The sequence below is a fragment of the Methylocapsa palsarum genome (assembly GCF_900114285.1).
In the GTDB taxonomy this organism is placed as follows: Bacteria; Pseudomonadota; Alphaproteobacteria; order Rhizobiales; family Beijerinckiaceae; genus Methylocapsa; species Methylocapsa palsarum.
The window spans coordinates 1-57,504 of the sequence record NZ_FOSN01000010.1 but is presented as its reverse complement, the minus strand read 5'-3'; the positions used below and the strand labels follow the sequence as shown (position 1 = coordinate 57,504).

Below are 57,504 nucleotides of genomic sequence, written 5' to 3'. Positions count from 1 at the left end.
GCTTCCGTTTCGCCGATCCCATTTTTAAGCTTCGATTGTATAGTCGCGCAGGAATGAAGTTTCCAGCTTTTGCTTGCTTTTGAAAGGCCGCGAGCGGTTGGTCGAGCATCGTGAGGATCCTCCAGCTCCAAAAGGGGTTCGGCCGCTCCGGCGCGGAACGGATCAGGCCGTGAAACTACGCCGCCCGTGGCTGCCCCGCCGCGTCTACGCCACGGCCCTCTCCGCATGCTATCTCGGCATCGGCCTGACCCTGTTCGCGCTGATCCTCGGCGGAATTTTCGCCGTGCGGCTCGCGCAGGGGCCAATCACGATGGACTGGCTCGTCCCGCAGATCGTCAAAGCTCTCGACGAACGTTTCGGCCACGGCCTCGAATTCTCGTTCGGCGGGGCTTCGATCGTTGGCCGCGATTTCGCCCCGGTCCTCAGCATAGACGGGCTTTCGCTGAAGGATCATACCGGGCGAACGGTCTTGAGCGCGCCGCGCGCCGAGGTGGCGGTTGATCTGTTGGCTCTGGCGCTGGGCGAAGTGACGCCGAAGCGGCTCGACGTCTTTGACGTCGCTCTCCATTTCACGCTTCGGCCGGACGGATCCCTCGCCTTGCCCGCCGCGGCGGACTCCGGCGAAGCCGTGCCCTTGACGCCGCCGCTGGCGGAATCTCTCGCGCGCGAGGCGATCCCGGATAAGTCGACGCCAGGCGCAGCGTTTCCCGAGAGCGCGCCCGCGCTTGCGGAAACAAAGCCGAGGGCTTTGCTGGTGAGGCAGATGTCCTCGGCGATCCGGCTGATCGTCGATTCGCTCACCAATCCGGAAAGTCCGATCGCCGCGATCGACCGCATCGGCATCGCTCGCGGGCGACTGGTCATCGACGACGAAACCACGAACCAGACGATCAAATTCGAGGGCGTCGACCTCGCCTTCGACAAATCAAGCGGCGGCACGACCTTCAACTTGTCCGTCGACGGCCCCAATGGTCGCTGGACGGTTCGCGGACTGGCGAGCGGCCTTCCGGGGTCGGAGCGCAAGCTCATGCTGAGCCTGAACAATCTTTCGCTCGACGAAATCCTGATCGCGACGGGTTCGCGCTCGGTCGGGGCCGATTTCGATATGCCGTTGTCAGCGAAATTCGATCTTGCCCTTCAGGCCGACGGCCGCCTGTCGGAGGCGATCGGCCGGTTCGAATTCGGCGCCGGGTATTTACGCTTCGACGATCCAAACGACGAGCCGATGCTGGTGAACAAGATCGACGGCGGCTTTCATTGGGACGGCCTGAAGCGCCGCATCGTCCTCGACCGGACGGAACTCACGGCAGAGGCGGCGCACGGCGCGATTTCGGGCTTTGTCGCGCTTCCCGATCGCGAGGGCGAAGCCTGGGTCGTCGACATCGTGAACGCGGGGCCGATCCTCCTCTCGCCCGAGCGGCCCGGACAGAAAACCGTCACGCTCGACAAGGCGTCGCTTGCGGCGCGGCTGTTCGTGACCGAAAAGAATCTGGTCATCGACCGGTTTGCGTTCGGCGGCCCCGAGGTCAACGTCTCGCTTTCCGGGATCGTTGACTGGATCAACGGCCCTCGCGTCAAGTTCGAGGCGTCGATGCCCCAGGCGCCGGCTGCGGCGGTCCTGCGCATATGGCCGTCTTTCATGGTGTCGCCGGTCAGGTCATGGCTGCTCGAACACGCCAGGGGCGGCGTCGTTCAAAACGCGAAGCTGCAGTTTGATTTCGACGCTCCGACCTTGAACGCCATGCGCTCAGAACACGCGCCTCCCGATGATTCGATCCTGTTCGACTTCACTCTCGTCAATGGCGCGGTCGAGTATCTTCCCGGCGTTCCGCCGCTGCGGGGAATCAGCGGCGCCGGCCATGTCACGGGTCGGACCTCGACGTTCACTTTGACGAGCGCGGGCGCTGTCGAGGCAGGCCCGGGACGCATGCTCAGCGTCGGCGAAGGAAGCTTTTGGCGCGTCGCCGATTCCGAACTGAAACCGACGCCCGCCGTGATCGTCGCCAAGGTGTCCGGCAGCGTCGAAGCGGTCGCCGACCTGCTAGCCTTTCCGGCCCTGAAGCCATACGCCAGCCTGCCGCTGGACAATGCTAATCTGCGCGGACAGATTGACGGCAAATTGCAGATCGACTTGCGGCTGTCCGCCGCCATGAAATCGTCGGATGTGACCCTCGGCGTCAACGCGACGGTGACGAATTTCACCGCCGACAATATCCTTGGCAAGGAAAAACTCGATGCGGCGACGCTGACGATCAACGTCGATCGCGAGGGGCTTCGCGCGAGCGGGCAGGGGCGGATGTTCGGGGCGCCCGCGTCGATCGACATCGTTCATCCCAACGGGAAAACGCCGGAGGCGTCGGTCCGGATGATTCTCGATGAAGCGGCGCGCGTGAAACAGGGCCTCGGCAATCTGCCGGGGCTCAGCGGACCGGTCGGGGCGCTCATTACGGCGCCGCTCGGCGGCGGAGAAAAGCAGCGAGCCGAGGTCGAACTCGATCTCACCCGCGCCGGGATCGACTTGCCCGGCGTCGTGAAGCCGCCCGGACGGCCGGGCAAGGCGAAATTCTCCCTCGCCGTCAACGACAACGGGACCATGCTCGATCCGTTCGTGCTGGAGGCCTTGCCGATCATGGCCCACGGCCAGGTCGAACTCGGCACGGACCAGGTCTTGCAGAGCGCGCATTTTCCCGTGGCGAAAATCTCGCCCGGCGACGATCTCAAGATCGACGCCTTGAGGGCGGGGGAAACGCTGAAAATCATCGTGCGCGCCTCGACCATCGACGCCGCGCCTTTTGTCAAATGGCTTACGGCGGCGTCCCCGGCCGCCGATGCGACCCCTGCGAACGCGCCGGGCGCGGGCGCGGGAGGTGGCGGCGGCGTCGGGGGCGGTTCAGGAGCCGGCGCGATCAAGGAACTCGACTTCGACGTCAAGTCGGCGCTGCTCAGCGGCTACAACAGGCAGGTGATCACCGGCGCCGAATTGCGGCTCCTGAAACGCGAGCAGCTCAAGCAGTTCTCGTTCTCCGGGCGGTTTGGCCACGATACGATTTCGGGAAATCTGACCGGCGCGCCCGCCGCGCCGCAGATCAACCTTTTTTCCGACGATGCGGGCGCGCTGTTGTCGTTTTTCGATTTCTACAAGCATATGGACCGCGGGCGGCTCGCGGTCAGCATGCGTCTCGCCCCGACGCTCAGCGGGACGCTCACGATCGACTCTTTCGTGTTGCGGGACGAACCGGCGCTCCGACGCCTTGTCGCCGAAAGCGCCCCCCCGCCCGACGCAAGCGGCAGGCGCCCGAAGATCGACGCGGGAGCGATGGCCTTCACGCGGCTGCAGTCCGGCTTCCAGCGCGTCGGGACGCGGATGCAGATCAACGACGGCACAATGTATGGCGACGCCATTGGCCTGACCGTTGACGGCTGGCTCGACTACGCGCGCGACAAGGTTGACGTTAAAGGAACGTTTGTGCCCGCCTACGCCGTCAACAACCTGTTTTCAAAAATTCCGGTGTTCGGCGCGATTCTCGGCGGGGGGACCAACGAAGGCCTGTTCGGCGTCAATTTCAGGATCGAAGGCTCGATTACCTCGCCGACGCTCAGCATCAATCCCCTGTCCGCTCTCGCGCCAGGAATCTTCCGGCAGATTTTCGGCGTCGGCGACCCGCTCGGCGCCGCGCGCGGGCTGAAGTGAGAGGTTCAGGTTTTTTACGCGGCGACTTTCATCGCGCCGGGCTGGTCCCCCCGCTCACACCGCCCGCAGCAACACATGCCGCTTCTTGCCCAGCGAGAGTTTGACCGACCCTTCGTTTAAGTCCCCCGCGCCGATCATGGCGCGCTCGTCCGTGAGCGTCTGATCATTGATCCTGAGGCCGCCGCCCTTGACCTGCCGCCGCGCCTCGCCGGTCGAGGCGACGAGACCGGCCCTGACGAAAGCGGCGAGCGCGCCGAGCCCGGCCTCGATGTCGCCGCGCGGAATCTCCACGAAAGGCAGATCCTCCGCCAGCGCGCCCTCCTCGAAGGTTTGCCGCGCCGCTTCGCTGGCCGAACTCGCCGCCGCGCGGCCATGCACCATCGCGGTCGCCTCGGTCGCGAGAACCTTCTTTGCTTCGTTGATCTCGGCGCCGCCCAGAGCCTCGAGCCGCGCGATGTCCTCGAGCGGCAGTTCGGTGAACAGTTTCAGAAACCGGCCGACGTCGCGGTCCTCGCAATTGCGCCAATATTGCCAATAATCGAAGACGGGCAGCATGCCGGCGTCGAGCCAGACCGCGCCCTGCGCCGTCTTGCCCATTTTCGCGCCGGACGCGGTCGTCAGCAGTGGCGAGGTCAGCGCGTAAAGCTGGCCGGTCCCAAGGCGCCGGCCAAGGTCGAGGCCAGTGATGATGTTTCCCCACTGGTCCGAGCCGCCCATCTGCAGGACGCAGCTCTGGCGCTTGTGAAGCTCCACGAAATCATAGGCCTGAAGGCACATGTAGTTGAACTCGAGGAACGACAGTTCCTGGTCGCGTTCGAGCCGCATCTTGACCGAATCCATCGCCAGCATGCGGTTGACCGAAAAATGCCGTCCGATCTCGCGCAGAAAGTCGATGTAGTTGAGCGCGCCGAGCCATTCGGAATTGTCCTGCATGATCGCGGCGCAGGCGCAGGATGACGGCGCGTCCTCCCCGAAATCGAGGAATTTCGAAAAAATGCGCTTGATGCCCTGCTTGTTGGCCTCGATCGTCTCCAGCGAGATCAGCTTGCGGCTCTCGTCCTTGCCGGAGGGATCGCCAACCCGCGTCGTGCCGCCGCCCATCAGCGCGATCGGCCTGCCGCCGGTCTTCTGGAGCCAGCGCAACAGCATGATCTGCACCAGCGAACCCACATGAAGCGAGGGCGCGGTGCAGTCGAATCCGATATAGGCGGTGAGGCCGCCCGCTTTCGCCAAAGCGTCGAGGCCAGCGAAGTCCGAGCATTGATGCACGAACCCGCGCTCGATCAGCACGCGCAGAAATTCGGATTGCGGTTGAAAATCGTCGGACACTGCGGTTCCCTCGCGCGGAGCCCGCGCCTTGATTGTTAAGGCGCGAGGTTTAGGGGTAAGTTTTCGCCAAGGCAACGCGGACGCGCCGAACCGGCCAAACCATCGTGAGTTCTCAGGAGACGGATATGGCGAACCTCACCCGCACCATCGGCCTGATGAGCGGCACATCGATGGATGGGGTCGATGTCGCACTGATCGAGACCGACGGGAAAGAAAAAATCGAGCTTGGTCCGTTCGGCTCGTTCGCCTATGGCGACGAGGATCGCGCGCTGTTGCGCGCGGCCCTCGTGGATGCGGCCCGGCTCGATGACCGGATTGCGCGCCCCGGAACGCTGGCGCAGGCGGAGGCCATGGTCACGCTCCGGCATGCAGAGGCGGTCGAGCGCTTCCTCGCGGAGCGCGCCATCGACCGGAAGTGCGTCGATGTCGTCGGCTTCCACGGCCAGACGGTGCTGCACCGGCCGGAGCAAGGGCTCACCGTCCAGATCGGCGACGGAGCGGCGCTGGCCGCGCGTCTTGGCGTGACCGTCGTGCATGATTTTCGCGCCGCCGACGTGGCCGCTGGCGGGCAGGGGGCGCCGCTCGTGCCGGCGTTTCACCGGGCGCTTGCGGCGAGGGCCGGATTTGCGGCGCCAGTGGTGGTGATCAATATCGGCGGCGTCGCCAATCTCACTTTTATCGCGCCGGGCGAGGAGCCGATCGCCTGCGACGCTGGTCCAGGCAACGCCCTGCTCGACGATCTGATGCTGGCGCGCACGGGAGAGCAGATGGATCGCGATGGCGCCGCCGCCGCCGCGGGACGCGTTGACCGAGCCGCGCTTGCGGCGCTTCTCGACAACGACTTTTTCGCAAAGGCGCCGCCGAAAGCGCTCGACCGCAATGCGTTTTCCCTTGCGCCGGTCGAACGGCTCGGCCTCGAAGACGCGGCGGCGACGCTGAGCGCCTTCACGGCGGCGGGAATTGAGAGCGTGATGGCGCATCTGCCCGCGTCGCCGACCCTCGCCATCGTCTGCGGCGGCGGCGCCTTCAACAAAACGCTGATGCGGGAACTGGCGGACCGCCTGCCGTGCCCGCTCGCGGACGCTAACTCACTCGGCTGGTCGGCGGAGGCGATGGAGGCCGAGGCCTTCGCATATCTTGCCGCGCGCGCCCTGAAAAACCTGCCGCTGACGTTTCCGGGGACGACGGGGGTGCGCGAGCCGACATACGGCGGAGTGATCGCGCGGCCTTGAATCGCCGCGCCCAGAGCATATTCCGATTGGAGTGAATCAATCCAATCGAGAAGAATATGCTCAAGCTTTTGACTCTGGAGCGATTTCTGATCGATCGTATGGCTTCATACGATCGGAAAGCGCTTTAGACGGTAATCTGCTCGCCAAGCTCTACGACGCGGTCGGACGGAATGGAGAAGTAATCGGTCGGATTGGCCGATTCGCGATAAAGGGCGATGAAAAGCTTGTCCTGCCAGAGCGGCATGCCCGAATTCTGCGCGGGCTTCACCTTGCGGCGGCCGACGAAAAACGAGGTCGTCATGATGTCGAACTTCAGACCTGATTTGCGCAGTCCGGCGAGCGCGGCGGGAATGCGGGGGCTCTCCATATAGCCGTAGTGCAGGATGATGCTGGTGAAATCATCCGAAAGCTTGGCGACTTCGAACCTTTTTCTGAGCGGGACGCGCGGCGTGTCCTCGGTGACGACCGCCATAAGCACGACCCGTTCGTGCATGACCTTGTTGTGCTTGAGGTTATGCATGAAGGCCGATGGCGCGACTTCGGGCGTGTTGGTCAGGAAAATCGCCGTTCCGGCGACGCGGATCGGCTTCGATTTCTCGAGCATGCGGATGAGATCCTGCATCAGAATCGAATCGCGCCGCGTCTTGCGGGCGAGGAGATCGGCTCCGCGAACCCAGGTCCACATCACCACCATCGCGAGCGCGCCGAACAAAAGGGGCACCCAGCCGCCGTCGACGATCTTCAAAAGGTTGGCGGCGAGGAACGCGAAGTCGATGACGAGGAATCCAGAAACGAACAAAGCCGCCAGCCAGACCGGCCAATGCCAGAGTTTCCAGACGACGACGAACGCGAGCATGGTCGTGACGACCATCGTGCCGGTCACCGCGATGCCGTAGGCCGAGGCCAGATTGCTCGAATTCTTGAACAGCAGCACAAGCAGCAGCACGCCGATCAGGAGCAGCCGGTTGACCTTCGGGATGTAGATCTGACCTTCCTGGGTTTCGGACGTGTGCAAAATCAGCATGCGTGGCAACAGGCCAAGCTGGATCGCCTGGCGGGCCAGGGAGAACGCGCCGGTGATGACCGCCTGGCTGGCGATCACCGTCGCGACGGTCGCCAGAATGACGAGCGGCATTAGCGCCCATTGCGGCGCGAGCAGAAAAAACGGGTTTTCCACAGCTTCCGGATGCGCCAGCACCAGCGCGCCCTGGCCGAGATAATTGAGGGTCAGCGCCGGCAGCACGAACACCATCCAGGCGGTCTGGATCGGCGCGCGGCCGAAATGCCCCATGTCGGCGTAGAGCGCCTCGGCCCCCGTCACAGCGAGAAACACCGAGCCCAGCACCACGAAGCCCAGAAGCCCGTTGCTGAACAGGAACGCGAGGCCGCGGATGGGATTGAAGGCCTGGATGATGCGCGGCGCATCGCCGATGTGACGGGCTCCGATCAAGGCGATGATCAGGAAGAACACCGCCATGATGGGGCCAAAGAAGCTCGCGACCCGGGCGGTTCCGTGGCTTTGCACCCAGAAGATCGAGATCAGGATCAGGATGGTCGTCGGCAGAATATAGGGCGTGAATACAGGGGTGACGAGTTCGAGCCCTTCGAGCGCCGACAGGACCGAGATCGCCGGGGTGATGACGGCGTCGCCCGAAAACAGCGCCGCGCCGGCGACGCCGAGAAAAAACACCGGCGCGACGCGCCGTCCCACGGCGGACTGGGCCAGGGCCATCAGGGACAGCGTGCCGCCCTCGCCCCTGTTGTCGGCGTGCATCAGGAACAGGACATATTTCGCGGTCACGGTGAAAAACAGCGCCCAGATCAGAAGGGACACTGTTCCGATCACGCCCGCGTCGGTCACGCCAGCGCTCTTCAGGTGGTGAAGTGATTCGCGCAGGGCGTAGAGCGGGCTCGTGCCGATGTCGCCGTAAACGACGCCGAGAGATCCCAGCGCCAGGGAGCCGAAAGCGCTCTTTTTCGGCAGCGGAGGATCGCCTGGCTGGTCCGAGGCCGAAAGGGAACCCGATTGCGCGATGTGATGCGCCATTTGAATGTCCTTCGAGGCCGAGCCCCTTGAGAGACCTTGCGAACCGGCGAGCCAGCGCGGCGATATAGCCTCTTCTCGCATCCGTGAGAAGAGGCCGTCCTTCTACGAAGCGGCGGGACCGCCGGTCGTCCCGGCGAAGGCTTTTTCTTCGAGACCCGCCAGTTTTTCCGAGGTCCGCCTGATTTTTCAAATTCGGCAGGACGCGATAGCGTCGCGGCGCAACGGCCCGACAAAGCGCCTGCGCCCGCCAGGTTCCGCTTTTCTCAAGTTCAAGTTTCCTAACCAAAGCAAAAAATTATGTCGCGTTTTGGTCCCGCGCTTCCCATTGACGCAGTCCTTAGCGAAATCGCCGGATCGCTGGCGCGCGGGTCGAGAGCGGTTCTGGTCGCCCCGCCTGGCGCCGGAAAAACGACGCGCGTTCCCCTTGCGCTTCTCGACGAGGATTGGGCGGCGGAACGCAAGATCATTCTGCTCGAACCCCGCCGGATCGCCGCGCGGGCCGCAGCCGAGCGGATGGCGGGCGCCCTCCATGAACGCGTTGGCGAGACCGTCGGGCTGCGAATGCGGGCGCAATCGCTGACCGGACCCAAAACGCGCCTGGAGGTCGTCACCGAAGGCGTCTTTGCACGGATGATCCTTGACGATCCCGCGCTTGAAGGCGTCGCGGCGGTCATTTTCGATGAATTTCACGAGCGTTCCCTCGACGCCGATCTCGGCCTCGCGCTGGCGCTCGATGCCGCCTCCGCGCTGCGCGAGGATCTGCGCGTTATGGTGATGTCCGCGACGCTCGACGGCGCGAGGGTCGCCGGGCTTCTCGGCGACGCTCCGGTCATCGTCAGCGAAGGGCGCGCATTTGCGGTGGAGACCAGATATCTCGGCCGCAATCCCGATGAACGGATCGAGGCCGCCGCCGTCGCCGCCGCCTTGCGCGCCGTACGGGAGGAGCACGGCTCCATTCTGGTGTTTCTCCCCGGCCAGGGTGAGATTAACAGGGCCGCGGTCCTCCTTGCCGAACGCCTGGACCCGGCCAGGATCGAGATCGCGCCGCTCTACTCGGCGATCGACCGCGCCGCGCAGGATCGCGCCATCGCGCCGGTCAAGGCGCCGATGCGCAAGATCGTGCTGGCGACCTCGATCGCGGAGACGTCGCTGACGATCGAGGGCGTCCGGATCGTCGTCGATTGCGGGCTCGCGCGGGCGCCCCGTTACGAACCCGATCGCGGCCTGACGAGACTGGAGACCGTCCGGGTGTCCCGCGCCGGAGCGGACCAGCGCCGGGGGCGCGCGGGGCGGACGGAGCCCGGCGTTTGCTATCGCCTGTGGGAGGAGGCGGCGAACGGCGCTCTTGACGCCTATTCCGTTCCCGAAATCATGGCGGCCGATCTCTCCGGCCTCGTCCTGGACCTCGCCTCCTGGGGGGTGCGGGACGCCTTGAGCCTGCAATGGCTCGACCCTCCGCCAACGCCCGCGTTGAAGGAGGCCCGGGCGCTGCTGCATGAGATCGGCGCGATCGACGCCGCGGGCGCCTTGACGCAGGAGGGGAAGGCCATCGCCGGTCTCGCCCTGCCTCCGCGACTCGGGCGGATGATCGTCGCCGCCGCGCGGGACGGCGAAGCCCATGCCGCCGCCGAGGTCGCGACGCTGCTCACCGAGCGAGGCCTTGGCGGCGATTCGCCCGACCTCGCGGCGCGCCTCGAGCGCTTTGCGCGCGACCGCTCTCCCCGCGCCGGGGACGCCCGCAAGCTGGCCCGCGCTTTCGCCAGAAGGGCGGGCGGCAAAGCGGACACGTCCGGGTCAGGGTCCGGCGCCGCTTGCGGGCGCTTTCTCGCCGCCGCCTTTCCCGATCGGATCGCCAGGGCGCGCGGTAAACCCGGCGAGTTTCTGATGGCGAACGGGCGCGCCGCTTCGCTCGAGCCGCACGAGGCGCTGGCCCGCGAGCCGTTTCTGGCGATCGGCGAAATCACGGGCAAGGCCGGGTCCGCCCGCATCATCGCCGCCGCCGCCCTGAGCGAGGCGGAGATCGAGGCGGTCGCGGGTGAAAGGATCATTGTCGAGGAGGAAGTGTCGTTCGCCCCGGAGCGCGCAATGCTCAAGGCGCGTCGCCGCCGCCGCCTTGGCGCTCTCAGCCTGAGCGAGCAGAACCTCCCGGTCGCCGCCTCCCCGGACGCCGCCGTGGCGCTCGCGGAAGGAATCGCGGCGCTGGGGATCGGCCGTCTGCCCTTTACAAAGGCGCTTTCCCAATGGCGCGACCGAGTCGCTTTTCTGAAGCGCTTCGAACCGGGCGACGGCTGGCCCGATCTGTCTGACGCCGCGCTGGAGCAAACCGCCGCCGACTGGCTGGCGCCGTTCATCGCCGGCCGGACGAGCCTCGCCTCGATCACTGCGGACGATGTCGGCAAGGCTCTGAGCAGCCTTCTGCCCTGGCCGATGCGCCAGCGACTTGACGCCGAGGCGCCGGAATATTTCACGACGCCCGCAGGCTCCCGGATCGCGCTCGATTATGGCGCGGAGGGGGGACCGGTGCTGTCGGTGCGGGCGCAGGAGCTCTACGGCCTGTCGGACCATCCCAAACTGGCGAAGGGCCGGGTTCCGCTGACCCTGGAGCTGCTGTCCCCGGCGTCCCGGCCGATCCAGATCACCCGCGATCTTCCCGGATTCTGGGCCGGGTCATGGGCTTCGGTCAAAGCCGAAATGAAAGGCCGCTATCCGCGCCACCTCTGGCCGGATGATCCGGCCAGCGCCGCGCCGACGGCGCGGGCGAAGCCGCGGGGGACGTGAAGAGGAGCTACCCCGCCAGCCCCTGATCGAGATCGGCGATGATGTCCCTTATATCCTCCAATCCGACCGAGAGGCGCACCACGTCGGGACCAGCGCCCGCCTTTGTCTTCTGCTCGTCGCTGAGTTGCCGGTGCGTCGTCGAGGCGGGATGGATGACGAGCGAGCGCGTATCGCCGACATTGGCGAGATGCGAGAATAGTTTCAGCCTGTCGACGAGGGCGACGCCCGCGTCAAAACCGCCCTTGAGCCCGAAGGTGAACACCGCGCCGGCGCCGAGCGGGCAGTATTTTTTCGCAAGGTCATGATAGCGGTCGCCCTTGAGCGCCGGATAGCTCACCCATTTCACCGCCGGATGCCCCGACAGATGCGCGGCCACGGCCCCGGCGTTCTCGCAATGGCGCTGCATGCGCAGGCTAAGAGTCTCGATCCCGGTCAGGATCAGGAAGGCGTTCAAAGGAGCGAGCGCCGGGCCGAGATCGCGCAGGCCGAGAACGCGGCAGGCGATGGCGAAGCTGAAATTGCCGAAGGTCTCCGCGAGGATTATCCCGCCATATTCGGGCCTCGGCGCCGAGAGCATCGGATAGCGCGCGTCGCCGGTCCATTCGAAGGTTCCGCCGTCGACGATCAATCCGCCCATGGAATTGCCGTGGCCGCCAAGAAATTTCGTCGCCGAATGGACGACGATATCGGCGCCATGCTCGAAGGGGCGGATCAGATAGGGCGTCGCCAGCGTATTGTCGACAATGAGCGGAATTTTCGCCGCCCTGGCGACTTTGGCGATGGCTTCGAGATCAAGGACGACCGCGCCGGGATTGGCGATTGATTCAACGAAGATCGCCCTGGTCCTTGCGTCGATCGCCGCGGCGAAACTCGAAGGATCGTCCGCCGACGCCCATTTGACCCCCCAGCCGAAGTTCCTGAACGCGTGATTGAACTGGTTGATGGAGCCGCCATAGAGTTTGTCGGCGGCGACGATATTATCGCCCGGCGTCATGAGGCTGTGGAAGACGAGCAGTTGCGCCGCGTGGCCCGACGCCGTGGCGACGGCCGCCGGACCGCCTTCGAGCGCCGCGATTCTCTCCTCCAGCACCGCGACGGTCGGATTGGTGATGCGGGTATAGATGTTGCCGAATTTCTGCAGGCCGAACAGGGCGGCGGCGTGATCGGCGTCCTCGAAGACGAAAGAGGTCGTCTGATAAATCGGCGTGATGCGGGCGCCCGTCGCCGGGTCCGGCTGCGCGCCGGCGTGAATCGACATCGTGGCGAAGCCTGGAGCTGCGCTGTTCGTCATCTTTCTGATCCTTTTGAAGCGTGGCAGGCAGGTTGATCGGCGTTGGGACCCCGAGGTTTTCGGAGCAGGTTAGGCTGCGGGCTTTTTTATGGAAAGGCGCCGGAATTCAATTTTCATGCAGCGGTTCATGACGACCCTGACGCCAAGCGCGCGTGCGCGCAGCGCCGCCTCGTCGTCGCGCACGCCAAGCTGCATCCAGATCGCCCGTGGGCGCGGGCGCAGCGCCAGAGCCTCGTCGACCACGCCGCCGGCGGCGTCAGAATTTCTGAAAATATCGATGACGTCGACAGGTTCCTGCAGATCGGCGAGGCTTCCGATGACCGGCGTGCCGTGGATGGTCGTCCCCGCCAGGCCAGGGTTGACGCCGATGACGCGATAGCCCTGCGCCAGCAGAAAGCCGAAGACTTCGAAACTCGGCCGGTCCGGCTTGTTCGAGGCGCCGACGAGGGCGATCGTTCGCGCGAAGGTCAGGAGATCGCGCAGATCTGCGTGGGAACAGTCTGGTTCGCGGATATTGTCTGCGCTGTTCATGCTTTACGTCCTCGCATCACGACCTCGCATCACGACCTCGCATCGGCGCCGTCGCGATCGCCGCGCCATTTCGAAACAACGGTACTATAATACCGTTCAATCTAACTTATTGTTCTACATCGTTTCTGATCGATGAGATCGACTTGACTGACATGTGGAAGGCCCCTAGAAGGAACGCAACTGGACATGATCGGCTTTTCGAAGTGTCGCGCCGTCGCGCGGCGGGGGTCTTTTGTGTCGCCTGACTGGAGCCGATTGAATGTACGGCAAGACTTACTCCGCCAAAGCGGCGGATGTTGAAAAGAAATGGGTGTTGATCGACGCCAGCGGCCTGGTCGTCGGCCGGCTCGCCTCGATCATCGCGCTGCGGCTTCGCGGCAAGCACAAGCCGACCTTCACCCCTCACCTCGACGACGGCGACAATATCATCGTCATCAACGCCGAAAAGGTGGTTCTGACCGGGCGCAAGCGCGACCAGAAGGTCTATTACCGCCATACCGGCTATCCGGGCGGCATCAAGGAACAGACGGCCAAGTTCATTCTCGACGGCCGCTTTCCCGAGCGCGTCGTTGAAAAGGCGGTCGAGCGCATGCTTCCGCGCGGTCCCCTCGGACGCGTCCAGCTTGGCAACCTTCGTGTGTACAAGGGCGCCGAACATCCGCACGCCGCACAGCAGCCGGTGACGCTCGAGATCGCCAGTCTCAACCCCAAGAATTCGAGGCTCGCATGACCGAGACCCTATCTTCGCTCCAGGATCTTCAGAGCGCCGGCGCGCCGCCGGAAGCCGCAGCGCCGCGCTACGTCCAGAAGCTCGACGCCCAGGGACGCGCTTACGCCACGGGCAAGCGCAAGGATGCGGTCGCCCGCGTCTGGGTCAAGCCAGGCTCCGGCAAGGTCTCCATCAATGGCCGAGATCTTGAGGTCTATTTCGCGCGCCCCGTGCTGCGCATGATCCTGCAACAGCCGCTCGGCGTCGCGAAGCGGGTCGGCCAATATGACCTGACCGTCACCGTCGCGGGCGGCGGACTGTCCGGGCAGGCGGGTGCCGTGCGTCATGGCCTCGCCAAGGCGCTGGTCAATTTTGAACCGGAGCTGCGCAGCCCGTTCAAGAAGGAAGGCTTTCTCACCCGCGATTCGCGCGTCGTCGAGCGCAAGAAATACGGCAAGAAGAAAGCCCGCCGCAGCTTCCAGTTCTCGAAGCGCTGAGTTTCGAGAGTCCGGCGAAGTCGAGGCGGCCATTGGCCGCCTTTTCTTTGTCCTGTATTCGCAGACCGCTGGTTCCTCTATTCGCAAACCGCTCTTGCAACCCTGATCCCGAAGGCGACGCGCATGAATGCACGAATCTTCATCGACGGCGAGGCGGGAACGACAGGGCTTGGCATCGCCGCCCGGCTCGCGGATCATCCCGGCGTCGAGCGCGTCAGTCTTCCGCCCGACGAGCGCAAGGATCCGGCCGCGAAAAAAGCCCTTCTGGCGTCGGTCGACATCATGATTCTTTGTCTGCCCGACGATGCGGCGCGCGAGAGCGTCGCGATGGCCGCCGCCCTCGGCGACAAGGGGCCGCGCATTCTCGACGCCTCGACCGCGCACCGCGTCGCCCCCGGCTGGACCTACGGCTTTCCCGAACTAGCAAAAGACCAGCCCGAGGCGATCAGAACCGCTAGGCTCGTCTCCAACCCCGGCTGCTACGCCACCGGCGCGATCGCGCTTCTGCGCCCCCTCGTCGACGCCGGTCTGGCGCGCCCCGATCATCCGTTCGCGATCAACGCGGTGTCGGGCTATTCCGGCGGCGGCAAGCAGATGATCGCCGATTACGAGGGGGGAGGCGGGCCGGCCTTCGAGATCTACGGGCTCGGCCTCGAGCACAAGCATGTCGCCGAGATCCAGCGCTACGGTCGGCTTGAGCGGCGCCCGATCTTTGTTCCTTCCGTCGGCGATTTCGCGCGGGGGATGCTGGTCTGCGCGCCGCTGTTCCTCGACGACCTGCCGGGCAAGCCGAAGGGCGCCGATCTCGACGCCGCGCTTGCCGCGCATTACGCGGGGAGCAAATTCGTCAAGATGGCGCCAGCGGAGGCCGCCGGAAAAATCGAGCCGCAATCGCTCAATGGGAGCAATGTCCTCGAATTGCGGGTGTTCGCCAACGAGGCGCGTCGCCATGCGATTCTTGTCGCGAAGCTCGACAATCTCGGAAAGGGGGCGTCCGGCGCGGCGCTTCAAAATCTCGAGCTGATGCTGGGGAGATAGACCGATCCCGCGAACATGCGGCAGGTTGACACTAGCAGGTTGACTTTACTAGACGACCGGTCGTATTCTGCAGGCGATGACGAGAGACCAGACCGAAATCAACAAAAGCCTCATCTTGGATCACGGCGTGAGCTTGTTCATGCGGAAGGGCTACCACGGGACGGGGCTCAGCGAAGTGCTGGCCGCCGCAAGGGTGCCAAAAGGCTCGTTCTATTATTACTTCGCAAGCAAGGAAGAGTTCGGCGTTGAAGTTGTGCGGCATTATATCCAGCCGTTCATCGACGAACTGACCCGCTACCTCGGCCAGGATGGAATCGGCGCCATGGAGGCCCTGGAGGATTATTTTCGCGGTTTGGCGCTGGATCTGGACTCCAAGGGATTCGAAGGCGGATGTCTGCTTGGCAACCTGATGGGCGAAATTGGCGACACCAGCGATATGGCCCGCGCCGCGCTCAGATCCGCCGTCGACCGCTATCGCGACCTGCTTGAAACCGCCCTGCTCCGCGCCCAGAGAGAAGGTTCGGCGCGTAAGGACAAAAGCGCCCGGGCGATGGCGGATCTCTTGATCGACGCCTGGCAGGGCGCGCTGCTGCGGATGAAACTGGAGCGGTCCGGGGGGCCGCTTAAGGCGTTCCTGGAGGAGGTTCTCCTGGGATATTGCAAGGCCTGATTTTTTTTGCGGTCAATATAGTAGACCGGTCGTCTAAAAACCGCCCATCTTTGGCGAAAGGGCGGAAAAAGGAGGAAACAGACATGCTAAACTTGAAGCCTTTGGCCAGCGTCCTTGTAGCGTTGGCGGCGCTGTCCGCACAGGAAGCGCGTTGCGAGATCCTGGCTCTGCTGAACTACGAAAGCAAACCAACCGAAGCTGTGCGCAAGGAGGGTATCGCGATCATCGACATCGACCCCGCCTCCGCGAACTTCAACAAGATCATCAAGGACATTCCGCTGCCGCCAGACCTTGTGGCGCATCATATCTTCTACAACCCCGCCGTCACGAAGGCCTATGTGACCGCGCTTGGCCGCAGCGAGCTCCGCGTCTTCGATCCTAACTCGTCGCTAGAGGCGATGTCCGTCGTCGATGTTCCAGATTGCCAGGTCGGGGAGGATCTCGCCTTCTCGGAGGACGGCGAGACCTGGTATCTGACCTGTATGGGATCGAGCAATGTCGTCGTCGGCGACGCGCGCTCCGACAAGGTGCGAAGCGTCATCTTCGCGCCCGCTTCCTCGCAGGGGCCGTTTATCCAGAACCCGCACGGCATTGTCCTCAACGAAGCGATTGACCGCCTCATTGTCGCGAACACCATACGCCCGGATCTGAAGGATCCCGGCGAAACGATCACTGTGATCGAGGCCAGCACGCAGAAAATTCTCTCAACGCACAAGGTCTCGGAAAAGCCGTCGCCGTCTGGAGCGGCTCCCGTGGAGATCGCTTTCACGCCGCGGGCCGGGATGCAGATCGCCTACATCACCAATATGATGGGCGCATCATTGTGGACCGCGACATGGTGGCCAAAGAGCAAGAACTTCACGTTCCAGCAGGTCTACGATTTTTCCGCCGAGCAGCAGGGCGTGCCGCTCGAGATGGCGTTCAGCGATTCGGGGGATCGTCTCTACGTCACGACGGCGAAGCCGGGAAACCTGGATATTTTTGATATCGCCGATCCGTACCATCCAAGGCTTATCAAGGCCATCGCGGCCGCGGCCGGCGCTCATCATGTCGTGTTCTCCGCGGATCGCCGCTACGCCTTTGTTCAAAATAGCCTCTTGAACCTGCCCGGCATGAGCGATGGTTCGGTCAGCGTGATCGACCTCGTCGGCAACGAAAAAATCGCCGAGGTCGATGTTTTGAAAAAGATGGGACTCAACCCCAATTGCATTATCCTTCTTCCCAAGTGGCGCCGGGGCGAAGGTTGAGTCTTCGAATTGGATCGACGGCCGGTCTCCTCAAGGAACCGGCCGTTGATCCCGCCCTAATATTGCACCCGCACATATTCGCCGGGCGCGTCGCAGATCGGGGTCAGCTCTCCATCGCCTGGCGAGCGGGCCGGAACTTTTTCCAAAGATTGCCTGGTGATCCAGGAAAGCCAGTCGGGCCACCAGCTCCCCTTGTGTTCGGCCGCGATCTCGATCCAGTTCTCGAACGTTCCGGCCGGGGACGGGCCGAGCCAATAGCCGTATTTCGGCTTTGAGACGGAGTTGACGACGCCCGCGATGTGACCCGACCCCGCAAGGACGTAACGGACGTCGCCGCCAAAATATTGCGCGCCGATGAAGACTGATTTCGCGGGCGCGATGTGGTCCTCTCTTGTGGCGAGATGGTAGACCGGGATCTTGACCTTTTTCAGATCGAGCTTCTTGCCGCCGAATTTCGCCTTTCCCCGCGTCAGCTTGTTTTCGAGATAGCAGTCGCGAAGATAGGTCATGTGATTGGCCTCGGTCATCCGCGTGGAGTCGGAATTCCACGCCAGCAGATCGAAGGCGATCGGCGGTTTCCCTTTCATGTAATTGTTGATCACATAGGACCAGATAAGGTCGTCAGGGCGAAGCATGTTGAACGACGTCGCCATCGATGACGCTTCAAGGTAGCCGTGCGCGGCCATTTTTTCTTCGAGCCCCTTCAGGTGCTCCTCGTCGATGAGAATCTTGAGATCGCCCGCCTGACTGAAGTCGACCTGCGTCGTAAAGAACGCCGCGCTCTCGATCCGGTCGTCGCGCAATTCCGCCATGTAGGCGAGCGTCATGGCGAGCAATGTTCCGCCGATGCAATAGCCGATGGCGCTGATCTTTTTCTCGCCGGTCGCCTTTTCGATGGCGTCGAGCGCGGCGAGGACGCCCTCGCGCATGTAGTCTTCAAAGCCCTTGGCCCGATGGCGCTCGTCCGGATTGACCCAGGAAATAATAAACACCGTCAGGCCCTGCGACACGGCCCAGCGCACGAAGCTCTTTTCCGGATTGAGGTCGAGAATGTAAAATTTGTTGATCCAGGGCGGGACGATGAGCAGCGGCCGCTTGTAGACCGTTTCCGTCGTCGGCGCATATTGGATCAGTTCGATGATGTCGTTGCGGTAGACGACCTTGCCCGGCGTCGCCGCGACGTTCACGCCGAGCTGGAATTTCGACGCGTCGACGCGGCTGATCTTGAGGATGCCGTTGCCGGCCTCGATGTCGCGCGCCAGAAACGACGCGCCGCGGACAAGATTCTCGCCGTTCGACGCCCAGGTTTCCTTGAGAACCTCCGGATTGGTGGCGAAGAAATTCGACGGCGACAATGCGCTGGAGATCTGCCGCAGGTAAAATTTCGCCTTGTTGCGGACGTGCGGGTCGAGCGCTTCCGAACGGTCGATCAGATCGTCGGCCCAGTTCGACGCGATGGCGTGCGCCTGACGGAGAAAATCGAAATAAGGAAGCTCACGCCATTCCGGCGCGGCGAATCTTTTGTCTGCCGGATTGTAGGGCACGAGGGGTTCGGGCGAGGCTCCCGAAAGGCGCCCCAGGGTTTTCGCCAGAAGCATCATGAAATTTCTGACGAGCGCCGCCTGGGCTTCGACCGTGCGCGCCGGATCGCTCATCCAATGTTCGGCGACCCGGCCGAGCGAGCGGACCGCATCCGAGACCTCGTTCGAAATGTCGCTACGGATCTCTCCCGTATCGGATGGTTTGAGGCAGGCGGCGAGAGCCTTGCCGCCCTGCTCCATCAGGCGCGCCATGTTATAGGTCATACGCTCCCAGTCGGGCGAAGGCGCCCCTTGAGCCTCCGCCGCCGCCAGCGTTATCGCCTTTGCGGCCGCGATCGGCGCGCGGAGCGCGGGCGCAGGCTCGGGAGAGGCAGGCGGGGGCTCGGCTGGCGTCTGCGGGCCGGCCTTCGCGGCGCTCCGCTTTTTGTCGTTCCGGTCGGAAGCGCGGGTTTTGGTCCGGCGCCGGTCGCCGGCGCCGCGGGTCGTTCTCGTCGCGCTCATGATCGTTCCAATGGCCGCATGGCTTTCCTGAAAGCTGAATTCACAAAACTCCGAAATGCCTGAAAAGGCAACGCGCCAGGACAGCGTCGCGGCGGCGGTTCGATCGAGCGAGATCGGTCGGTCCCGGTTCGGACACAATGAACGCTTAATTTTTAACTGAAACCCTTTCTCGGGAAACTCGGCGGGAATGAGACTGGCGGGATCTGGAGCAGTGACGACATCGACCGATCTTCGAAATTCGCAGCGGCGGACAATGGTTCGGGCCGCGGCGTTGGGGCTCTTCCTTGGGTCGGGCTTCTGCGCCTTCGCCCAAAGCCCGCCAAAACCGCCGGATTCGCCGCTCGACACGATCATGAAGACGAGGCTTTGGGCCGACGTGCCCGAGGCGAAGGATTTCGTCCGCCAGACGCGTCCGCCGAGCGACGCGCTCGAGTATCAGCCTACGCATGGCGTCGCGCCCGAACGGCCGGCGCTGCGGACGAAGAGCGAACTCGAAGCCATGCAGGCCGAACTCGAAGGCACCCGTTCGCATAATCAAGCGAAGGCGAGCCAGCGTAAACGCGTAAATCCGGCGCCCGTCGCCGAAGCGCGCAAGGCCGCGCCCACTAAAGCCATGGCGAATTGAGGGGCAGGGCGAACTGAAGGAAGGCCGAAGCCAAGGGCTTGGCGCCTAGGGCCTGGCCGCCAAAGGAAAAGCGGTTGCGGAAAATCCTTCGGGATGCCAATAGCGTTCAACTTGAACTCATGCGCTCCGGCCGCGCCGCGTCCCTTGCAGCTTTGACGCGGGGTGTCATGCGGGGCTTGCGGCCTGGCGCATCGCACATCCGCTGCCGGGTCAAAAACAGAAATCGAGTTGGAGGATACGTGCCTAGAATTGGGATCGGACGGTTCGCGGCGGCGTTTTTGCTGGCGATTTCCATGTTCGCGCCGCGCGCGCAGGCGATGGAAGGCATGAGCGGCATGTACAATACATGCATGCTGATGGCCGGCATGCATGAATTGCATCTCTCCGCTTACCAGGTCTCGTCCGGGTCGGAGGAAGAATTCTGCGCCGATGTGCCTTCGACAGGGCCGTCCATCATCACGATCAATGCGGTCTCGCCCGAAATCCTGAACATGACCACCGAGATCCGCATCGTGAGGGATGACGGTTCAGGCAAACAGCCGACCGGCGACCTTGGCCCCATCACGATCGCTTATCTTCCCCCGAAGAACTATCCCTCCGGCATCGCGACCTTGCCGGTCAATTTCGACAAAGCCGGAGATTACCTCGTCCTCGTCACTGTCGACGACGGCAAGGGCATGTCGATGACGTCGCGGTTTGTCATCAGCGCCGGGAAGATTTTCACCAAGAGCCTGTTTGTCTGGATCGTTTACGGCGGCATTCTCCTAGCTGTGCTCGGCATCTTCCTTTGGGTCGAGCGCCGCCGTCACCGGATGAAGGTCACGGCGACCTGACGCCGGACTGGAGCGTTTTCCGACCGAATGTGATCATTCGGTCGATCAGAAATTGCTTCAGAGTCAAATGCTTGAGCATAGTCTTGCTTTAGAGAAGATCGCTCAAGCGCGCGAACGCCCGTTCGTTCTGACCACCTCCGCGCCGTAACGCCAGGAGGGGCGCCGTCACAAAGTCGGCGAGCGTCGCCTCTGTCGCGCCAAGTCCGACCACTGAGTCCTGCGACTCGCTGACGACGATCGCCCGGAGGTCGAGGCCTCGGCTCCGCAAGACGTCCTCCGCAGTCAAAAGATGATTGATCGCGCCGAGATAGCTGCCGCCGACGAGGATCAGCGGCAGCCGGAGCCGGGTCATGACGTCGAGCAACGTGCGGCGCTCGCCGATCGGAACCATGACGCCGCCCACCCCTTCGATCAGCAGGAGTCCGGGCGCTTGCGCCACGGCTTCGGCGCAAAACCGGACCACTTCCTCGAAGACGATGGAGCGCCCTTCCGCCCGCGCCGCCATATCGGGGGAGAGAGGCTCCCGGAAGCGCCAGGGCGAAAGCGCGGCGAGCGTTTGCGGGGTCACATCCCGGCCGAGCGCTTCGAGCAGAAGCGCGGGATCGCTGCCGCGCGGCATGAGCGGATCGAACCCGCTGACGATCGGCTTCAAAGCGTCGACCGCCCGGCCGCTTGCGCGCAGATTGCGGATCAGCCCGGCCGTGACGAAGGTCTTGCCGACATTTGTCCCGGCCCCGGTTACGAAAATCGCGGGCATAAAGGCTCCGCGCGAGCGGGATCGAGTATTTTTTGAACGGCGGCGGCGAGGCGCGCGACGTCCTCGTCCGAATGGGCCGCCGTGAAGGCGAATCGTAATCTCGCCGTGCCCTGCGGAACCGTGGGCGGGCGGATCGCCGCCACGAGAAAGCCTTCCTCCGCCAGCGTGGCCGAGGCTTTCAAAGCCGCTTCCGGCGTCCCGGTCACGAGCGGCACGATCGGGCTTTGCGCCGGGGGAAGGCCGAGCCGCGAGGTGAAGGCGCGGGCTTTGACGAGGGGCGCTTCCGTCAGCTTCGGATTGGCCTCGATCAGGTCGAGGGCGGCGATCGCGGCTCCCGCCATGGCGGGCGGCAGCGCGGTGGAATAGATCAGGGTTCGGGATCGTGTCTTCACGAGGTCGATGACCGCCTTCGAAGCGCAGAGGTAGCCGCCATAGCCGCCGATGGCTTTCGACAGGGTGCCCATCTGCAACGGAATCGCGGTTCGGGCGGCGAAGGCCGACCCCCGGCCCGCGCCGATCACGCCAAGGCCGTGGGCGTCATCGGTCAGGAGCCAGACATCGTGAGCCGCGCAGATTGCGGCGAGTTCGGGGAGCGGCGCGAGATCGCCGTCCATGGAGAAAACGCCATCCGTGACCAGCAAGGCGCGGCCCGATCCGGCGCGGTGGCGAGCGAGCAGATCCGCCGCGTGAGCGGCGTCGTTGTGACGAAAGGTCAAGGTCCGCGCGGCCGACAAGCGCGCCCCGGCCCAAAGGCAGGCGTGCGCGAGTTCGTCGATCACGATGAGATCCCCCGCGCCCGCGAAAACCGGTGCAATGCCGGCGTTGGCGAGATAGCCCGAACCGAAGATGCAGGCGGCTTCGGTCTGCTTCAGGCGCGCGAGACGGGCCTCGAGCGCCTCGAACAACGGGTGATTGCCCGTGACGAGACGCGAGGCTCCGGCCCCGGCGCCGTAGCGGCCGATCGCCTCGATGGCGGCGGCCTTCACCGCCGGATGATGCGTGAGGTTCAGATAATCGTTGCAGGAGAAAGACAGGAGGCGGCGCCCGTCTCGCGTCACAAAGATCCCGTCTTCGCGCGCGCTCTCGGCCAAAGTCCGCCGCAAGCCCCGGGCGTCGAGGTCCGCGAGTTTGCGGAGCGCGAAATCGTCGAGGGATCGCGTCGGCATTTCAAGAGTCTCGTTGATGGCGGCGCGGCGCGGGGCTAGAGAAAGCAACGACGGGACGCGGCTCTAGAGCGCTTTCCGATCGCATGAAGTCATGCGATCGATCAGAAATCGCTCCAGAGTCAAAAGCTTGAGCATATTCTTCTCGATTGGATTGATTCAATCCAATCGGAATATGCCCTGGCGACGCGCTCCGCTCATTGCGGCGGCGGGACATGCGATCCGTGACACTTTGAGCCAAGCCATGAGCCAGGAATCGCCGGATTGGGTTACGCGGGGTCTGCCTCATATCTGGCAGCCTTACACCCAGATGAAAACGGCGGCAAAGCCGCTGGCGGCCGCGCGCGCAAAGGGCAGCCGCATCGTTCTCGCGGACGGGCGAGAACTCATCGATGGAATCGCGAGCTGGTGGACGGCCTGCCATGGCTACAACCATCCCCATATCCGCGAGGCGGTGGTCGCGCAGCTCGACCTTATGCCGCATGTCATGTTCGGCGGCCTTGTGCACGAACCGGCGCTGACGCTGGCGCGGCGTCTTGCCGCGCTGCTGCCTGATCCGCTGGAGCGGGTGTTTTTCAGCGACAGCGGCTCCGTCGCGATCGAAGTCGCGATGAAAATGGCGGTCCAGTTCTGGCTGAACCGGGGTGAGGCCGGACGGACGAGATTCATCTCGTTCAAGGGCGGCTATCATGGCGACACGTTCGCGGCGATGGCGGTCTGCGATCCCGAGGAGGGCATGCACAGCCTCTTCAAGGGCGTCATGCCTGAGCAGATCATCGCCGAACTCCCGGTTGACGACGCTCGCGCCGCCGCCCTCGAGGCTGTGCTGGCGCGCCATGCGCACGAAGCCGCGGCGATCTTGGTCGAACCCCTGGCGCAAGGCGCGGGAGGGATGCTGTTTCACGACACGGCCGTCTTGCGCGCGCTGAGGGGCGCCGCGGACCGGCATGGCCTTTTGTTGATATTCGACGAGATCTTCACCGGATTTGGCCGCACGGGAGCGCTGTTCGCCTGCGAGGAGGCGGGCGTGACGCCCGATATTCTCACCCTGTCGAAGGCCCTGACCGGCGGCACGATGGGGCTTGCGGCAACAATCGCCTCGACCCGCGTCTTTGAAGGGTTTCTGTCGGATGATCCCCGGCGGGCGCTGATGCATGGGCCGACCTTCATGGCCAATCCGCTGGCCTGCGCCGCCGCGAACGCCTCGCTCGACCTTTTCGAGCGCGAACCGCGCCTGAAACAGGTGGCGCGGATCGCCGCCGCGCTTGAAGCGGGGCTCGAACCCTGCCGCGACCTGCCGCGCGTGCGCGACGTGCGCGTGAAGGGCGCGATCGGCGTCGTCGAGCTGGAGCGGATCGCCGACCTCAATGATTTGAAGCGCCGGTTCGTCGAAGCGGGCGTCTTCGTGCGCCCGTTCGGAAATGTCGTCTATCTCACTCCAGCCTTCACTATCGGCGAAGCGGACCTAGCCAGTCTGACCGGCGCGATTGTTCGGGTTCTCAAGGAGATGGCGCGCGCCGGATGAGGGGCCGGCGCTCGATCGGGCCTGCGGCGGAGGTTTAGTTTTCACCGCAGACGACGCGTTTTTCCGTGCGGGTGACGCCATAACCCTCGTCGAGGGCGACCTCGTGGGTGATGCAGCCGTTGTTCTTTGTTTCGGAGGCCTGAGCCGCCTGGGTTTCTGTGTTCGCGGGGTCTCGCGTTTCGGTGTAAGCGACCGAGACGATCGCCAGGCCGATCATTACGCCCAGAAATAAACTCGTTTTCCGCATAATCTACATGTCCCAATCAGCGAATGTCCGAGCCGGCGGGACCATCGAAATTTGATGGCGCGGCCGAGCGCGTCGAGCTTTGCAATCCCGCTCTCCGCTGGTCGTAGACGAGCGCCTGCATCCCGGCTAGTGCAACTCGGCCACACCTTGCGGAATCCCGACAGGGCGGCGCCAAGACCTGTGGGAAGGGCCGGCCGGAACTTGCGCGGCCTTGCGGCGTCGAATAGGCCTTCGCCATGGGAAAAAGCATCGCTCCTCCGCCAGCGCCTCCGGGCGGGGGCGTCGAATCCGTCAATCTTCGCGACGCGCTCGAGGAGCGCTATCTCGCCTATGCGCTCTCGACCATCATGGGCCGGGCCTTGCCCGACGCCCGCGACGGTCTGAAGCCGGTCCATCGCCGCATTCTGTACGGGATGCAGATCCTGCGGCTCGACCCGGCGGCGCCGTTCAAGAAATGCGCGAAGATTGTCGGCGACGTGATGGGCTCGTTCCATCCTCATGGCGATCAGGCGATCTACGACGCGCTCGTGCGTCTCGCGCAGGATTTTTCCTCCCGTTACCCGCTGGTCGACGGGCAGGGCAATTTCGGCAATATCGATGGCGACAGCGCCGCCGCTTACCGCTACACCGAAGCGCGGATGACCGATGTCGCCCGACTGCTGCTCGAAGGCATCGACGAGGACGCGGTCGATTTCCGCGACAATTACTCGGGCGACCAGCAGGAGCCCACCGTCCTGCCGTCGGCGCTGCCGAACCTTCTCGCCAATGGCGCGCAGGGCATCGCGGTCGGCATGGCGACATCGATACCGCCCCATAATCTCGCCGAACTCTGCGACGCGGCGCTCTATCTGATCGCGCACCGCGACGCCACCGGCGACCAGCTGCTGACTTTCGCGCCGGGCCCTGATTTTCCAACCGGCGGCGTTCTCGTCGAGCCGCGAGCCTCGATCGCCGAGACCTACCGCACCGGACGCGGAGCGTTCCGCCTCAGGGCGCGCTGGTCGGTGGAGGACGCCGCGCGCGGCGGCTACGTGATCGTCATCACCGAAATTCCCTACATGGTGCAGAAGTCGCGGCTGATCGAAAAGATCGCCGAGCTTCTGAACGACAAGAAGCTGCCGCTCGTCGCCGACGTCCGCGACGAATCCGCCGAGGACGTGCGCATCGTGATCGAGCCGCGCGCCCGCACGGTGGATGCAGGGTTGCTGATGGAGCAATTGTTCAAGCTGACCGAGCTTGAGACGCGTTTTCCGATGAACATGAACGTGCTCGTCGACGGGCTCGTGCCCCGCGTCGTCTCGTTCAAGGAGGCCTTGCAGCAATGGCTCGACCATCGCCGCAACGTGCTTCTGCGGCGCTCGCGCCACAGGCTCGCCGAGATCGAGAGGCGCCTCGAAGTCCTCGCCGGGATGCTCATCGTCTTTCTCAATCTCGATGCGGTGATCGCCATCATCCGCGAGGAGGAGGAGCCGAAGGACGTTCTGAAGGCGACGTTCGCCCTCTCCGATCTGCAGGCGAATTATATCCTCGACACCCGCCTGCGCAGTCTGCGCCGCCTCGAAGAGATGAAGCTCAGGGGCGAACACGACGACCTGACCAAGGAAAAGCGCGACATCGAGGGATTGCTGGCCGACGAGGTCAAGCAATGGAAGACGATTGTCGGGCAGATCCGCGAATTGAAGAAGAAATACGGACCCGAGACCGCGCGCGGGCGCCGCCGCACCTCGATCGCGGAGGCGCCGGAGATCGCGGAGGCCGACATCGCCGAGGCCATGGTCGAGCGCGAGCCGGTGACGGTGGTGGTCTCGAAGAAGGGCTGGGTCCGCGCGCTCAAAGGCCACGTCGCCGACCTGACGTCCCTGCAGTTCAAGGGAGATGACACGCTCGACGTTTCCTTTTTCGCCGAGACGGTTTCCAAAATCCTCGTGCTGTCCAGCGACGGCAAGGTTTTCACCCTCGACGCCGGGAAACTGCCGGGCGGGCGCAGCCAGGGCGAACCGCTGCGGCTGATGGCCGACATCGCGGAAGGCGAGACGATCGTTTCCGTCTTCCTCCATTGCCCGGGCGCGAGGATGCTGGTTGCGGCGAGCGACGGGCGCGGGTTCCTCGTTTCACAGGACGAGATGCTGGGCGGCACCCGCAAGGGCAAGCAGCTTTTGAACGTGGATCAGCCCGCGACCGCCGCTCTGATCGCGCCCGCTTTCGGCGACCATGTCGCGGTTGTCGGGCAGAACCGCAAGCTGTTGATTTTTCCTTTGGATCAGATCCCGGAAATGTCGCGCGGAAAGGGAGTCAGGCTGCAAAAATACAAGGACGGCGGCGTCGCTGACGCCAAGGTTTTCGTTTTAAGCGAGGGGTTGACCTGGAAGGATCCCGCGGGGCGCACAATCACGGTGGCGGCTGGCGATCTGACGGACTGGATCGGCCATCGAGCGGAATCAGGCCGGCTGCCGCCGCGCGGGTTTCCGAAGAGCAACAAATTCACTTGATGGAGCCAATTCACTTGATGGTGCAAAGCAGGCTGGTCTGCGCTGCAGGCCGGCTTGGCGCAGGCCGGCTTGGCGCAGGCAGGCTTGGCGAAGGAATCATCCGCGCCAGTTCGCGTCGGCGTCGTCCCGGCTCAGCCGCGACCTCGCCATCCAAGCATCGACCAGGGGTAGTTCTATTCCGCTCGGTCCCAGCCGTTCATCCCGAGCCGTTCCTGCGGCAGGAACCGCGATTTGTAGCCCATCTTTTGTGAACCCTCGACCCAATAGCCAAGGTAGACATGCGGCAGGCCGAGTCGGCGCGCGCGTTCGATATGGTCGAGAACCATGTAGGTGCCGAGCGAGCGGCGCTTTTCATCAGGCGAATAAAACGAATAGACCATGGACAGCCCGTCCGCGAGAAGATCGGTCAGACAGGCTGCGACCAGCACGGGCTCGCCTCCGTCCTGCTCTTCAGCCATGGCGAAATATTGCACGAGCCGCGTTTCGACGTGGCTGTCCTCGATCATCATCGAATAATCGATGACCGTCATGTCCGCCATGCCGCCGTCGTTGTGGCGGGCGTCGAGATAGCGGCGGAAAAGTGAATATTGCTCCGCGCTGGGTTCGGCGCGCCCGACGGCGCCGGTGAGGTCGCGATTGATGTCCATCACCCGGCGGAAGCCGCGCGACGGGACGAACTCATTGACCTTCACCCGGACCGAAACGCAGGCGCGGCAATGTTCGCAGGCGGGGCGGTAGGCGATGGTCTGGGAACGGCGGAAGCCGGAAAGGGTCAACTGGTCGTTGAGGGCGACGGCGCGCCCGCCGATCAAATGGGTGAAGACCTTGCGTTCCTGCCGGCCGGGCAGATAGGGGCACTGGGAGGGCGCGGTCAGATAAAACTGCGGCGCGTCGCGCGGTTCTCGCGTCAAGCTGGTCGGCCCCTTGGTTCCTGTTTACGGTCCAGATTCAAAGAGGCTAACGCTTTCCCGGCGGGGCGCAAGTGCCAGACCGCGAATCGGCGGGTTCCCGCCCCGTTCCAGCCCGGTCAGGATCTAGACCGGCCGGCGGGTGATGATCACCCCTGCAAGAATATCGTGCACGCACCGCTTTGAATCATTGACGAGCGAAACCAGAAAGACAGGCGGAAACAGCGAGCTGATGTAAAACAGCACCGCATGCGCCGCCGCATTCAGGAACGGAGTCCGCCGGCCGTCGGTCAATCTCATTTCAAGGTCCATCGTCTGCATGCCGGGCGTCGCCATGCGCCAGCCCGAAATCGTGAGCCCGTTATAGAAAAATGCGATGAGCGGAAACAGGGGCGGCAGGATCATGATCGAAAGGCCAAGGGTCAGGACCGCCAGCCCAAACCACGCAGCGAAGGACAAGATCGACACTAGAACAAGGTCGAGCAGGAGAGCGATCATGCGACGCGTGCGCACGCCCTCGAGCGCGTTGGGCGGGAGATAGGTCTGCATGAAAACCGGCGGCGCAAGCGCCGGTCTGTCGAAACCGTTCGTGTCGCGCATTTTGAAAGGTCCTTGTCTTTCCGCCAAGTTCTCTCGCCAAGTTCGCGCGGCGAAGTTGATCATGTGCGAGAATAGATCCTCAAAAGCCCGAGGCAAATCTCATCGCCGCCCCTGGTTTTCCCGCCGCGACGCCTGGTGGCGTAGACGATATGTGGTCGTGAGGCGCGCGGGACACAAGACCGCGGCAGGCCCTGCGCGGCGGGGGCTGGACCCGCCGCGCAGGGCCTTTATAGTCCAGCGAAGCTTGGCTGGAAACTCGGCCCGGCCCAAGACGAAAGGTCAGGCGAATGTTGATCGGGGGCGCTCAGGTCGCAATAAGCCTTTTGACTTTGGGCCCCGCCTGCGGTTGCGCCGCGGCGCGCGCCGAGCGGCCCGAAGGATTCGTCCGCCTCGCCGACCTCGCTCCCGGCGTACAACAGGACATGCGCTACGCCGGCGCCAACAATTTCATCGGCCGTCCTTTGCCAGGCTATGGAGCGCCCCGATGCTGGTTGAGGCGGGAGGCGGCCGAGGCGCTCGCGGCCGCGCAAAAGGACGCCGAAAAGATCGGACTGCGGCTTGTCGTCTACGACTGCTACCGGCCGCAGCGGGCGACCCGAGCTTTCATCGAATGGGCGCAGGACGGAGCGGATCAGACCCAAAAAGCCGAATATTACCCGCATATCGACAAGCGCGCGCTGTTCGAGCGGGGCTATATCGCGAAAAACTCCGCCCATTCCACCGGGGTCGCGGTCGATCTCGCCTTCGCCGGTCTCGATTTCGGCGCGCATTTTGATCTCTTCGACGACATTTCGGCGACGCGAAGCCCCGCGATCAGCGCCACCGCGCGGCAGAACCGGGAGCGGCTCGTTGCTCTGATGCGGGCTCACGGATTCGCCAATTTCGATCAGGAATGGTGGCATTTCACGCTGGAGGGCGTCAAGGACGCCGCTCCTTGCGATTTCGAGATCGAATAGTTCGTTCGGCTTCTCCCGGTTTGCGGGGCGCTTTCCGGCATTTGCCTTCGGCCGTCCATGTCCCGGCCTCACTCGCGTCCCATTCCGGGCGGGAATATGAAACGCGGCGCGCCGGCCTGCCCGGCGCAGGCGACGATTGTCGTTTGGATATAATCGTCGAATGCTAAGCAGGAATCTGTCGCGCCGATCGGAGGCAGGACTGATCGAACGCCGCCGTGAAGGTCCGCGGAAAGGCCCGAAATAGCGCTCACGCTGGCCTCGAAGGCGACTTGGAAACGCGTCTTGGGCGCGAACTTGGACCGCGACTTTTGGACCGCGACCTTGGAAAGAGCCTGACGCAGGAAGGCTGTGTTCTCAGCGTTCCGCCCCGGGCGTTGTGAAGGGAGCCGACGCGCATGTTTCGCACTATCGGATCGTTCCTCAAAGAAGCCGTGCTTGGCGTCGCTGAAATGCTCGGCGCGACATTTACCTCGAACCAGCGCAAAGCCGTCTCTTCCGATACAGGCGGACCGCTCGACCGGGCCTTCTTTCCAGGAGACGCGGCCGGACGCGCCGCGACTTTGGGCCGCGTCGAAGTTCCGGCGCCGGCCGATCCCGCTGCGGCGTCCAGTGCTCCGCCGGCCGAGAACAGCGCAAACCGAAGGACGCCGAGGCCGCCGCCCGCCGCCAAACCCTCCTTGCGAGCGAAGTCCGCTTCTCCCCGCAAGAAAGTCGCTTCCGTCCCCGCCGCCGCGAACGAGTGCGAGGCGGTTGCCTCCCTTCCGGCCGGCGATCAGCCATCCGAAGCGTCCGTCGCGCCCGAGTCGAGATCGCGCGTTGCATTGCGTTATCAGGCTTTGAAAGCGGCCGGCCTCTCCGCGAAAGAGGCGAACGACTTCAGCCGGTCGGAAAAGAAATACGCGCTCTACCAGCGCCTTTCGTCCACACACCTTCCGGAAAGCGCGAAAACCCAATGGGAAGCCCTCAAGGAATTCGACCTCAAGGCCGCCGATGAGGCGGCGCGGCGCAAGGGGGAGGGCGTTCCCGTCGAGGATCTCAGGGTGCTGAAAAAGCAGATCGCGAAGGCGCGGTCGGAGTTGATCGCGAGATACCAGCCGGGCGAGGCTTCGGGCGGGAATACGCCGAGCGAAGTGGAGACCGTCGCAAAAATGATCGGCCTCGAGCACTTTTGACGTTCCGCCGAACCCTTCGGCCCGGTTGTGAATTCGGGCGGGATTGTCAAGGCAATGCAAAAAAGCCGTCACGAAAACGCCGTCACACTGCCTTATGTCTCGCACATGGCTTTCTTGCGCGATGATCTTCCCAAGTCTTCCTACAGTGTGTCCAAGGCTTCCTGGAGCTGGTTCAAGTCTGCATGGAGCAGATCATCCTGCTTTGGAGATTCAGGCTTCCCGAACGTTGACGGATCCAAGACGGCGGTCTGGATGGGAAGGCTTCACGACGCGGACCTCGCCGCCGTCCGGTTCATCGCCCGCTCGTCTCATTTTACCCTCGGGCGGGCCTGCGCGATCGTGATGAGCAAATTGGGCAACGGCTGGATCTATCTGATCCTCGGGGCCCTGGTGTTTCAGTTCCTCGGCCGAGACGCTTTCAGGGTCGCCGTCCTCGGCGGCTTGAACGCTTTGCTCCTGCATTGCCTTTATCCGTCCATCAAAAGACGCGTCGGCCGCCAGCGCCCGTTCAAGGCGGATCCCGATCTTCGCTCGCTCCTCGCGGTTCTCGACGAGCATTCGTTTCCCAGCGGACATGTCATGACATTGTCCGGCGTGTTGGTGCCGATCGTCCTGGTTTGGCCCGCGACGGCGTTGGCTTCGTTGGTTTTGATGGCGTGCATGGCCTGGTCGCGAATCGCGACGGCGCACCACTACCCGAGCGATATTTTCGCGGGCACAGCCCTCGGCGTCGTGCTCGCATATCCGCTTTCGATCTGCTTTCTATCGATCTGGTGACGCGCCTGCGCGCTCCAGCGGGGCCGAATAGAACGTGCTGCGATAGAGTTTGCGATAATACCACATCGGCGCCGCTCCGATCAGGATCGCTCCGACGGCCATGGCGGAGACGCGCCATCCGAGCGCCGGCAATTGATAAAGCCCGATGAACGCGACAAATATCGCTGACGCCAGCGGGACGAGTCCGGCGAACACAAGCGTCGTCCAATTGTCGCGCAAGACCGGCCTGTAGAACCAGAAACAGGCCGCGCCCGCGAGCGCGTAATAGAAGGCGACCTGCACGCCAATCGCGCTGATGAGGTCGCCCATCAGCTGATTGACAGTCGGCGCCGCCGCCGCCGCCGCGAAAAGAAGCAGCGAAACGCCGCCGACGGCGAATCCTGCGACCCACGGCGTCTGGAAGCGGGAATGGAGCCGTCCCAACGGCTCGGCGATCACGTTGTCCCGCGCCATCGAAAACAGAAGTCTCGTGGTCTGCAGGAGTTGCGTCTCGATCGTCGCGACGGCGCTGACCATGACCGCGAGGACGGCGATGGCGCGGCCCTTTTCGCCGAACGCCGCGCGACCGAGGGCCGGAAGAAGGTCCGCGGCGTTGGCCTCGATCACATCGGGAGTCAGCGACATTTGCACGGCGACCTGGGCCAGCAGGAACAGCGCGAAGATCACCAGCACCCCGGCGACGCCGCTGAAGCCCGCGGTCCTGTCGGCGTCGGCCGTCTCCTCGGCGAGATTGGAGGCCACGTCCCAGCCGAAAAAATAGAAGATCGAGACCAGCATGCTTGCGGCGAAGACGGGGAACGCGCCGAAGGCCGAAGGCGAAAACCAGGACCAGGAAAATGGCGTGACCGGCGCCGCCCGCGCGTTCCAGACCGCGAAAACGCCGATCAGCAGAAGGGCGAGGATTTCGAGCGAGGTCATTGCGACCTGCGCCCTGGCGCTGGCGGTGATGCCGCAGGTCACCAGGGCGAGGACGGCGAGGAACCAGACCACCCCGGCGCCCGTCGCGAAGGCGACATCGTGAACCCGCCCTGGTGCGATGAGTTCAAGCGTCGCTTCGCCCGCCGGAAGCGCCGCCGCCACCATGAAGGTGGTCGACAGGCTCAGCAGCGCCCAGCCGGCGAGAAAGCCGAGTTCCGGATTGATCGAGCGCCCGACCCAGACATAGGCTGCGCCGGCGTCGGGGCGCCATTTGTTGAGATGGGAGAAGGCGAGGGCGATTCCGAGCATCGGCAGGAAGCCGAGGCAAAGCGCCGCCGGTCCGGCGGTTCCGGCGGCGGCGATCAGCGCCGCCGTGGTCGCCGTGATCGAATAGCCGGGGGCCGAGCCCGCGACGGCCATGACCGCGGCGTCGAGAAAGCCCAGCGCCCCCGCCTTCAGGGCGTGAGGCGTCTTGCGATGGATCACGTTGTTCCTCTCGAAGGGCGCGGGTGATAATGTGATCCAGGACTCATTCAAATCTCCGGCCAAATTTCCGGTCGAGCGTCCGCGGACACATGTTAGGCCAGGCAGGCGCGGAGCGGACGCGACAAGGAATTTCGAGGCCAGCCGCGTCTGGACCTGACAACAACGGCTCGCGACATGGCAAGAACCCCAACTTCCGCCGGCGGTCGAGCGTTTTCCGCGATTTCAAGACGCGATTTTCTGAACGGCGCCCTCATCGCCTCCTCGGGCCTCGCTGGGCCGTCTTCCCTCGAAGCCGCCGCCGCCGGGGAGTACGCCAACGCCTGCGACGGCGAAATCGGCCGCGATCCCCGCGCGCTGCGGAGCGGCAATCTGCCGTCGGCCTTCAATGTCGCACACTGGCTGCGGGACGAGCGGTTGCGCTTCGAACCCGGACGCGTGTCTCTTGCGGCAGGCTGCGACGGCCATGAAGGCCGCTTCGAGATTTCCGAAGCGGGCGATTATGACGTCGTCATCGTCGGCGGCGGTCTCTCGGGCCTTTCCGCCGCGTTCTATATTCTGCGGCGGCGTCCCGAAACAAGGATCCTGCTGATCGACGCCAACGCTCATCTCGGCGGCAATGCGGCGCGCGATCAGGGGCCGCCGCTTCCCGTGACCGCGTCGACAGGCGGCGCCTATTGCGTCGCTCCCTACGCCGATTTTCAAAAGGAGCTTTACGGCGGACTTGGCGTCGAATGGGAGGCGTTCAGGATCGCGAGCCCGATGTACAGCTATTTCTTCGACGCCGAGACGCCGGGCGTGAAGGCGGGGCGTCGCGGCTGGAACATCGACACCTACGGGGAAGGGCTGAAGGACGTTCCCTATGCCGCGCCGGTGGTGGAGGATCTCCTGCGCTGCCGGACGGCGTTCAAGGCATGGTCCGACGTCGAGGGTGCGCCGACCGATCCGGCCGACGCGAGCAGTCCCGCCTACGATTATCTCTCCGAAATGACGCTCGACGCCTACCTTCGCGATGTCCTGCATTGTGATCCGTTGGTTTCGGATTTCTACACGCGCTACGCCATCGACGCGATCGGCGGACCGGCGTCCCTTGTCAACGCCCACACCTCGATCAGCTTCCTCAACGCGGAATATGGCGACCTCTTCACCTTTCCCGGCGGAACTTCCGAATTGGCGAAACGACTCGCTCGCTGGCTGACCGACCCGGAGCAGGGGCGCCATCCGGTCGCGATCCGCCTCAATGCAGTGGCGCTGCGGGCGGATCAGGGCGCGCCGGCCGGAAATGCCAAGCCGGCGGTCGTCTACGTCGAAAACATGAGGTTCCTCCGCGCGACCGCAAGCGCCGTCATCCTTGCGTGCCAGTCGCACGCCGCGCGGCGCCTGACCGCTCACATGAGCGACGCGTCCCGCATCAAGGCCTGGAGCGCGTTGAACACAGCGCCCGCCATCGTCGCCAATGTCGGCATAAGCAGCGCCTCGTCTCTGGCGGACCTCGGCCTTGGATACAATCAATATTGGTGGGGCAGCCGGGACTGGGCGAGTTTCATTGTCGCGGACTGGGCGGGGCGGGGCGCGGACCAGCCGGACCGCCCGACCGTGCTGACCGTCTTTGGAGGCAATACTGCGCCGCCGGAGGATTTCGCAAAGGAGCGTTTGCGCCTGCTGCGGACGCCGTTCTCGGCTTATGAGACGTCGCTGAAGGAGGATCTGTCGAGAATTCTGGGCGGAGCGAAATTCGACTTCGAGCGCGACGTGACGTCGATCAGTCTCTACCGCTGGGGACACGGAATGATCCTGCCTACGACCACTTCGGTGTTCGGCGATTCCCATGACGCCAACGGGCGGCTGGACCGCGCCCGGGCGCCCCGCCGCATCGCCTTCGCGCCGCTCGGACGCATCTCCTTCGCGGGTCAGGACAGCGAAGGCGCTCCTTCGGTCGAATGCGCCCTGAGTTCGGGACTTCGCGCCGCCAATGAAGCGCTCGAGAACTTATGAAGCGCTTGCGAACTAATTTAAAGAGGCCGTGATCTATTTGACGCCGACGATCATCGAATCGGCGCCGCCGAGGGGCTCCACCCGGGTCTGGGTGAAGCCCGCCTTGCGCAGCCATCCGATACATTCCGCGCCGGTATAGTCAAAACCTCCCGGCGTCTCGATCAGCATGTTGAGACTCATCAGGAGACCGAACGAATTCTCACGGCGGTCGTCGTCGATGATCGCGTCGTAGATGATGAGCGCGCCGCCCGGCTTGAGCGCCGCATGGGCCTTGGCGACGAGCGCTTCCTTTTGCTCCAGATTCCAGTCGTGCAGAATATGTCCCATGATCAGGACGTCGGCTTCTGGAAGGGGATCGCAGAAAAAATTTCCCGCCTGAAACGAGACTCGGTCGGAAAGGCCGAAGCCGCGCACGTATTTTTCGAAAATGGGGCCGACGGGCGCCAGATCGAATCCTGTCGCGGACAAATGGCCGTAGGCATTCGCGATCGCGACGGTGAGGCCGCCCTGGGCGCAGCCGATATCTGCGAATGAAGCGTATCGGTCGAACGGGAAGGCGGCGGCGATGGCGTTTGCGGCCCCCAGGCTGACGCCCGTCATCGCCTCGAGAAATTCTTCGAGGATTTGCGGATCGGCGTACATCGTGGCGAAGAGATCGCCGCCGCTGGCGATTTCGTTTTGCGGCTGTCCTGTGCGCAGGGCCTCGGTCAAGCCGCCCCAGAAACGGTACAGGCGATGATTGGCCATTTCGAGAAGGCCGCCGACGTAAGTCGGCTTGTTGCGGTCCAGAAAAAGCCCGGTTTCGGCAGTGTTTGAATAAAGCCCGCCGTTGCGCTCGAGCATGCCCAACGCGACCAGAGCGTCGAAAAAATCACGCGCGCCCCGCTCGTGCAGGCCTAGCTTCAAGGTCAGCGCGTCTAGGTCCAGAGGACCCGCCGCAAGCTCTGTGAAAACGTCAAGGTCGACCGCGCTGAGCAGCGTCTTCGAGCCCCAAAATCCCATGCCAAGCTGAAAAATCGCAGCCGGAGTCACCGGTTCCGTCATAGGGACGTTTCCTCTCCGCCATTCGGTTGTGCGAAATGCTGTGGCGGGCGAACGATTCTGGGTTGAGATCGTGACCAGAAAAAGACGATTGCGTCTTGATGCGAGCCTTTGCGTCAATTTTCCGCCAGAGTTGAATGGCGGCCGCGCACAGGTCCGCGTCTTCGAAGCTCCAGCCTCCGCGAAGGTTCCAATGCGCCAGGTTCTTCATCGTCTTTTGATCGCGACCCGAGGCCAGGGCCTTGTCGAAATCACGGGAGAGGTCTCGTCCTGGCTCGCGGGGGAACATATTTCGACGGGACTATTGACGGTTTTCTGCCGGCATACTTCGGCGTCGCTGCTGATTCAGGAAAACGCCGATCCCGATGTCCGTTACGATCTCGAACGGTTTTTCGACGCGCTCGTGCCGCGGGATCCGGCGCGCTATGTCCATGCCGATGAGGGCGAGGACGATATGCCGGCGCATCTGCGGACCGCGCTGACGCAGGTTCAGCTTTCGATTCCGGTCGCGGATGGGCGGATGGTCCTCGGCGCGTGGCAGGGCGTTTATCTGTTCGAACACCGGAGCGCGCCGCACAGGCGCGAGATCGTGCTGCATCTTTTAGGAGATTGAGGCTGCTTTTAAGGGATTGAGGGTCTGGGGCCGGCCCGGGCGAATCGAATTTCATCCTTCTTCGTGGTAGCAAGCCTGCGGGAGAGCGGGCATGGCGCAAACAGGTTCAGTGACGGCGGCGGTCCTCGTGATAGGCGACGAGATCCTGTCCGGCCGCACCAAAGACGCCAATATCGGCTATATCGCCGATTATCTGGCCAAGATCGGCGTCGATCTGCGCGAGGTCAGAATCGTCGCCGACGAGAAGGCCGAGATCGTCGCCGCGGTCAACGCCCTGCGGACGCGCTACACGTATCTCTTTACAACCGGAGGCATCGGCCCGACTCATGACGACATCACGGCCGACGCCGTGGCGGCGGCCTTCGGCGTCGCCATCTCTGAAGATCCGCGCGCGATCAAGCTTCTTCTTGAGCGCATCAAGCCGGAGGACCTCAACGAGGCGCGCCGCCGCATGGCCTTCATTCCGGACGGGGCGGAGCTGATCGAAAACAGGATTTCGAAGGCTCCGGGGTTCCAGATCGGCAATGTCATCGTCATGGCGGGCGTTCCCGCGATCATGCAGGCGATGCTCGACGCCGTCGCGCCCCGGCTCTCGACAGGTCCGCGCCTCATGGTCGAGACGATCGCCGCCGGCCAGTTGTTCGAGGGTGATTATGCGAAGGCCCTCGGCGAAATCGCCGCGGCCAATCCCGAACTGTCCATCGGCTCCTATCCCTCGTTCCGGGACGGGCGGTTCCACAACGAGATCGTCGTGCGCGGCTGCGACGGGAGTTTGGTGGCCGCTGTCGCGGGCGCGATCCGTGAGCTGGTCCACCGTCTTGGCCACGAATCGACAAAAGGGCGGGTCTGAACCGGAATGAACGATTCAACAGCGCAGAAAGCAGCCGCCGAAAAGGCCTTCCACGTGTCCTGGGATCAATTTCATCGGGACGCGCGCGCGCTCGCATGGAGGCTCAGCGCGGCCGGGCCTTTTTCGGGAATGGTGGCGGTGACGCGCGGCGGGCTCGTGCCGGCCGCGATCGTCGCGCGCGAACTGAACCTTCGAATCATCGACACGTTTTGCGTCGCGAGCTACCGCGGTGAAACGATTCAGGGCGACATCGAAATCCTGAAAAGCGTCGCGCCGGAATTCTCCGGAAGCGGCGGCGAAGGCCTCCTCGTGATCGACGACCTCGCCGACACAGGCGCGACCGTCAACGCGCTGCGGACGATTTTGCCGCGCGCCCATGTCGCGACGGTCTACGCCAAACCGCTCGGGCGCCCCCGCGTCGACACGTTCGTCACCGAGGTCTCGCAGGACACCTGGATCTATTTTCCCTGGGATCTCGGCTTGAGTTTTCAGGCTCCGATCTCATCAAGAGAGGGGAGATAGGGATTTTCGCGCGGGGAAAGGTCGAAGGCGGGCCGTCCCGCCGGCGGCGCGCTTGTCTCGCGAGCGCTGCGCCGCTAAGCCCTTGATGGGCCCTTGTCGATTTTGATCGACTTCGGCTTTGCGGACGTGGCGAAACAGGTAGACGCAGCAGACTTCAATTGGAGTGCCCGCGGGGAAATCCGCGGAGCAGAACCGCTCAAAGTCGGGGAACGCTAAGGGTAAAGACCTAGGCCAATCCCGAGCCAAGCCCTTCAAAAGAGGGAAGGTGTAGAGACTAGACGGGCGGCGCCTCTGGCCTTTGGCTGTGGCGAAGGGATAGTCCAGACCACGAACGCTTGCGGGCGGCGGCGAAAGTCGAAGTGGTACGAAAATCTGCACCTCGAAAGGGGGTGGGGGTTCGAGTCCCCCCGTCCGCACCAAATTTAAGGGGCGCCTCGAGCGTGGCCGCGACGCGCCGTTGCTGGAATTGAACCGGGGTGTTACGGAGCGTTTCGCAATCCTGTTTCGGCATGGAGGCGCCTGTGGTCAGAATCGCATCGATGCTATGGACTGCCGGACTGGCCGCGCTTGCCTCTGGCTCCCTTTCACAGCCGCTCACCGCGCAGGAAATCCCCCTTGACCGGACCGAGCTGCCCATTCGCCAGCCGGTCTATCCGCCGGTAACGGAGCTTGACGCGCGAAAGGTCAAGCCGCCGCCATTCTTCCAGATCAAGGCGCCGCCGAGCGCGCCGAACGTGTTGATCGTGCTGATCGACGACATGGGTTTTGGCCAATCCAGCGCCTTTGGCGGTCCGGTCCGCATGCCGACGTTGGACGCGCTCGCGAACGAAGGGCTCCGCTTCAACGAGTTTCACACGACGGCGCTCTGCTCTCCCACCCGCGTCGCCTTGCTGACCGGACGCAACCACCACATCAACAATATGGGCTCGATCACCGAGACGGCGACGGCCTTCCAGGGGAATACGGGCGTCAGGCCCAATAGCGTCGCCCCGCTCGCTGAAATTTTGCGGCTCAATGGCTATGCGACAGGCGCTTTTGGCAAATCACACGAAACGCCGGTGTGGGAGCTTAGCGCGTCGGGACCGACGGATCGTTGGCCGACGCGCTCGGGCTTTGATAAATTCTACGGCTTCATCGGCGGCGAGACGGATCAATGGGCCCCGACGATTTGGGATGGGATGACTAAAATCCAGATCGACGAAAAGCCCGGCTATCACTTCATGACGGATATGACGAACCAGGCTATTGCGTGGGTTCAGTCGGAAAAGGCGCTGACGCCGGACAAGCCCTTCTTTATGTATTTCGCGCCGGGGGCGACCCACGCTCCGCACCACGTCCCGAAAGAATGGATCGCAAAATACAAGGGCCAGTTCGACATGGGCTGGGACAAATTGCGCGAGCAGACACTGGAACGTCAGAAAAAGCTCGGCGTCGTGCCCTCTGACGCCAAACTCGCGCCAAAGCCTGAAGCGATCAAGAACTGGGACGCGCTCACCGCAGATGAAAAGCGATTGTTCGCACGTCAGATGGAGGTGTTCGCCGGGTTTGGCGAATATGCCGATACCGAGATTGGCCGTCTGATCGCCACGCTGAAGGATCTCGGTCAGTTGGACAACACCCTCATCTTCTTCATCGTCGGCGACAATGGCGCAAGCGCCGAGGGAGGCATGAACGGTCTTTTCAATGAAATGACCTATTTCAACGGCGTGCCCGAACCGATTGAGGAGCAGGTCAAACATATCGACGACCTTGGCGGTCCGCTCGGCCATAATCACTATGCAGCTGGCTGGGCGGTCGCGGGCGACACGCCGTTCACGTGGACGAAGCAAGTAGCGTCAAGCTACGGCGGCACCCGCAACGGCATGGTCGTCCATTGGCCGAAAGGCGTGCAAGCTAAGAACGAGATTCGCTCGCAATGGCACCACGTGATAGACGTGGCGCCTACAATTCTGGAAGCGGCGGGGCTGCCCGAGCCGCGCGTCGTGAATGGAACGCCGCAAACGCCGATCCAGGGCGTCAGCATGTTGCCCGCCTTCGATGACGCGAAGGCGCCGGAGAATCATCTGACGCAATATTTCGAGATGTTCGGAAACCGCGGCGTTTACTCCGAAGGCTGGCTCGCGGGTACGGTTCACAGGGCGCCCTGGGAAACCAAGGTCCGGGCCGCGCTCGGGGACGATAAGTGGGAATTGTATGATACGAAATCGGACTTCAGTCTTACTAACGACCTAGCGTTGGCGAACCCCGGAAAACTGCGCGAAATGCAGAAGATTTTCACGCAAGAGGCGATCGCCAACCATGTTCTGCCGATCGACGATCGCTTGTTTGAACGAGCCAATCCGGAGGTGGCGGGCAGGCCTGATCTCATGGCTGGCCGCAATTCGCTCACGGTCTATGGCGACATGTTCGCCATTCCGGAGAACGCCTTTATTAATGTCAAAAACGCGTCATTCACGATCACTGCGAATGTGATTGTTCCCAAAGAAACCGCCAATGGCGTGTTGGTCGCCCAGGGCGGTCGCTTCGGCGGATGGAGCCTCTACATCAAAGACGGTGATCCGGTTTATCACTACAATTTTCTGGGCCAGAAGAGCTTTACGGTGAGGTCCGGCAAACGTCTCGCTCCCGGTAAAGCGACCATCGCGTTCGATTTTGCCTATGACGGCGGCGGTCCGGGAAAGGGGGGGACAGGAACTTTATCCGTCAACGGCGAGAAGGTCGCAGCGGGCCGCATCGCGGTCACCCAATGTTGCGGGTTTTCGGCGACGGTGGGCGCCGATGTCGGGATGAACACAGGCACGCCGGTTTCGCCGGAATACTCAAATCCGTTCAAGTTCAACGGGAAGATCGAGAAGATCACGATTGATCTGAAGAACGATAAAGCCAGCTCGGCCGATCAGAATGCGATTGAACAAGAGCAAAGCGAGTCGAAGCTGAAACGGGCGGTGGCCAACTAGTCTAGATCAACGTCCGATTAGATCGCTCCGCTCTGATCCGACCGGATGCGACCTTAGAGCGCTTTCCGATCGCATGAAGTCATGCTATCGATCAGAAATCGCTCCAGAATCAAAAGCTTGAGCATATTCTTCTCGATTGGATTGATTCAATCCGATCGGAATAGGCTCTAGCGGCGCCTCAAACACCGCCGCCCTCATCGCAGATGATCTTCCACTCCGCCGCCGTGACCGGCTGAACCGAAAGCCGCGAATTCTTGACAAGAATCATGTCCTGCAAGCGTTCGTCGGCCTTGATCGCCTCGAGCGTCACGGGGCGTTTCAGCGGCTTGACGGCGCGCACGTCGACCATGCCGAATTTGCCCGACGGATCGCTTGGATCGGGATAATAAGGCTTTGTGATCTCGACGAGTCCGACGATCGCCTTGCCCTCATTCGAATGATAGAAAAAGGCCTGCTCGCCGACCTTCATCGCCATCAGGTTCAGCTTGGCTGAATGGTTGCGCACGCCGTTCCAGAACGTGCCCTCCTTGCCGGCCTTGACCTGATCGTCCCAGGACCATTTGCCGGGCTCGCTCTTCAGCAGCCAGTGCGCCAATTTACCGCCTCCGGTTAGCGAATCTCGCCGAATTCCGCCTTTGAAGGGCGCGTCATCAAAGCCGCGATGGCTTCGTCGATCGTGATCTGCTCTGCGAGGACGGCGTCCACGGCGCTGGCGATCGGCATGTCGACGCGCTTCGCGTTGGCGAGATCGACAAGAACGCCGCAGGTGTGCACGCCTTCGGTCAGGCCGGAGCGTTGCGTGGCTTCCTCGAGCGTCATGCCGCGCCCGAGAGAGACGCCTAGGGAAAAATTCCGCGACATCGGCGAGGTGCAGGTCAGCACAAGATCGCCAAGTCCCGAAAGTCCCATCAGCGTCTTCGGCTCCGCTCCAAGGGCGATTCCGAATCTGCTGAGTTCGGCGAAACCACGGGCCAGCAAGGCGGCGCCGGCGCTGGCGCCAAGGCCGCGGCCGGCGGCGACGCCATTGGCGATGGCGAGCACGTTCTTCGCCGCCCCGCCGATTTCAGCGCCCCTGAGGTCGGTCGAGGAATATAGCCGGAACCAGGGCGTCGACAGGAGGCTTGCAAGTTCGGCGGCGAGTTCGCCGTCCAGCGCGGCGAGCGTGACGGCGGTGGGAAGGCCGCTCGCAACGTCGCTGGCGAAACTTGGCCCGGAGAGGACGGCCGGCGGGTGATCGGGCAGGATCGACGCCGCTACTTCGCTGAGAAAAAGCCCGCTTGAATGCTCAATGCCCTTTGCGCAGATGATGATCGGAGCGCCGGGTTTGATATGCGCCGCCAGCGCTTCGAGCGTGGACCGCAGGGTCTGCGCGGGGACAACGGCGAGGATGACGTCCGCGTTCGAGGTGTCGGCGAGATCGGCGGTCGGCCGGATATTCGAAAGAAGCGGCACGCCGGGAAGGTATCGCGCGTTGACCCCGGTGGCCGACATTTCTTCGACATGGGACGCGTTGCGCGCCCAAAGGGCCACTTGGACCGAAGGCTGGGCGCGCGCCGCGAGATTGGCGAGCGCCGTTCCCCAAGCTCCGCCGCCCAAAACCGCGATCTGGCGGATGCCCTCCGTCACCATGCGTCATTCCTCGTCCGGTCACGGTCAATCTTCTGTTGCGCCAGCGTTTAAGCGCGAACTTGAGGAGGGGAGTCAAGTCTTGAGCGCCGCCGCCGGCGGCGCCTGGGAACAGCGGCGCCGCCGGGAAGGAAACGAAGGGCCGGGGACAATTGGCCTGGGAACTGGCGCGCCGGTAGTCACTGAACCTGTACGGGCCGTTACTGAACCTGTAAAAGCAGCGCGACGAGTTCGCTTTGCCGATGCGTGCCGGTCTTCGAGAAAATGGATTTGAGCTGGTTCCTCGCCGTTTCCCGGGAAATCTTGAGTTCCTGTGCGGCCGTATCAGGACCGGCGCCGCGGGCGATGATGCAGCCGAGCCTTGCTTCGGAGGGGGTGAGGCCGAAGGTCTTCGCCAGAATTTCAGCAGGCGGTCCTGGTTTCGGCCCCAGGGCGTTCAAGGTCAGGAGAGAACGCACTTCCCGCGAAGGCCAGCGCGCCGCCCCGTCGAAAGGCCAGACGCGAAGCAAAACCGGAAGTCTGTCCTTCCTTGGAACGACAATGGGGTCCGCGGCGGGAGCGATCGGCGCAGCGGAGTCCTTTAAAAGGACGATGAGCGACTGCAGTTTGGCGCGCGCGCCGGCGTCCCGGATCACCACACGGCGGTCCCGGACGTAAATGTCGTTGTTGAAAACGGAGTTCGCCGCGACATTCGATTCGACGACGAAACCGTCGCCGTCCAGTAGGACTGCAGGCTGTCGCAGGATATTCAAAGCGTTGGCTGATTCCGGCGCGGCCGTGGGAGAGGCCGAAAGGGCTGCAATCTCGATCAGGCTCCGCGTGAATGCGGTCAAGATCCGCTTTTCTTCGGCGACAAGATCAGCTTCTTCGAAGCACAAAGCGTAAGGAGTCATGGGATCGCCAATACTTGGATGTTGGGACATTGATCAGAAATATCGGGGTTGTGGATAATTACGTCCGGACGAATTTTGTTTATTATCACTTGAAATCATGCTAGGGCATGTTTTGCTGATTTTAGTATAAGCTTTTTGGTAAAATACGTCATGAACATCTCTCGGCCGTGACTATCCGTTAATTCCATCAGACAGAAAATAACTTTCCCCGGATGGTTCTTAACAGCAGCGCAACGGCTATGATGTGTCAAAACGCACAACCATTTGCTAAGATCAAATATAAACATGATCCTAGATGCAACCGCCAGTCGTCGTATGGGGAATGTTTCTCAGTAAAGTAGAGCATATTTCCAAAGCCTTGGCGGGGCCCGAGCTTTCGAGCGATTCGTTCGCAAATGGCGAGCCGCGGGTCTTGCGCAAAGGAGCTGGCCTTCACGATGATTTTGGTTCAAAAGCGGGCGCCTTCTAAGAGATAAGCAACACGTAAGAGATTAAGACGCACGAGCCGACCTCCGCAACGCGCTTACGCCGATTGGTATCGGCGAGTGAGCAAAGGACAAAAACATGATTTCGGTGACATTCCCCGACGGCGCATCCCGCGCCTTCGAGCCTGGCGTGAGCGGCCATGAGATCGCCCGAAGCATCTCGCCATCGCTCGCCAAACGCACCGTCGCTATGGTTCTCGACGGAGCCCTCAGCGATCTCTCGGACCGGGTCGCGAGCGACGCGAAAGTGGAGTTCATCAGCCGCGATGATCCCCGCGCGCTCGAACTCATCCGGCACGATGCGGCGCACGTTCTGGCGGAGGCCGTCCAGACGCTTTATCCGGGCGCCCAGGTCACGATCGGGCCGGTGATCGAGAATGGATTTTATTATGATTTCTACCGGGCCGAGCCATTTACCCCGGAAGATTTCGCCGCCATAGAGGCGAAAATGGCGGAGATCGTCCGACAGGATCGGCCGTTCACCAAGGAAGTCTGGACTCGCGATCAGGCCAGAAACTGGTTCGAGGCGCGCGGCGAGGCCTTCAAGGTTGAGCTGGTCGAGTCGATTCCGGGCGATGAAGACCTGAAGATCTATAAGCAGGGCGATTGGCTCGACCTCTGCCGGGGGCCGCACATGACCTCGACCGGCAAGATCGGCGAGGCCTTCAAATTGATGAAACTCGCGGGCGCCTATTGGCGCGGCGATTCCAACAGGCCGATGCTGCAACGGATCTACGGGACGGCTTTCGCCAGCCGCGAGGATCTTGCGGCCTATCTTCAGCAGCTGGAGGAAGCCGAGAAGCGCGATCACCGCCGGCTGGGGCGCGAAATGGATCTCTTCCATTTCCAGGAGGAAGGTCCGGGAACGATCTTCTGGCATCCGAAGGGCTGGACGCTGTTCCAGACGCTCATTTCCTATATGCGCCGGCGTCAGCAAGCGGCGGGATATGTGGAGGTCAATACGCCGCAGGTGCTCGACCGGGCGCTTTGGGAGACGTCGGGCCATTGGCAGACGTATCGCGAAAACATGTTTCTGACGAAAACCGAGGACGACCGAATTTTCGCGCTGAAGCCGATGAATTGCCCCGGCCATGTGCAGATCTTCAAGAACGGATTGAAGTCTTACCGGGACTTGCCGTTGAAGATCGCCGAATTCGGCGTCGTCCATCGCTACGAGCCGTCCGGCGCGCTCCATGGAATGATGCGCGTTCGCGCGTTCACGCAGGATGACGCGCATATTTTCTGCACCGAAGATCAGATCATGAAAGAAAGTCTTAAGGTTAACGACCTTATTTTGTCGATCTATGAGGATTTCGGCTTCCAGGATATCGTGATCAAACTGTCGACGCGGCCGGAAAAACGCGTGGGGTCGGACGAGGCTTGGGATAAAGCCGAAGCGGCTTTATCGCGCGTGCTCGAAACCCTCGCGGCGCGCGGAGCGAAGACGGCGATCAACGAGGGCGAAGGGGCTTTTTACGGGCCGAAGCTGGAGTATACGCTGCGCGACGCGATCGGACGTGAATGGCAATGCGGAACGACCCAGGTCGATTTCAATCTTCCCGACCGATTCGGCGCCTTTTACATCGGCGCGGACAGCGAGAAAAAGACGCCCGTCATGCTTCACCGGGCCATGTTCGGTTCGCTCGAACGCTTCACCGGCATCCTGATCGAGCATTTCGCCGGCCATCTGCCGCTCTGGCTTGCGCCGGTTCAAATTGTCGTCGCGACGATCACCCAGGACGGCGATGGCTACGCGCGCGACGTGATCGCGGCCGCGCGCGCGAAAGGACTCCGCGTCGAGGGCGACCTTCGCAACGAGAAGATCAATTATAAGGTGCGCGAACATTCCCTCGCGAAAGTTCCCGTTCTCCTCGTCGTCGGGAAACGGGAAGCCATAGACCGTACGGTTTCCGTGCGAAGGCTCGGATCGCAAGATCAGATCATTGCGTCGCTGGACGAGGCGCTGGGCTCGCTCGCCGCCGAATCGGAGGCGCCGGATTTGAAGCGGCTGCGCCGCCCCGGTCCGTAGCCGACAGCGCCAATCATGACTGCTATGTGACGGTTTTGAGGCAAATCTGAGGAAAACGAGTATAACATTAATCAAAACCGAATTAGGCAAATGCATTGTTCCCTAAAATGGGCGTTGTGCATCAAATGAGCTTGGATTTGCCTAACCCGATGGCTTCTGGGCTCATTTTAGGGCTGCGGCGCATAGTTAATCGTGTGCATCCCTGATCATCATCGCAAAAGTTGTACGGATTAATCTAATCTAGGCTTTTGCAAGTGTGATCGCGCACAGCGCCTGCAGCATTTTGGGTTGATTTTTGCATCCTCTTTTACCATAATGCAGGCCGTTCCTGCCGATCAGAGCGAGTTTATTAATGTACTTTAATCGCTTGAGCCAGATCACAGGGGCTGAAGTCGAGCACAAGGCGAACTCGGGCCTGATCAGCCCGTTTAGGATTTCTTGCCAGAATATAGAGTCAATTGTAGCTTTTTTTGATTTAATACTTATCATTTTTGCCTGTGTCGCCGCCGGAGTGCTTTATCATTACGTCTGGCTCGGCGAGGACACTGGAGTCGGTTTTGACTTCGCCTTCGGCGCGGCCAATGGTCTCTTGTATGTGTATGTCGCGGCCACCCGCGGCCTCTACCGTCTGCCTGTGCTTCTGGCGTTCGCTCAATATTCGGCAAGACTGGTCGTGACCTGGGCGATCGTTGGCCTTTTCGCGACCAGCTGCCTGCTTCTGGTGCCGGGTCAGGGCGTTATTTACGGCTCCGTCATCACCGCCGGCGTCCTTCAGATCGTGCTTCTGTTTCTGATTCGCTGGGCCTGGCAGAGGCTATCGCGTTCGATGATGGCTGCGGGAAGCCTCGCCGGAAGCCGCGTGTTGACAATCGGAGAGCCCGCCGAGTTGTTAAGGCTGAGTTCGTCGGTTCTGTTCCGGTACTTTGGCCTGAGCGAGGTGGGGCGCGTTTCCGTGAAATCGAATCATGGTCCGGCGTCTGACGAGGTTCTCGCCGCGATCGACCGGGCGCTGCATGAGGCCCGCGAGAAGGGCGTGCAGGAATTTGTCCTCGCCCTGCGCTGGAGCAGCAAGGAGTTGCTCGAGACGGTGCGGGAACGGCTTCAGGCTTCGCCGCTTCCGGTGAGGCTGCTGCCGGACTACACCATCCGATCGGTCCTTGGCCGGCGCGCCATGTCGACCGGGGGGCCTTCGCTGACGCTCGAGGTTCAGCGCGCGCCGCTGACTCCGGTGGAAATGGCGATGAAGCGCAGCCTGGACCTGGTTTGCGCCTCGATCGCAATCCTTCTTCTGTCGCCGCTCCTGATCATCGTCGCAACGGCGGTGAAACTCGACAGTTCAGGCCCGATCATTTTCCGCCAGCGCCGAAATGGTTTCAATTCGAAACAATTTGTCATCTTCAAGTTTCGCACCATGTCCGTCCTCGAAGACGGGACGAAAATAACCCAGGCGAAGCGGGGCGATCACCGGGTCACCCGGGTCGGCCAATTGCTGCGCAGGTCGAGCATCGACGAACTGCCGCAATTGTTCAATGTCCTGAAGGGCGACATGTCGCTCGTCGGGCCGCGCCCTCACGCTTTGGCGCATGACAACGAATACAAAGGGCTGATCGCGAAATATGCGTTTCGCCACCATGTCAAGCCAGGGATTACGGGCTGGGCTCAGGTTCATGGCCTGCGCGGCGAAACCGGATTGCTGGAGCAGATGGCGGAACGCGTCAAACTCGATCTATGGTATGTCAATCACTGGTCGTTCGGTCTCGATATCAACATTCTGTTGCGGACCTGCTTCGAAGTGATGCGCAACCGCGCTTACTGATCCCGAAGTTTTCCTTCTTCCCAATCCTTTATAAGACCGTGGGCCGCGCGTTCTGAATGAAGCGCGGCCGCCGAGGTCTTTAAAAAAAGTCTGGCCTCTCCCCCACTGGGGGAGAGGGGGCGCAATTCAAACCCATCTTCAATACAGCGGCGGCAAGCGTATGGAGGTTCGCACCGGACCGACTGAAAGCCGGCCGTCCGCAAATGTCACCGGAATCGGCAGTTTCGGCGTCCCATCGTCGTCCTGACGCCGTCCCAGGAAATTCGTCAGGAATGTTCCAGCGGCGGCGATCGCCGGGTCGATGCCCAGCGTCTCCAAGATCGGTCCCAGTCCCGAGAACCCGGTATCGAGGCGCCCTTCGATCCGATGTTCGCCATCGAGCTTCAACGCCCCCCGAGCATCGAGGCGCATGTTGCCGCTGGCCACCCGCACTCTCTTGACCTCAACGCGGCCCCCGGCGTTGCGCCAGCTTTCCATGCGCGCGCCAAGAAGTCCCGTGGATAAAAAATCGATTTGCGTGACGATGCTTTCCGTCAGGACATCCCACGGGAGATTTGAGCCGGACAGATGGTTCAGCGCGGGAAGAATAGCGCCGTTGGTGGACAGGACGACATTATAGGCGCCGTCATGCCGGTCCATCGCCTCGATCGCGGCGGCGCGGACATCCGGCAGGGTCGCCGCGACCGGCTCGCCCGCCAAAGTTCCCTCAGCATTGACCTGCTCGCCGGACAATGAGACGCGCGTCAGTGCGTCCGGCCGTCCTTCGAGGTCGAGGGTAAGGCTTTCCCAGCGGAGCGTAAGGTTCAAGGCTCCGTCGACGCCCTTCGCCGAAAACGGCGGCTCGAAACTCGCGATCACACTTTCCGGACGCATCAGCGGCGAGGTGGCGCGAAAGCCCTTGAGCGTCCCAGCCATTTTCTGGCCGAAAAACTCTCCATCAAACGCCGGATTGACGCAGGAAATTTCGAGTTCGAACGGATAGCCGCCGATTTTGCGCTCCGGGCATGTCCAGGTCCGTCCGGTCGCGGCCTCCCGCTCCACCCAGGCGGTGAGCATCTGCTCGGTTTTGCGCGATGCGATAAACCAGAAGATAGACCATCCGATGATCGCGGCGCTGACCGCTGCGGCGGGAATGAGGAATACAGGGCTCCTGATCCCGCTCGATTTCCGCTTGAATGCATTGGACGGCATATTTATTCCTCCCTTGAGAAAAGGGCCTGCAAATCCGGCCGCGCCGATTCGAAGGGCGACCCCGGAGCCTGCGGCCCTCCTCATTGTGTTTCGGCTTTATAGCGTCCCGACTCCAGAGCGAAAACACTGAATGGCGCAGACGGCTGATCTTTGGGTGTTTGGCTACGGATCTTTGATCTGGCGGCCGGGATTCGCCTTCGTGGAGCGCCATCGCGCGGTGGTGCGCGGCTATCATCGCTCGCTTTGCGTCTATTCGCATGTCCACCGCGGCACAAGGGACCGGCCGGGTCTGGTTCTGGGCCTCGACCGGGGCGGCTCGTGCCTTGGAATCGCGTTTCGCATCGAATTGGGCGATGCGGCCGCGACGCTTTCCTACTTGCGCGAGCGCGAGCAGGTCACGGCCGTCTACAAGGAGGCCGTGCTGCGCGCGCGCCTGACCGACGGTCGCGTCGTTCCGGCTGTCTGTTACGTCGCCGACCGCGCGCATTCCCAATATGCCGGACGGCTTGAACGAAGCGAACTCGTCCGGCTTGTCGCGCAGGCCTCGGGCCTCTCCGGCTGTAATCCCGAATATATCAAGAACACGCATTCACATCTTGCCGAGCTTTCGATCCGGGACGAAACACTCGAATGGCTGGCGAGCCGGCTGGATTGATCAACGCGCCGTCCGGGAGGCCGCCGGACGGCGCGTTGAACGCGGACGCGAAGTTGGCGGACTCCCTCGCAGTCATTTGCTCGAACTTTGGATCCATGAACTTTGGATCAATGAGCTGAAGTCAAAACATTTAATGTCTCTAAGCTTCTGACATGAACAAAACAAGAACAAAAGCAGAAACTGTCAAGGGGTTTTTGCCCCGCGCTTGTCTCGATCAGTCCGCCAATGCGGTCTTGAGACCCGGATCATCGGCCACCGCCTCGGCGATGAGGGCCGCCGTCGCGGCCTCGATTTCCGTCTGCAACCGGTTTGCGAACGTTTTCTTGTCGAGACCTGGCGCGAGCGGAGGCAGAAACTCGATCACCGCGGTTCCTGACCGCAACGGGCCGCTGCGCGGCCAAAACAGACCCGTGTTCAGCGCCACCGGCGCGCAGATGGCGCCTGTCGCGGCGTAAAGATGGGCGACGCCGGACTTGTAATCGGGCGGCGCGCCCGCCTGTCTGCGGGTGCCTTCGGGAAAAATAAAAATCTGCCGCCCTTGGGCCGCCGCTTCGCCGACCTGTTTGATGAGGTCGGCCATCGCCTGGCCGCGTTTGGCGCGGTCGATCGCGATCTGTCCGGCGCCCGAGAGGTACCAGCCAAAAATCGGGATGCCCATGAGTTCCCGCTTCAACACATAGCTGAAATCATGGGTGATCGTGGTGAGCGCCAGCGTCTCCAGCGCTGATTGATGTTTGGCGGCGATGATGCAGCCGCCCTGCGGCAGACGGTCGAGGCCGCGGAACTCGACCTTGACCCCGCCGACCTTGTCGAGAAGCCAGATCGACGTTCCTGTCCAGAATCGAGCATAGGCCTGCACGCCCCGCCGGTCCCGCAGGAGGATGGGCAGGCCGAAGATCGCGAGAAGAGTGGTGAGGGAATAAAAAGCGGCGTGAAACAGGATCGAGCGGATCGCTTGCATGGCGTTTTTGTGGGTTGGGGGGCGTATCCTTCGAGATTCAGGCGTCGCCCGCTCCCCAGGATGGGGATCGCTTAACCGGCATTCTCGACGAGGTCAAAGGGCGGGCATGACGAGGTCAAAGGGCGAGCGCGACCAGACAAAGGGCGCGCACGACGCGGTGAAGGGCGCGCGGCCCCGGGGAATCGCCCGGAGCCGGCCTCGCGCCCCAGAGGGCGACGCCTTATGAACCTTCGCCCGAAGTCAGCTTGCCAAGTTTGCCAAGTCAGCTTGCCAAGTCAGCTTTCCTTGCACTTTTCTCGGAATTCCTTGCGCGCCTTGCCGTGCAGCTTCTGGGCGTCGGCCTTCATCGAACATTCCTTCGCCTTGGCTTTTTTTGCGGTCATGTCGGCGGCGTCCGCGGGCTTCGCCAGGTCTTTCGCCTTCGTCTCGGCTCCCTTCATGTCCATGCCGGGCTTCATCGTCGGAGCGGCGGGGGCGGAAGGAGCGGCCGTTTGCGCATAAGTCGCCGGGGCGAAGGACAGCGTGAGGACGAAGGCGACGATCAAGGATTTCATTTTCATGGTTTTACCTTTCGTGAGACTGGCAGCCTTGACGCCGGACCAGAACCCGGCTTTCGGGCGTCGTCGTTCTCCAAAATATTGATAAAAAGCGTATGAGGGGCCGCGCCGTGCGCAAGCCTTTCCAAGTTCGTAGAGTCCAAATTTACGATTTCAGAACTGGTGTCGTTACACGAGGCGCGACAGTCCAACCTTTCCTGAAGCGAAGGCAGGAGACCTCAACATATCTTTCCGCGGTCCGGGAGGCCATTCCTAAAATCGAGGCGTATGTTTTTCTAGCTTTACATATAAATATATATGCATATGATGTTTTGCATGAACGATCCGAATTTTTCTTTGCCCCTCTCCGAACAGGCACCCTTCGAGGTCGTCCTCGCTGCGCTCAGCGCGGCCGGAGAAGCGACCCGTCTGCGCCTGCTCGCCTTGCTCGCCGAAGCCGAATTGACGGTCACAGAACTTGTCATGATTCTCGGACAGTCGCAGCCCCGCATCTCCCGCCATCTGAAACTGCTGACCGAGGCTGGCCTTGTCGAACGCCACAGGGAAGGGGCCTGGGCTTTTTTTCTGATGGCGCAGAACGGTCCGGCGGCGGGATTCGCGCGGGATATCATCGCCCGGCTGTCGCCCGGCGACGCCAATCTGCTCGCCGATCGCGCAAGGCTTTCCGAAGTGCGTCAGGCGCGAGCCGCGCAGGCCGCCCGGTATTTCGACGCTCAGGCGGCGAACTGGGACGAAGTCCGGGCGATGCACATTCCGGAGGAGCGCGTCGAGGCCGCGATCTGCGAGGCGATCGGGACGAAGCCGGTCAACGCCTTGCTCGATCTTGGAACGGGCGCCGGCCGCATGCTCGAGCTTCTGGCGCCGCTCGCCGCGCGCGCTGTCGGCGTCGATCAATCGCCGGGCATGCTGAGCGTCGCCCGCGTGCGCCTGGAGCGGGCCGGGCTGCGCAACGCGCAATTGCGCCAGGGCGATATTTACGCCTTGCCGGTCGAACCCAATTTTTACGATCTCGTCGTCATGCATCAGGTTCTGCATTATCTCGACGATCCGTTGCGGGCGATCCGCGAGGCTGCGCGGGCGCTGCGCGCCGGCGGTCAGCTCATCGTGGTCGATTTCGCCCCGCACGGAGAAGAAAATCTGCGCACGGTCCACGCCCACCGGCGCCTCGGGTTCGGCCCCGACGAAGTCGCCGCCTTTTTCGAGACCGTCGGGCTCGAACTCATCAGTAGACGCGACCTTGTCCCGGCTCCTTCCGAGGGCGGCAAGCTCGCGGTTTCGATCTGGCTTGGCCGCGACCGCCGCCTGATCGCCGATCCAGTCCCTCTCACCGCACGAGAAGTCGCATGAGCGAGAACGAGTCCTGTGATTTTCCCCGCGCGAGCCGCACGATCTGCCCTGACATTCGCGTGTCGTTCGAGTTTTTCCCGCCAAAGACGGTCGCCATGGAGGCGACGCTGTGGGAATCGATTTTTCGCCTTGCGCCTCTGCGGCCGAGTTTCGTGTCGGTGACCTATGGCGCTGGCGGCACGACGCGCGAGCGCACTCATGCGACCGTCGCCCGCATCGCCAGGGAAACAATCGTCAAGCCTGCGGCGCATCTGACCTGCGTCGCCGCGACGCGCGACGAGATCGACGAGATCGTTAAAGGCTATTGGGAGGCGGGGGTTCGCCACATCGTGGCGCTGCGCGGCGATCCGCAGGACGGCGTCGGCGCGAAGTTCCGCCCGCATCCGCAGGGGTATGAGAATTCCGCCGCTCTTGTCGCCGGCGTGCGCAGGATCGCTGATTTCGAGGTCTCGGTCAGCGCCTATCCGGAACGCCATCCCGAAAGCGCGTCGGTCGAGGCCGACGTCGACGTTCTGAAGGCGAAGATCGACGCCGGCGCGACCCGCGCGATCACGCAATTCTTTTTCGAAAACGAGTGCTATCTGCGATATCTCGACAAGGTGCGTTCGAAAGGCGTCGACATTCCGATCATTCCCGGCATCGTTCCGGTGCAAAGTTTCAAGCAGACGGCGAACTTCGCGGCGCGGGCGGGCGCGAGCGTGCCGCAATGGCTGGCCGACCGTTTCGAGGGGCTTGACGACGATCCCCAGACGCGGCGTCTCGTCGCCGCGACGGTGGCGGCCGAACAGGTTTTGGATCTTGTCGATCGCGGCGTCCGCGATTTTCATTTCTACACCATGAACCGCGCCGATCTCGTGTATGCGATCTGCCATCTCCTCGGGCTTCGGCCCAATCCAGAGCAAAAGGCCGCCTGAATGACGCAGAGCCCGAACGCGACCGCCGCGCGCCAGGAGAATGGCCAACAGATTGGTCAGGAGATTGGCCAGCAGATCGAGGCCGCCGCCCGCGAGCGGATTCTGGTGCTCGACGGCGCCATGGGCACGATGATCCAGCAGCACAAATTCAGCGAGGCGGAGTTCCGCGGCGAGCGCTTTGCGGACTGGCCAAGCGATCTGCGCGGCAACAACGATCTTTTGAGCCTCACCCAGCCGGAGGCGATCCGCGCCATCCATATCGCCTATCTGCAGGCGGGCGCCGACATCATCGGCTCTAACACCTTCAATTCGACGCGGATCTCCCAGGCCGATTACGCGATGGAGGAGCTGGTCGCCGAACTGAATTTCGAATCGGCGAAGCTCGCGCGCGAGGCGGCGGATCTTGTGCAGGCGCAAGACGGCCGCCCCCGCTTCGTCGCGGGAGCGCTCGGGCCGACGAGCCGGACGGCTTCGATTTCGCCCGACGTCAACAATCCCGGCTTTCGCGCGGTCAGCTTCGACGATCTGCGCGCCTCCTACGCCGAGGCGGCGAGCGCCCTGATCGAAGGCGGCTCCGACCTCCTGATCGTCGAGACGATTTTCGACACGTTGAACGCGAAGGCCGCGCTCGCCGCGATCGACGACGTCTTCAATGCGAAGGGCGTCCGGCTGCCGGTCATGATTTCGGGCACGATCACCGACCTTTCCGGCCGCACCTTGTCCGGCCAGACGCCAACCGCTTTCTGGCATTCCCTGCGGCACGCCAATCCGTTGACGATCGGACTCAACTGCGCCCTTGGCGCCCGCGAGATGCGGGCCCATCTCGCCGAACTCTCGCGCATCGCCGACACTTTGGTGTGCGCCTATCCCAACGCCGGGCTTCCGAACGAGTTCGGCCTCTACGACGAGAGCCCCGAATACATGGCTTCGCTCGTCGGCGAATTCGCCGAGGCGGGGCTCGTCAACATCGTCGGCGGCTGTTGCGGCACGACGCCCGCGCATATACACGCCATCGCCGAGCGGGTGAAGGGCGTCCCGCCGCGCAAGATCCCCGTGATCGACCCCATGCTGCGACTTTCAGGGCTGGAGCCGTTCGTGCTGACCTCGCAGATTCCGTTCGTCAACATCGGCGAGCGCACCAACGTCACTGGCTCGGCGAAATTCCGCCGCCTCGTCAAGGAAGGCGATTTCTCCGCCGCGCTCGACGTGGCGCGCGATCAGGTCGCGGCCGGCGCGCAGATCATCGACGTCAACATGGACGAAGGGCTGCTCGATTCGGAAAAGGCGATGGTCGAGTTCCTCAATCTCGTCGCCGCGGAGCCCGACATCGCGCGCGTCCCGGTGATGATCGACTCGTCGAAATTCGCCGTGATCGAGGCCGGCCTCAAATGCGTGCAGGGCAAGGCGGTCGTCAACTCGATCTCGATGAAGGAGGGCGTCGAGAAATTCATCGCCGACGCCAGAACCGTGCGCGCTTATGGCGCCGCCGTCGTCGTCATGGCGTTCGACGAGAAGGGCCAGGCGGACACGCTCGAGCGCAAGGTCGAGATTTCGTCGCGCGCCTACAAGATCCTGACCGAGGACGTCGGCTTTCCGGCCGAGGACATCATCTTCGATCCCAACGTGTTCGCCGTCGCGACCGGCATCGAGGAGCACAACAATTACGGGGTCGATTTCATCGAGGCGGCGCGGGAGATCCGCAAGCGCTTTCCGCTGGTGCATATTTCCGGCGGCGTCTCGAATCTGTCATTTTCGTTTCGCGGCAACGAGCCGGTGCGCGAGGCCATGCATTCGGTGTTTCTCTACCACGCCATCAAGGCCGGCATGGATATGGGGATCGTCAACGCCGGCCAGCTCGCGGTCTACGCGGAGATCGATCCGGAGCTGCGCGAGGCCTGCGAGGATGTGGTTCTCAACCGGCGCCCTGACTCGACAGAGCGGCTGCTGGCTCTCGCCGAAAGCTTCAAGGGTCGGAGCGGCGAGAAGGTCGAGAAAAATCTCGCCTGGCGCGAGGAACCGGTCGGCAAGCGTCTCGAACATGCACTGGTCAACGGAATCACCGAATTTATCGATCTCGATGTGGAGGAGGCCCGCGCCGCGTCCGTGCGCCCGCTCGACGTGATCGAGGGTCCGCTGATGGCGGGAATGAACGTCGTCGGCGATCTCTTCGGCGCCGGCAAGATGTTCCTGCCTCAGGTCGTCAAATCCGCGCGCGTGATGAAGCAGGCCGTCGCCTATCTCCTGCCTTACATGGATGAGGAGAAACGCCGGACCGGATCGGGCGAGCGTTCGAGCGCCGGCAAGATCCTGATGGCGACCGTCAAGGGCGACGTGCACGACATCGGCAAGAACATCGTCGGCGTGGTCCTCGCCTGCAACAATTATGAGATCATCGATCTCGGCGTCATGGTTTCGGCGGCGAGGATCCTCGCCGCCGCGAAGGAGGAGAAGGTCGATGCGATCGGGCTCTCCGGCCTCATCACGCCCTCGCTCGACGAGATGTGTTACGTCGCCGCCGAAATGGAGCGCGAAGGCTTCGACCTGCCGCTCCTGATCGGCGGGGCGACGACGAGCCGCGTTCACACCGCGGTCAAGATCCATCCCAATTACGCCAAAGGGCAGGCGGTCTACGTGACCGACGCGAGCCGTGCTGTCGGCGTCGTCCAGTCGCTTCTGACGCCCCATTCGCGCGACGCCGCGATCGAAGCCGTGCGCGCCGAATATTCCAGGGTGGCGGAAGCGCACCGGCGCTCCGAGGCCGACAAGCAGCGCCTGCCGCTGGCGAAGGCGCGGGCGAACGCGCTGAAACTCGATTGGGACGTCTATCAGACGCCGCGTCCTACGTTCACCGGCACGCGGGTGATCCGGACCTATCCCGTCGCCGAGCTCATTCCCTATATCGACTGGACCCCGTTCTTCCAGACCTGGGAAATGCGCGGCCGCTATCCGGCGATCCTCGATGATCCAAAACAAGGCGAGGCGGCGCGCCAGCTCTTCGATGACGCGCAGGCGATGCTGAAGCGCGTCGTCGAGGAACATTGGTTCGACCCCAAAGCCGTGATCGGTTTCTGGCCCGCCAATTCCGTCGGCGAGGACATCAAGCTCTACACCGGCGAGTCGCGAACCGGAGACCTTGCGACCTTCTACACGTTGCGTCAGCAATTGCTTCGCCGCGATGGCAAGCCCAACCTCGCGCTCGCCGATTTCATCGCCCCCGCCAGCAGCGGCAAGGCGGATTATCTCGGCGCCTTCGTGGTCACGGCCGGCGCGCAGGAAGGCAAGATCGCCGACCGCTTCGCCAAGGCCAACGACGATTACGGGTCGATCATGGTGAAGGCGCTCGCCGACCGCATCGCGGAGGCCTTCGCCGAGCGCATGCATGAACGCGTGCGACGCGAATTCTGGGCCTACGCCCCGGACGAGCATCTGACCAACGACCAGCGTCTTTCCGAGGATTATCGCGGGATTCGTCCGGCCCCCGGCTATCCGGCGCAGCCCGACCACACCGAAAAGGCGACGCTGTTCCGGCTGCTGGAAGCCGAAAGGCGGATCGGCGTTTCGCTGACCGAGAGTTTCGCGATGTGGCCGGGATCTTCGGTGTCCGGCCTCTATCTCGCGCATCCCGACGCGCATTATTTCGGCGTCGCGAAAGTCGAGCGCGATCAGGTCGAGGATTATTCCCGGCGCAAGGGCATGAGCATTATTGAAGTCGAGCGCTGGCTGGGGCCGGTGCTGAACTACGATCCGGCGTCGCTGCAGGCGGCGACGGCGGCGGCCGAGTGAATTTTAATCGCTTTCCAAATGGCTTAAATCTGAAAGTCGCTTCTCTATAAATGATTCGAGGCTATCGATAAGAGGTGGGCCTTCATTGAAAAAAGAGTCGTGGGCAGACCATTCGTTCAATCCAAAGCCTCGGTTATTTTGTTGTTCATAAAGCGCAGACCATATTGCCTTTTCGATGCACAGAAATTTATCTCGAATTTCTTTTGGTATCAATATGCTGTTCTTTTTTAGGTGTAATCCAAAGCTTTTTGTAAAATTCTGTGTTTCGATTAACTGATGCCAAAAAATTCGATCTTGGTAATATTTGTTTTTGTCATTTGATTCTCTTAACTGATCCTTTTCGTGTTCTTCCAATTTACAACCCGAGATGAATTGACCTGCCACTGAGATTTTCCTCCACGAGGATTTAGAGTCCGGCCTTTCAGAGGACGGACAGATGAAGCGAGCACGGTTCACGGAAGAGCAGATCATTGGCGTGTTGAAGGAGCACGAGGCTGGCGCAAAGACGGCCGATCTAGCGCGCCGGCATGGGGTCTCGGAAGCGACGCTCTACAACTGGAAGGCCAGGTACAGCGGCATGGACGTCTCGGAGGCCAAACGGCTGAAGCAACTCGAGGAGGAGAACGCGAAGCTGAAGAAGCTGCTGGCTGAGCAGATGCTGGATGCGGCCGCGCTCCGTGAGCTTCTTTCAAAAAAATGGTAGGGCCCGCCGCC

General features: G+C 62.7%; 46 protein-coding genes and 1 pseudogene (1 of these 47 only partly in view). 27 read left to right on the top strand and 20 right to left on the bottom strand.

Annotated features, from left to right (window positions below):
• Nucleotides 1–109, bottom strand: partial view of a hypothetical protein gene (locus BM177_RS19525; RefSeq protein WP_139223606.1) — the 5' portion only. 77 nt of this gene lie to the left of the window's left edge; 109 of the gene's 186 nt are visible here — the first part of the coding sequence; it begins with the start codon at nt 107–109; its stop codon lies beyond the left edge, outside the window.
• Nucleotides 110–169: 60 nt separating this feature from the next.
• Here BM177_RS19525 and BM177_RS12155 point away from each other — a divergent pair, with 60 nt between their 5' ends.
• On the top strand, nt 170–3,691 hold the full coding sequence (locus BM177_RS12155) for a DUF3971 domain-containing protein (RefSeq protein ID WP_139223605.1): 3,522 nt from the start codon (nt 170–172) through the stop codon (nt 3,689–3,691).
• A 54-nt stretch (nt 3,692–3,745) separates the two neighbouring features.
• Here BM177_RS12155 and tyrS read toward each other — a convergent pair whose 3' ends face one another.
• Nucleotides 3,746–5,020, bottom strand: coding sequence for a tyrosine--tRNA ligase (gene tyrS, locus BM177_RS12150; RefSeq protein ID WP_091682728.1), 1,275 nt, complete (start codon nt 5,018–5,020; stop codon nt 3,746–3,748).
• Nucleotides 5,021–5,145: 125 nt separating this feature from the next.
• On the opposite strand from tyrS, the gene BM177_RS12145 reads away from it, so the two are divergent.
• Nucleotides 5,146–6,252 (top strand): anhydro-N-acetylmuramic acid kinase, encoded by a 1,107-nt coding sequence (locus BM177_RS12145; protein ID WP_091682726.1) that lies wholly within the window; start codon nt 5,146–5,148, stop codon nt 6,250–6,252.
• Nucleotides 6,253–6,376: 124 nt separating this feature from the next.
• Here the strand turns inward: BM177_RS12145 and BM177_RS12140 are convergent, their stop codons facing one another.
• Nucleotides 6,377–8,299 carry a potassium transporter Kup gene (locus BM177_RS12140; RefSeq protein ID WP_091682936.1) on the bottom strand — a complete coding sequence of 641 codons (1,923 nt, stop codon included), beginning with the start codon at nt 8,297–8,299 and terminating at the stop codon, nt 6,377–6,379.
• A 297-nt stretch (nt 8,300–8,596) separates the two neighbouring features.
• Here BM177_RS12140 and hrpB point away from each other — a divergent pair, with 297 nt between their 5' ends.
• Nucleotides 8,597–11,077, top strand: coding sequence for an ATP-dependent helicase HrpB (hrpB, locus tag BM177_RS12135; protein ID WP_091682724.1), 2,481 nt, complete (start codon nt 8,597–8,599; stop codon nt 11,075–11,077).
• A 7-nt stretch (nt 11,078–11,084) separates the two neighbouring features.
• Here the strand turns inward: hrpB and BM177_RS12130 are convergent, their stop codons facing one another.
• Together BM177_RS12130 and BM177_RS12125 are read right to left on the bottom strand one after the other, a co-directional pair.
• Complete coding sequence (locus BM177_RS12130) at nt 11,085–12,368, bottom strand: O-acetylhomoserine aminocarboxypropyltransferase (protein ID WP_091682721.1); 1,284 nt, start codon at nt 12,366–12,368, stop codon at nt 11,085–11,087.
• A 69-nt stretch (nt 12,369–12,437) separates the two neighbouring features.
• Nucleotides 12,438–12,899 carry a CoA-binding protein gene (locus BM177_RS12125; protein ID WP_091682718.1) on the bottom strand — a complete coding sequence of 154 codons (462 nt, stop codon included), beginning with the start codon at nt 12,897–12,899 and terminating at the stop codon, nt 12,438–12,440.
• Nucleotides 12,900–13,158: 259 nt separating this feature from the next.
• On the opposite strand from BM177_RS12125, the gene rplM reads away from it, so the two are divergent.
• The 5 genes from rplM (at nt 13,159) to BM177_RS12100 (ending at nt 17,060) form a co-directional block, all read left to right on the top strand.
• The gene (gene rplM, locus BM177_RS12120) at nt 13,159–13,629 is read left to right on the top strand and encodes a 50S ribosomal protein L13 (protein ID WP_091682715.1); all 471 of its coding nucleotides are present in this window, start codon (nt 13,159–13,161) and stop codon (nt 13,627–13,629) included.
• Nucleotides 13,626–14,105: a 30S ribosomal protein S9 gene (gene rpsI, locus BM177_RS12115; protein ID WP_091682712.1), complete on the top strand. Its 480-nt coding sequence runs from the start codon at nt 13,626–13,628 to the stop codon at nt 14,103–14,105. Before rplM ends, rpsI begins: the two co-directional genes overlap by 4 nt.
• Before the next feature lie 123 nt (nt 14,106–14,228).
• On the top strand, nt 14,229–15,143 hold the full coding sequence (argC, locus tag BM177_RS12110; protein WP_091682709.1) for an N-acetyl-gamma-glutamyl-phosphate reductase: 915 nt from the start codon (nt 14,229–14,231) through the stop codon (nt 15,141–15,143).
• 76 nt (nt 15,144–15,219) lie between these two features.
• Entirely contained in the window at nt 15,220–15,813 is a 594-nt protein-coding gene (locus tag BM177_RS12105; RefSeq protein ID WP_091682707.1) for a TetR/AcrR family transcriptional regulator, read from the top strand.
• 83 nt (nt 15,814–15,896) lie between these two features.
• Nucleotides 15,897–17,060, top strand: coding sequence for a YncE family protein (locus BM177_RS12100; protein WP_091682934.1), 1,164 nt, complete (start codon nt 15,897–15,899; stop codon nt 17,058–17,060).
• Nucleotides 17,061–17,116: 56 nt separating this feature from the next.
• On the opposite strand, the gene BM177_RS12095 is transcribed toward BM177_RS12100, so the two are convergent.
• Nucleotides 17,117–19,102: a PHA/PHB synthase family protein gene (locus BM177_RS12095; RefSeq protein ID WP_091682932.1), complete on the bottom strand. Its 1,986-nt coding sequence runs from the start codon at nt 19,100–19,102 to the stop codon at nt 17,117–17,119.
• A gap of 211 nt (nt 19,103–19,313) precedes the next feature.
• On the opposite strand from BM177_RS12095, the gene BM177_RS12090 reads away from it, so the two are divergent.
• A complete protein-coding gene (locus tag BM177_RS12090) occupies nt 19,314–19,727 on the top strand; it encodes a hypothetical protein (RefSeq protein WP_139223604.1) in 414 nt (137 codons plus the stop codon).
• Nucleotides 19,728–19,966: 239 nt separating this feature from the next.
• Nucleotides 19,967–20,560, top strand: a complete 594-nt coding sequence (locus BM177_RS12085; RefSeq protein ID WP_139223603.1) for a hypothetical protein — start codon at nt 19,967–19,969, stop codon at nt 20,558–20,560.
• Nucleotides 20,561–20,648: 88 nt separating this feature from the next.
• On the opposite strand, the gene bioD is transcribed toward BM177_RS12085, so the two are convergent.
• Together bioD and BM177_RS12075 are read right to left on the bottom strand one after the other, a co-directional pair.
• Nucleotides 20,649–21,317: a dethiobiotin synthase gene (gene bioD / locus BM177_RS12080; RefSeq protein WP_091682701.1), complete on the bottom strand. Its 669-nt coding sequence runs from the start codon at nt 21,315–21,317 to the stop codon at nt 20,649–20,651.
• Complete coding sequence (locus BM177_RS12075) at nt 21,299–22,483, bottom strand: aminotransferase class I/II-fold pyridoxal phosphate-dependent enzyme (RefSeq protein ID WP_091682929.1); 1,185 nt, start codon at nt 22,481–22,483, stop codon at nt 21,299–21,301. Before BM177_RS12075 ends, bioD begins: the two co-directional genes overlap by 19 nt.
• A 241-nt stretch (nt 22,484–22,724) precedes the next feature.
• On the opposite strand from BM177_RS12075, the gene BM177_RS12070 reads away from it, so the two are divergent.
• A complete protein-coding gene (locus tag BM177_RS12070; RefSeq protein WP_091682927.1) occupies nt 22,725–24,005 on the top strand; it encodes an adenosylmethionine--8-amino-7-oxononanoate transaminase in 1,281 nt (426 codons plus the stop codon).
• A gap of 34 nt (nt 24,006–24,039) precedes the next feature.
• Here BM177_RS12070 and BM177_RS12065 read toward each other — a convergent pair whose 3' ends face one another.
• Complete coding sequence (locus BM177_RS12065) at nt 24,040–24,252, bottom strand: hypothetical protein (protein WP_139223602.1); 213 nt, start codon at nt 24,250–24,252, stop codon at nt 24,040–24,042.
• Nucleotides 24,253–24,488: 236 nt separating this feature from the next.
• Here BM177_RS12065 and parC point away from each other — a divergent pair, with 236 nt between their 5' ends.
• Nucleotides 24,489–26,741, top strand: coding sequence for a DNA topoisomerase IV subunit A (parC, locus tag BM177_RS12060; protein WP_091682696.1), 2,253 nt, complete (start codon nt 24,489–24,491; stop codon nt 26,739–26,741).
• A 173-nt stretch (nt 26,742–26,914) separates the two neighbouring features.
• Here the strand turns inward: parC and BM177_RS12055 are convergent, their stop codons facing one another.
• Together BM177_RS12055 and BM177_RS12050 are read right to left on the bottom strand one after the other, a co-directional pair.
• On the bottom strand, nt 26,915–27,652 hold the full coding sequence (locus tag BM177_RS12055; RefSeq protein ID WP_091682693.1) for an arginyltransferase: 738 nt from the start codon (nt 27,650–27,652) through the stop codon (nt 26,915–26,917).
• Nucleotides 27,653–27,775: 123 nt separating this feature from the next.
• Entirely contained in the window at nt 27,776–28,249 is a 474-nt protein-coding gene (locus BM177_RS12050; RefSeq protein ID WP_091682924.1) for an RDD family protein, read from the bottom strand.
• A 287-nt stretch (nt 28,250–28,536) separates the two neighbouring features.
• On the opposite strand from BM177_RS12050, the gene BM177_RS12045 reads away from it, so the two are divergent.
• The 3 genes from BM177_RS12045 (at nt 28,537) to BM177_RS12030 (ending at nt 31,154) form a co-directional block, all read left to right on the top strand.
• Nucleotides 28,537–29,205 carry a M15 family metallopeptidase gene (locus BM177_RS12045; RefSeq protein ID WP_091682690.1) on the top strand — a complete coding sequence of 223 codons (669 nt, stop codon included), beginning with the start codon at nt 28,537–28,539 and terminating at the stop codon, nt 29,203–29,205.
• 395 nt (nt 29,206–29,600) lie between these two features.
• On the top strand, nt 29,601–30,377 hold the full coding sequence (locus BM177_RS12035) for a hypothetical protein (RefSeq protein WP_091682686.1): 777 nt from the start codon (nt 29,601–29,603) through the stop codon (nt 30,375–30,377).
• A 252-nt stretch (nt 30,378–30,629) separates the two neighbouring features.
• Nucleotides 30,630–31,154: a phosphatase PAP2 family protein gene (locus BM177_RS12030; protein WP_091682921.1), complete on the top strand. Its 525-nt coding sequence runs from the start codon at nt 30,630–30,632 to the stop codon at nt 31,152–31,154.
• On the opposite strand, the gene BM177_RS12025 is transcribed toward BM177_RS12030, so the two are convergent.
• A complete protein-coding gene (locus tag BM177_RS12025; RefSeq protein ID WP_139223601.1) occupies nt 31,140–32,558 on the bottom strand; it encodes an APC family permease in 1,419 nt (472 codons plus the stop codon). The two genes, BM177_RS12030 and BM177_RS12025, sit on opposite strands and share 15 nt — an antisense overlap.
• 174 nt (nt 32,559–32,732) lie before the next feature.
• Between BM177_RS12025 and BM177_RS12020 the strand changes: the two genes are divergently transcribed.
• The gene (locus tag BM177_RS12020) at nt 32,733–34,550 is read left to right on the top strand and encodes an FAD-dependent oxidoreductase (protein ID WP_091682681.1); all 1,818 of its coding nucleotides are present in this window, start codon (nt 32,733–32,735) and stop codon (nt 34,548–34,550) included.
• Nucleotides 34,551–34,583: 33 nt separating this feature from the next.
• Here BM177_RS12020 and BM177_RS12015 read toward each other — a convergent pair whose 3' ends face one another.
• Nucleotides 34,584–35,594, bottom strand: a complete 1,011-nt coding sequence (locus BM177_RS12015) for a methyltransferase (RefSeq protein WP_091682678.1) — start codon at nt 35,592–35,594, stop codon at nt 34,584–34,586.
• Between the two features lie 190 nt (nt 35,595–35,784).
• On the opposite strand from BM177_RS12015, the gene BM177_RS12010 reads away from it, so the two are divergent.
• The 4 genes from BM177_RS12010 (at nt 35,785) to BM177_RS11995 (ending at nt 40,533) form a co-directional block, all read left to right on the top strand.
• A complete protein-coding gene (locus BM177_RS12010; RefSeq protein WP_091682919.1) occupies nt 35,785–36,204 on the top strand; it encodes a secondary thiamine-phosphate synthase enzyme YjbQ in 420 nt (139 codons plus the stop codon).
• 91 nt (nt 36,205–36,295) lie between these two features.
• The gene (locus BM177_RS12005) at nt 36,296–37,054 is read left to right on the top strand and encodes a competence/damage-inducible protein A (protein ID WP_091682677.1); all 759 of its coding nucleotides are present in this window, start codon (nt 36,296–36,298) and stop codon (nt 37,052–37,054) included.
• A gap of 6 nt (nt 37,055–37,060) precedes the next feature.
• Nucleotides 37,061–37,576, top strand: coding sequence for a xanthine phosphoribosyltransferase (gene gpt / locus BM177_RS12000; protein WP_091682674.1), 516 nt, complete (start codon nt 37,061–37,063; stop codon nt 37,574–37,576).
• Between the two features lie 539 nt (nt 37,577–38,115).
• Nucleotides 38,116–40,533 carry an arylsulfatase gene (locus BM177_RS11995; protein WP_091682916.1) on the top strand — a complete coding sequence of 806 codons (2,418 nt, stop codon included), beginning with the start codon at nt 38,116–38,118 and terminating at the stop codon, nt 40,531–40,533.
• A gap of 178 nt (nt 40,534–40,711) precedes the next feature.
• On the opposite strand, the gene BM177_RS11990 is transcribed toward BM177_RS11995, so the two are convergent.
• The 3 genes from BM177_RS11990 to BM177_RS11980 form a co-directional block, all read right to left on the bottom strand.
• Nucleotides 40,712–41,128 carry an EVE domain-containing protein gene (locus BM177_RS11990; RefSeq protein ID WP_091682672.1) on the bottom strand — a complete coding sequence of 139 codons (417 nt, stop codon included), beginning with the start codon at nt 41,126–41,128 and terminating at the stop codon, nt 40,712–40,714.
• A 14-nt stretch (nt 41,129–41,142) separates the two neighbouring features.
• On the bottom strand, nt 41,143–42,162 hold the full coding sequence (locus tag BM177_RS11985; RefSeq protein WP_091682669.1) for an NAD(P)H-dependent glycerol-3-phosphate dehydrogenase: 1,020 nt from the start codon (nt 42,160–42,162) through the stop codon (nt 41,143–41,145).
• 197 nt (nt 42,163–42,359) lie between these two features.
• Complete coding sequence (locus BM177_RS11980) at nt 42,360–43,052, bottom strand: helix-turn-helix transcriptional regulator (RefSeq protein WP_139223600.1); 693 nt, start codon at nt 43,050–43,052, stop codon at nt 42,360–42,362.
• A 564-nt stretch (nt 43,053–43,616) separates the two neighbouring features.
• Here BM177_RS11980 and thrS point away from each other — a divergent pair.
• Together thrS and BM177_RS11970 are read left to right on the top strand one after the other, a co-directional pair.
• Nucleotides 43,617–45,566, top strand: coding sequence for a threonine--tRNA ligase (thrS, locus tag BM177_RS11975; RefSeq protein ID WP_091682665.1), 1,950 nt, complete (start codon nt 43,617–43,619; stop codon nt 45,564–45,566).
• A 352-nt stretch (nt 45,567–45,918) separates the two neighbouring features.
• Entirely contained in the window at nt 45,919–47,382 is a 1,464-nt protein-coding gene (locus tag BM177_RS11970) for an undecaprenyl-phosphate glucose phosphotransferase (RefSeq protein WP_091682663.1), read from the top strand.
• A 138-nt stretch (nt 47,383–47,520) separates the two neighbouring features.
• On the opposite strand, the gene BM177_RS11965 is transcribed toward BM177_RS11970, so the two are convergent.
• A complete protein-coding gene (locus BM177_RS11965; protein ID WP_175492590.1) occupies nt 47,521–48,573 on the bottom strand; it encodes a DUF2125 domain-containing protein in 1,053 nt (350 codons plus the stop codon).
• A 130-nt stretch (nt 48,574–48,703) separates the two neighbouring features.
• Here BM177_RS11965 and BM177_RS11960 point away from each other — a divergent pair, with 130 nt between their 5' ends.
• On the top strand, nt 48,704–49,228 hold the full coding sequence (locus BM177_RS11960; RefSeq protein WP_091682659.1) for a gamma-glutamylcyclotransferase: 525 nt from the start codon (nt 48,704–48,706) through the stop codon (nt 49,226–49,228).
• 214 nt (nt 49,229–49,442) lie between these two features.
• Here the strand turns inward: BM177_RS11960 and BM177_RS11955 are convergent, their stop codons facing one another.
• Nucleotides 49,443–50,189, bottom strand: a complete 747-nt coding sequence (locus BM177_RS11955; RefSeq protein ID WP_091682657.1) for a lysophospholipid acyltransferase family protein — start codon at nt 50,187–50,189, stop codon at nt 49,443–49,445.
• 275 nt (nt 50,190–50,464) lie between these two features.
• Nucleotides 50,465–50,749 carry a hypothetical protein gene (locus BM177_RS11950; protein WP_091682654.1) on the bottom strand — a complete coding sequence of 95 codons (285 nt, stop codon included), beginning with the start codon at nt 50,747–50,749 and terminating at the stop codon, nt 50,465–50,467.
• Nucleotides 50,750–51,061: 312 nt separating this feature from the next.
• Between BM177_RS11950 and BM177_RS11945 the strand changes: the two genes are divergently transcribed.
• Genes BM177_RS11945 through metH form a run of 3 tightly spaced genes read left to right on the top strand, consistent with a single transcriptional unit; the run spans nt 51,062 to nt 56,790 of the window.
• Nucleotides 51,062–52,093 carry a metalloregulator ArsR/SmtB family transcription factor gene (locus tag BM177_RS11945; protein WP_091682913.1) on the top strand — a complete coding sequence of 344 codons (1,032 nt, stop codon included), beginning with the start codon at nt 51,062–51,064 and terminating at the stop codon, nt 52,091–52,093.
• Nucleotides 52,090–53,007, top strand: coding sequence for a methylenetetrahydrofolate reductase [NAD(P)H] (gene metF, locus BM177_RS11940; RefSeq protein ID WP_091682652.1), 918 nt, complete (start codon nt 52,090–52,092; stop codon nt 53,005–53,007). The genes BM177_RS11945 and metF overlap by 4 nt, the downstream gene beginning before the upstream one ends.
• Nucleotides 53,008–56,790 (top strand): methionine synthase, encoded by a 3,783-nt coding sequence (gene metH / locus BM177_RS11935; protein WP_091682650.1) that lies wholly within the window; start codon nt 53,008–53,010, stop codon nt 56,788–56,790.
• A gap of 3 nt (nt 56,791–56,793) precedes the next feature.
• On the opposite strand, the gene BM177_RS19520 is transcribed toward metH, so the two are convergent.
• The gene (locus BM177_RS19520; RefSeq protein WP_139223599.1) at nt 56,794–57,174 is read right to left on the bottom strand and encodes a hypothetical protein; all 381 of its coding nucleotides are present in this window, start codon (nt 57,172–57,174) and stop codon (nt 56,794–56,796) included.
• Between the two features lie 52 nt (nt 57,175–57,226).
• Between BM177_RS19520 and BM177_RS11930 the strand changes: the two are divergent.
• Nucleotides 57,227–57,487, top strand: a pseudogene (locus tag BM177_RS11930) (transposase); the annotation flags it as partial.
• Between the last annotated feature and the right edge of the window lie 17 nt (nt 57,488–57,504).

What these genes read in the sequence shown, in the direction of transcription:
- BM177_RS12145 (WP_091682726.1), top strand. Translation starts at nt 5,146, where the DNA reads ATGGCGAACCTCACCCGCACCATCGGCCTGATGAGCGGCACATCGATG.
- BM177_RS12140 (WP_091682936.1), bottom strand. Translation starts at nt 8,299, where the DNA reads ATGGCGCATCACATCGCGCAATCGGGTTCCCTTTCGGCCTCGGACCAG.
- hrpB (WP_091682724.1), top strand. Translation starts at nt 8,597, where the DNA reads ATGTCGCGTTTTGGTCCCGCGCTTCCCATTGACGCAGTCCTTAGCGAA.
- BM177_RS12130 (WP_091682721.1), bottom strand. Translation starts at nt 12,368, where the DNA reads ATGACGAACAGCGCAGCTCCAGGCTTCGCCACGATGTCGATTCACGCC.
- BM177_RS12125 (WP_091682718.1), bottom strand. Translation starts at nt 12,899, where the DNA reads ATGAACAGCGCAGACAATATCCGCGAACCAGACTGTTCCCACGCAGAT.
- rplM (WP_091682715.1), top strand. Translation starts at nt 13,159, where the DNA reads ATGTACGGCAAGACTTACTCCGCCAAAGCGGCGGATGTTGAAAAGAAA.
- rpsI (WP_091682712.1), top strand. Translation starts at nt 13,626, where the DNA reads ATGACCGAGACCCTATCTTCGCTCCAGGATCTTCAGAGCGCCGGCGCG.
- argC (WP_091682709.1), top strand. Translation starts at nt 14,229, where the DNA reads ATGAATGCACGAATCTTCATCGACGGCGAGGCGGGAACGACAGGGCTT.
- BM177_RS12105 (WP_091682707.1), top strand. Translation starts at nt 15,220, where the DNA reads ATGACGAGAGACCAGACCGAAATCAACAAAAGCCTCATCTTGGATCAC.
- BM177_RS12100 (WP_091682934.1), top strand. Translation starts at nt 15,897, where the DNA reads ATGCTAAACTTGAAGCCTTTGGCCAGCGTCCTTGTAGCGTTGGCGGCG.
- BM177_RS12095 (WP_091682932.1), bottom strand. Translation starts at nt 19,102, where the DNA reads ATGAGCGCGACGAGAACGACCCGCGGCGCCGGCGACCGGCGCCGGACC.
- bioD (WP_091682701.1), bottom strand. Translation starts at nt 21,317, where the DNA reads ATGCCCGCGATTTTCGTAACCGGGGCCGGGACAAATGTCGGCAAGACC.
- BM177_RS12075 (WP_091682929.1), bottom strand. Translation starts at nt 22,483, where the DNA reads ATGCCGACGCGATCCCTCGACGATTTCGCGCTCCGCAAACTCGCGGAC.
- BM177_RS12070 (WP_091682927.1), top strand. Translation starts at nt 22,725, where the DNA reads ATGAGCCAGGAATCGCCGGATTGGGTTACGCGGGGTCTGCCTCATATC.
- BM177_RS12065 (WP_139223602.1), bottom strand. Translation starts at nt 24,252, where the DNA reads ATGCGGAAAACGAGTTTATTTCTGGGCGTAATGATCGGCCTGGCGATC.
- parC (WP_091682696.1), top strand. Translation starts at nt 24,489, where the DNA reads ATGGGAAAAAGCATCGCTCCTCCGCCAGCGCCTCCGGGCGGGGGCGTC.
- BM177_RS12050 (WP_091682924.1), bottom strand. Translation starts at nt 28,249, where the DNA reads ATGCGCGACACGAACGGTTTCGACAGACCGGCGCTTGCGCCGCCGGTT.
- BM177_RS12045 (WP_091682690.1), top strand. Translation starts at nt 28,537, where the DNA reads ATGTTGATCGGGGGCGCTCAGGTCGCAATAAGCCTTTTGACTTTGGGC.
- BM177_RS12035 (WP_091682686.1), top strand. Translation starts at nt 29,601, where the DNA reads ATGTTTCGCACTATCGGATCGTTCCTCAAAGAAGCCGTGCTTGGCGTC.
- BM177_RS12030 (WP_091682921.1), top strand. Translation starts at nt 30,630, where the DNA reads ATGGGAAGGCTTCACGACGCGGACCTCGCCGCCGTCCGGTTCATCGCC.
- BM177_RS12020 (WP_091682681.1), top strand. Translation starts at nt 32,733, where the DNA reads ATGGCAAGAACCCCAACTTCCGCCGGCGGTCGAGCGTTTTCCGCGATT.
- BM177_RS12015 (WP_091682678.1), bottom strand. Translation starts at nt 35,594, where the DNA reads ATGACGGAACCGGTGACTCCGGCTGCGATTTTTCAGCTTGGCATGGGA.
- BM177_RS12010 (WP_091682919.1), top strand. Translation starts at nt 35,785, where the DNA reads ATGCGCCAGGTTCTTCATCGTCTTTTGATCGCGACCCGAGGCCAGGGC.
- BM177_RS12005 (WP_091682677.1), top strand. Translation starts at nt 36,296, where the DNA reads ATGGCGCAAACAGGTTCAGTGACGGCGGCGGTCCTCGTGATAGGCGAC.
- gpt (WP_091682674.1), top strand. Translation starts at nt 37,061, where the DNA reads ATGAACGATTCAACAGCGCAGAAAGCAGCCGCCGAAAAGGCCTTCCAC.
- BM177_RS11995 (WP_091682916.1), top strand. Translation starts at nt 38,116, where the DNA reads ATGCTATGGACTGCCGGACTGGCCGCGCTTGCCTCTGGCTCCCTTTCA.
- BM177_RS11985 (WP_091682669.1), bottom strand. Translation starts at nt 42,162, where the DNA reads ATGGTGACGGAGGGCATCCGCCAGATCGCGGTTTTGGGCGGCGGAGCT.
- BM177_RS11980 (WP_139223600.1), bottom strand. Translation starts at nt 43,052, where the DNA reads ATGACTCCTTACGCTTTGTGCTTCGAAGAAGCTGATCTTGTCGCCGAA.
- thrS (WP_091682665.1), top strand. Translation starts at nt 43,617, where the DNA reads ATGATTTCGGTGACATTCCCCGACGGCGCATCCCGCGCCTTCGAGCCT.
- BM177_RS11970 (WP_091682663.1), top strand. Translation starts at nt 45,919, where the DNA reads ATGTACTTTAATCGCTTGAGCCAGATCACAGGGGCTGAAGTCGAGCAC.
- BM177_RS11965 (WP_175492590.1), bottom strand. Translation starts at nt 48,573, where the DNA reads ATGCCGTCCAATGCATTCAAGCGGAAATCGAGCGGGATCAGGAGCCCT.
- BM177_RS11960 (WP_091682659.1), top strand. Translation starts at nt 48,704, where the DNA reads ATGGCGCAGACGGCTGATCTTTGGGTGTTTGGCTACGGATCTTTGATC.
- BM177_RS11955 (WP_091682657.1), bottom strand. Translation starts at nt 50,189, where the DNA reads ATGCAAGCGATCCGCTCGATCCTGTTTCACGCCGCTTTTTATTCCCTC.
- BM177_RS11950 (WP_091682654.1), bottom strand. Translation starts at nt 50,749, where the DNA reads ATGAAAATGAAATCCTTGATCGTCGCCTTCGTCCTCACGCTGTCCTTC.
- BM177_RS11945 (WP_091682913.1), top strand. Translation starts at nt 51,062, where the DNA reads ATGAACGATCCGAATTTTTCTTTGCCCCTCTCCGAACAGGCACCCTTC.
- metF (WP_091682652.1), top strand. Translation starts at nt 52,090, where the DNA reads ATGAGCGAGAACGAGTCCTGTGATTTTCCCCGCGCGAGCCGCACGATC.
- metH (WP_091682650.1), top strand. Translation starts at nt 53,008, where the DNA reads ATGACGCAGAGCCCGAACGCGACCGCCGCGCGCCAGGAGAATGGCCAA.